At 40.6% G+C, this 57,671-nt stretch carries 38 protein-coding genes (1 of these 38 cut by a window edge); 23 read left to right on the forward strand and 15 right to left on the reverse strand.

What is annotated here, in order from left to right:
* Nucleotides 1-186: 186 nt before the first annotated feature.
* From pflA to ycaO, 4 genes are all read right to left on the reverse strand, one after another.
* On the reverse strand, nucleotides 187-981 hold the full coding sequence (pflA, locus tag HFU86_RS06180) for a pyruvate formate lyase 1-activating protein (protein ID WP_154628552.1): 795 nt from the start codon (nucleotides 979-981) through the stop codon (nucleotides 187-189).
* Nucleotides 982-1,093: 112 nt separating this feature from the next.
* Nucleotides 1,094-3,376: a formate C-acetyltransferase gene (pflB, locus tag HFU86_RS06185; protein WP_187128910.1), complete on the reverse strand. Its 2,283-nt coding sequence runs from the start codon at nucleotides 3,374-3,376 to the stop codon at nucleotides 1,094-1,096.
* A gap of 88 nt (nucleotides 3,377-3,464) precedes the next feature.
* Nucleotides 3,465-4,322, reverse strand: a complete 858-nt coding sequence (focA, locus tag HFU86_RS06190) for a formate transporter FocA (RefSeq protein WP_036951809.1) — start codon at nucleotides 4,320-4,322, stop codon at nucleotides 3,465-3,467.
* A gap of 373 nt (nucleotides 4,323-4,695) precedes the next feature.
* A complete protein-coding gene (ycaO, locus tag HFU86_RS06195) occupies nucleotides 4,696-6,450 on the reverse strand; it encodes a 30S ribosomal protein S12 methylthiotransferase accessory factor YcaO (protein ID WP_187128911.1) in 1,755 nt (584 codons plus the stop codon).
* 215 nt (nucleotides 6,451-6,665) lie between these two features.
* Between ycaO and ansB the strand changes: the two genes are divergently transcribed.
* Nucleotides 6,666-7,709, forward strand: a complete 1,044-nt coding sequence (gene ansB, locus HFU86_RS06200) for an L-asparaginase 2 (RefSeq protein WP_132494465.1) — start codon at nucleotides 6,666-6,668, stop codon at nucleotides 7,707-7,709.
* Nucleotides 7,710-7,885: 176 nt separating this feature from the next.
* On the opposite strand, the gene HFU86_RS06205 is transcribed toward ansB, so the two are convergent.
* The 8 genes from HFU86_RS06205 to HFU86_RS06240 form a co-directional block, all read right to left on the reverse strand.
* Nucleotides 7,886-8,407: a bactofilin family protein gene (locus HFU86_RS06205; RefSeq protein ID WP_243698942.1), complete on the reverse strand. Its 522-nt coding sequence runs from the start codon at nucleotides 8,405-8,407 to the stop codon at nucleotides 7,886-7,888.
* A 431-nt stretch (nucleotides 8,408-8,838) separates the two neighbouring features.
* Entirely contained in the window at nucleotides 8,839-9,285 is a 447-nt protein-coding gene (gene fur, locus HFU86_RS06210) for a ferric iron uptake transcriptional regulator (protein ID WP_036951797.1), read from the reverse strand.
* Nucleotides 9,286-9,514: 229 nt separating this feature from the next.
* Nucleotides 9,515-10,042, reverse strand: coding sequence for a flavodoxin FldA (gene fldA / locus HFU86_RS06215; RefSeq protein ID WP_036951795.1), 528 nt, complete (start codon nucleotides 10,040-10,042; stop codon nucleotides 9,515-9,517).
* A gap of 154 nt (nucleotides 10,043-10,196) precedes the next feature.
* Entirely contained in the window at nucleotides 10,197-10,490 is a 294-nt protein-coding gene (ybfE, locus tag HFU86_RS06220; protein WP_036951793.1) for a LexA regulated protein, read from the reverse strand.
* Between the two features lie 173 nt (nucleotides 10,491-10,663).
* The gene (locus tag HFU86_RS06225) at nucleotides 10,664-12,754 is read right to left on the reverse strand and encodes a type I secretion system permease/ATPase (RefSeq protein ID WP_187128912.1); all 2,091 of its coding nucleotides are present in this window, start codon (nucleotides 12,752-12,754) and stop codon (nucleotides 10,664-10,666) included.
* 3 nt (nucleotides 12,755-12,757) lie between these two features.
* Complete coding sequence (locus HFU86_RS06230; protein ID WP_132494471.1) at nucleotides 12,758-14,086, reverse strand: HlyD family type I secretion periplasmic adaptor subunit; 1,329 nt, start codon at nucleotides 14,084-14,086, stop codon at nucleotides 12,758-12,760.
* Between the two features lie 17 nt (nucleotides 14,087-14,103).
* Nucleotides 14,104-16,191 (reverse strand): peptidase domain-containing ABC transporter, encoded by a 2,088-nt coding sequence (locus HFU86_RS06235; protein WP_187128913.1) that lies wholly within the window; start codon nucleotides 16,189-16,191, stop codon nucleotides 14,104-14,106.
* 221 nt (nucleotides 16,192-16,412) lie between these two features.
* Nucleotides 16,413-17,189: an alpha/beta fold hydrolase gene (locus tag HFU86_RS06240; RefSeq protein ID WP_187128914.1), complete on the reverse strand. Its 777-nt coding sequence runs from the start codon at nucleotides 17,187-17,189 to the stop codon at nucleotides 16,413-16,415.
* 222 nt (nucleotides 17,190-17,411) lie between these two features.
* On the opposite strand from HFU86_RS06240, the gene seqA reads away from it, so the two are divergent.
* From seqA to kdsB, 13 genes are all read left to right on the forward strand, one after another.
* Complete coding sequence (gene seqA / locus HFU86_RS06245; protein ID WP_187128915.1) at nucleotides 17,412-17,960, forward strand: replication initiation negative regulator SeqA; 549 nt, start codon at nucleotides 17,412-17,414, stop codon at nucleotides 17,958-17,960.
* A gap of 93 nt (nucleotides 17,961-18,053) precedes the next feature.
* Nucleotides 18,054-19,688: a phosphoglucomutase (alpha-D-glucose-1,6-bisphosphate-dependent) gene (gene pgm, locus HFU86_RS06250; protein ID WP_187128916.1), complete on the forward strand. Its 1,635-nt coding sequence runs from the start codon at nucleotides 18,054-18,056 to the stop codon at nucleotides 19,686-19,688.
* 293 nt (nucleotides 19,689-19,981) lie between these two features.
* Nucleotides 19,982-21,070 carry a 3-phosphoserine/phosphohydroxythreonine transaminase gene (serC, locus tag HFU86_RS06255; RefSeq protein WP_132494480.1) on the forward strand — a complete coding sequence of 363 codons (1,089 nt, stop codon included), beginning with the start codon at nucleotides 19,982-19,984 and terminating at the stop codon, nucleotides 21,068-21,070.
* A 108-nt stretch (nucleotides 21,071-21,178) separates the two neighbouring features.
* Nucleotides 21,179-22,456 (forward strand): 3-phosphoshikimate 1-carboxyvinyltransferase, encoded by a 1,278-nt coding sequence (gene aroA / locus HFU86_RS06260; RefSeq protein WP_187128917.1) that lies wholly within the window; start codon nucleotides 21,179-21,181, stop codon nucleotides 22,454-22,456.
* 191 nt (nucleotides 22,457-22,647) lie between these two features.
* Nucleotides 22,648-23,331 carry a (d)CMP kinase gene (gene cmk / locus HFU86_RS06265; protein ID WP_036951769.1) on the forward strand — a complete coding sequence of 228 codons (684 nt, stop codon included), beginning with the start codon at nucleotides 22,648-22,650 and terminating at the stop codon, nucleotides 23,329-23,331.
* A gap of 173 nt (nucleotides 23,332-23,504) precedes the next feature.
* Nucleotides 23,505-25,178: a 30S ribosomal protein S1 gene (rpsA, locus tag HFU86_RS06270; protein WP_006662163.1), complete on the forward strand. Its 1,674-nt coding sequence runs from the start codon at nucleotides 23,505-23,507 to the stop codon at nucleotides 25,176-25,178.
* A gap of 54 nt (nucleotides 25,179-25,232) precedes the next feature.
* Nucleotides 25,233-25,520, forward strand: coding sequence for an integration host factor subunit beta (gene ihfB / locus HFU86_RS06275; RefSeq protein WP_006657810.1), 288 nt, complete (start codon nucleotides 25,233-25,235; stop codon nucleotides 25,518-25,520).
* A gap of 294 nt (nucleotides 25,521-25,814) precedes the next feature.
* Nucleotides 25,815-28,127, forward strand: a complete 2,313-nt coding sequence (locus HFU86_RS06280) for a DNA internalization-related competence protein ComEC/Rec2 (RefSeq protein WP_187128918.1) — start codon at nucleotides 25,815-25,817, stop codon at nucleotides 28,125-28,127.
* 35 nt (nucleotides 28,128-28,162) lie between these two features.
* Entirely contained in the window at nucleotides 28,163-29,911 is a 1,749-nt protein-coding gene (msbA, locus tag HFU86_RS06285; protein ID WP_036951762.1) for a lipid A ABC transporter ATP-binding protein/permease MsbA, read from the forward strand.
* On the forward strand, nucleotides 29,904-30,878 hold the full coding sequence (gene lpxK, locus HFU86_RS06290; RefSeq protein WP_187128919.1) for a tetraacyldisaccharide 4'-kinase: 975 nt from the start codon (nucleotides 29,904-29,906) through the stop codon (nucleotides 30,876-30,878). The genes msbA and lpxK overlap by 8 nt, the downstream gene beginning before the upstream one ends.
* A 456-nt stretch (nucleotides 30,879-31,334) precedes the next feature.
* Nucleotides 31,335-31,550, forward strand: a complete 216-nt coding sequence (locus HFU86_RS06295; RefSeq protein WP_036951758.1) for a cold-shock protein — start codon at nucleotides 31,335-31,337, stop codon at nucleotides 31,548-31,550.
* A 142-nt stretch (nucleotides 31,551-31,692) separates the two neighbouring features.
* A complete protein-coding gene (locus HFU86_RS06300) occupies nucleotides 31,693-31,872 on the forward strand; it encodes a Trm112 family protein (RefSeq protein WP_036951756.1) in 180 nt (59 codons plus the stop codon).
* Between the two features lie 4 nt (nucleotides 31,873-31,876).
* The gene (gene kdsB, locus HFU86_RS06305) at nucleotides 31,877-32,623 is read left to right on the forward strand and encodes a 3-deoxy-manno-octulosonate cytidylyltransferase (protein WP_132494486.1); all 747 of its coding nucleotides are present in this window, start codon (nucleotides 31,877-31,879) and stop codon (nucleotides 32,621-32,623) included.
* Between the two features lie 62 nt (nucleotides 32,624-32,685).
* Here the strand turns inward: kdsB and elyC are convergent, their stop codons facing one another.
* On the reverse strand, nucleotides 32,686-33,492 hold the full coding sequence (gene elyC, locus HFU86_RS06310) for an envelope biogenesis factor ElyC (RefSeq protein WP_154609468.1): 807 nt from the start codon (nucleotides 33,490-33,492) through the stop codon (nucleotides 32,686-32,688).
* A 183-nt stretch (nucleotides 33,493-33,675) separates the two neighbouring features.
* On the opposite strand from elyC, the gene cmoM reads away from it, so the two are divergent.
* The 9 genes from cmoM (at nucleotide 33,676) to HFU86_RS06355 (ending at nucleotide 55,970) form a co-directional block, all read left to right on the forward strand.
* The gene (cmoM, locus tag HFU86_RS06315; protein ID WP_132494490.1) at nucleotides 33,676-34,464 is read left to right on the forward strand and encodes a tRNA uridine 5-oxyacetic acid(34) methyltransferase CmoM; all 789 of its coding nucleotides are present in this window, start codon (nucleotides 33,676-33,678) and stop codon (nucleotides 34,462-34,464) included.
* On the forward strand, nucleotides 34,461-35,786 hold the full coding sequence (gene mukF / locus HFU86_RS06320) for a chromosome partition protein MukF (protein ID WP_132494492.1): 1,326 nt from the start codon (nucleotides 34,461-34,463) through the stop codon (nucleotides 35,784-35,786). Before cmoM ends, mukF begins: the two co-directional genes overlap by 4 nt.
* Nucleotides 35,767-36,495 (forward strand): chromosome partition protein MukE, encoded by a 729-nt coding sequence (gene mukE, locus HFU86_RS06325; RefSeq protein WP_036951742.1) that lies wholly within the window; start codon nucleotides 35,767-35,769, stop codon nucleotides 36,493-36,495. Before mukF ends, mukE begins: the two co-directional genes overlap by 20 nt.
* A complete protein-coding gene (gene mukB / locus HFU86_RS06330; RefSeq protein WP_132494494.1) occupies nucleotides 36,492-40,931 on the forward strand; it encodes a chromosome partition protein MukB in 4,440 nt (1,479 codons plus the stop codon). The genes mukE and mukB overlap by 4 nt, the downstream gene beginning before the upstream one ends.
* Nucleotides 40,932-41,151: 220 nt before the next feature.
* Entirely contained in the window at nucleotides 41,152-41,865 is a 714-nt protein-coding gene (gene aphA, locus HFU86_RS06335; RefSeq protein ID WP_132494496.1) for an acid phosphatase AphA, read from the forward strand.
* Between the two features lie 367 nt (nucleotides 41,866-42,232).
* The gene (ldtD, locus tag HFU86_RS06340) at nucleotides 42,233-43,960 is read left to right on the forward strand and encodes a L,D-transpeptidase (protein ID WP_132494498.1); all 1,728 of its coding nucleotides are present in this window, start codon (nucleotides 42,233-42,235) and stop codon (nucleotides 43,958-43,960) included.
* Nucleotides 43,961-44,274: 314 nt separating this feature from the next.
* Complete coding sequence (locus HFU86_RS06345) at nucleotides 44,275-44,823, forward strand: YcbK family protein (protein WP_187128920.1); 549 nt, start codon at nucleotides 44,275-44,277, stop codon at nucleotides 44,821-44,823.
* Nucleotides 44,824-44,862: 39 nt separating this feature from the next.
* A complete protein-coding gene (locus HFU86_RS06350; RefSeq protein WP_132494500.1) occupies nucleotides 44,863-45,510 on the forward strand; it encodes an MBL fold metallo-hydrolase in 648 nt (215 codons plus the stop codon).
* A 326-nt stretch (nucleotides 45,511-45,836) separates the two neighbouring features.
* Nucleotides 45,837-55,970, forward strand: a complete 10,134-nt coding sequence (locus HFU86_RS06355) for an anthrax toxin-like adenylyl cyclase domain-containing protein (RefSeq protein WP_187128921.1) — start codon at nucleotides 45,837-45,839, stop codon at nucleotides 55,968-55,970.
* A gap of 73 nt (nucleotides 55,971-56,043) precedes the next feature.
* On the opposite strand, the gene HFU86_RS06360 is transcribed toward HFU86_RS06355, so the two are convergent.
* Together HFU86_RS06360 and HFU86_RS06365 are read right to left on the reverse strand one after the other, a co-directional pair.
* Complete coding sequence (locus tag HFU86_RS06360; protein ID WP_132494504.1) at nucleotides 56,044-57,234, reverse strand: amino acid aminotransferase; 1,191 nt, start codon at nucleotides 57,232-57,234, stop codon at nucleotides 56,044-56,046.
* A gap of 325 nt (nucleotides 57,235-57,559) precedes the next feature.
* A protein-coding gene (locus HFU86_RS06365) for a porin (RefSeq protein ID WP_187129820.1) crosses the window boundary here: on the reverse strand, nucleotides 57,560-57,671 show its 3' end. It continues 971 nt past the right edge of the window; 112 of the gene's 1,083 nt are visible here — the last part of the coding sequence; the start codon falls outside the window, past its right edge; its stop codon occupies nucleotides 57,560-57,562.

Consider the following 57,671-nt stretch of genomic DNA (forward strand, 5'->3'; position numbering starts at 1 on the left):
GTGATGAATCAGCAATGTTTATTATAGTGTTATGCTGCTATTGATTTATAAATTAAATTTAACTTGGGGATTATGCCTAAAAACTCAACATTATCAAAGCAGAGTAATCTGGTTACGAGGAAATAGGTGGGGTAGCGTAGAAGAAGGGATAATAAAGAGGCTCCCCGAAGGAAGCCCCATTTTAAATTAGTACATAACTTTTTTGCCGTAGCTTTCGAGGATGCTTTTTACTCTTTCCATCACTTCTTTTGACGGTGGTCTCACGCCATCAAGTTTGTATTCTTCACCCATGGTTTCCCATTTGTGTTTACCCAGCTCATGGTAAGGGAGCAGTTCGATTTTCTCGATATTATCCATATCTTTCACAAACTCACCGAGCATATGGACTGAGTGATCATCGTCACTCCATCCTGGGACAACGACATAGCGGATCCAGGTCTTTTGATTGCGTTTAGCGAGGTAGCGAGCAAATTCTAAGGTGCGATGATTGGAAACACCGACGAGTTTTTGGTGGATCTCATCATCAAGCTGTTTTAAGTCAAGCATGACAAGATCAGTGACTTCCATCAGCTCATCAATGACGGGGTCATAACGACGAACAAACCCATTAGTGTCTAAACAGGTATGGATGTTTTCTTTTTTACAAGCGCGGAACCAATCACGGACAAAATCAGCCTGTAAAATAGCTTCACCACCGGATGCGGTTACACCACCACCTGTAGCGTTCATAAAATGGCGATAAGTGACGGCTTCTTTCATTAACTCATCAACAGTGACCATGTTACCGGTATGGGTATCCCATGTATCACGATTATGGCAATACAGGCAGCGCATTAGGCAGCCTTGAAAGAAGACAATAAAGCGGATCCCTGGTCCGTCGACGGTACCACAGGATTCGAAGGAGTGAATTCGTCCAAACGTCGCAGGTGGCGAGGTGGTCGAAATTTCAGTCGTTGGAATAGTCTTTTGCGTTGTTGACATAGCAGGAACTCACAGAATGTAGAATTATAATTTGTTATCTTTGACTAAGATAGAAAGGCCCCAATGGGAGGGGCCTTTTATTTATTTTACGTTATAGAATCTTAGCAAAGTCTTACAGAGTACTGGTGAAAGTACGAGTAATAACGTCTTGCTGCTGTTCTTTAGTCAGAGAGTTAAAGCGCACAGCGTATCCTGATACACGGATAGTCAGTTGCGGATATTTCTCTGGGTTTTCCATTGCGTCTAACAGCATTTCGCGGTTCATAACGTTCACGTTTAAGTGCTGACCACCCTCGATAGAGGATTCATGGTGGAAGTAACCATCCATCAGACCCGCTAAGTTAGTTTTACGCACTTCGTCGTCTTTACCTAATGCATTTGGAACGATAGAGAAGGTATAAGAAATACCATCTTTCGCGTAAGCAAACGGCAGTTTAGCCACTGAAGTCAGTGATGCAACCGCACCTTTTTGGTCACGACCGTGCATTGGGTTAGCACCTGGTCCGAATGGAGCGCCAGCACGACGACCATCTGGGGTATTACCTGTTTTCTTACCATACACAACGTTAGACGTGATGGTCAGAACTGACTGAGTTGGAACCGCGTTACGGTAAGTAGGCAGTTTCTGGATTTTCTTCATGAAACGTTCTACTAAGTCACAAGCGATGTCATCAACACGTGGGTCGTTGTTACCAAATTGTGGGTATTCACCTTCGATTTCGAAGTCGATAGCAATACCATCTTCGTCACGAATTGGTTTAACTTTTGCGTATTTGATTGCAGACAGTGAGTCAGCTGCAACAGATAGACCTGCGATACCACATGCCATTGTACGGTAAACATCACGGTCATGAAGTGCCATCAGTGCTGCTTCATAGCTGTATTTATCGTGCATGAAGTGGATGCAGTTCAGCGCAGTGACGTACTGAGTTGCTAACCAATCCATAAAGTGGTCCATTTTGTCCATCACAGTATCGAAATCAAGAACTTCGTCCATGATTGGAGCATGTTTAGGACCGACTTGCATTTTCAGTTTTTCGTCCACACCACCGTTGATGGTGTACAGCATAGTTTTCGCTAAGTTTGCACGAGCACCGAAGAACTGCATTTGTTTACCAACAATCATTGGGCTCACGCAACATGCGATTGCGTAGTCATCATTGTTGAAGTCAGGACGCATTAAGTCATCGTTTTCATACTGTACAGATGAAGTATCGATAGACACTTTTGCTGCGAACTTTTTGAAGTTCATTGGCAGTTTTTCTGACCACAGGATAGTCATGTTAGGCTCTGGAGATGGGCCCATGGTATACAGTGTGTTCAGGAAACGGAAAGTGTTTTTAGTCACCATAGTACGGCCATCAAGACCCATACCAGCCAGTGATTCTGTTGCCCAGATTGGGTCACCAGAGAACAGCTCATCGTATTCAGGAGTACGTAAGAAACGAACCATACGCAGTTTCATGACTAAGTGGTCAATCAGTTCTTGCGCTTGTTCTTCTGTGATTTTACCTGCTTCTAAGTCACGTTGGATGTACACGTCTAAGAACGTAGATACACGACCAAATGACATCGCTGCACCGTTTTGAGATTTAACAGCGGCTAAGTAACCGAAGTAAGTCCATTGAACAGCTTCTTGTGCGTTAGTTGCAGGACCGGAGATGTCGTAGCCATATTTAGCAGCCATCTCTTTGATTTGACCCAGTGCACGGTGCTGTTCTGCAATTTCTTCGCGCAGTTGGATAGTCATTTGCAGGTCTTCACCTTTCTCTAATCTTTCTTGCAGAGAGGTGAATTGGTTGAACTTGTCTTTCATCAGGAAATCAATACCGTACAGCGCAACGCGACGGTAGTCACCGATGATACGACCACGACCATAAGCATCTGGTAAACCGGTTAAGATACCGGATTTACGGCATTTTAAGATGTCTGGAGTATAAACATCGAAAACACCTTGGTTATGGGTTTTACGGTAGTCTGTGAAGATTTTTTTCAGGCTAGGATCTAAAGTGCGATCGTAAGCTTTACATGAACCTTCAACCATTTTGATACCACCGAACGGGATAAGGCCACGTTTCAGAGGTGCGTCAGTTTGTAAACCAACGATAGTTTCTAAGTCTTTGCTAATGTAACCTGCATCATGGGAAGTGATTGTTGATGCAACGTCTGTATCAAAATCAACTGGCGCGTGAGTGCGGTTTTCGATTTTGATCCCTTCCATGACTTTTTCCCACAGCTTATCAGTCGCTGGAGTAGAGCCTGCTAAGAAAGATTCATCACCTTCATACGGAGTATAGTTTTTCTGAATAAAGTCACGGACGTTGACGTTATTCTGCCAGTCACCTTGGCTAAAACCTTGCCATGCTAAAGCGAATTTTTCATTTAATTCGGACATGATACTTTTACCTTTTAACAATGGATCTTTGAGGGATCTTAATAAATCTTTGTGTACTTGTAATATCGAGCATATTAACCAATTTCGATTAATGTTTTTCGCTATTACGTAGATGCATTAACCAGTAAATCAGGCCGACTAACACTGCGCCGCCAATAATATTTCCGATAGTTACTGGTATTAAGTTTTCGGTAATAAAGTTTCCAACTGTTAAGTTAGAAAATTGTTCTGGTGCCATGTTGATATTTGACCAAAATTCAACAGGGGCGAATTCTTTAATCATGATAGCTAGAGGGATCATAAACATATTTGCAATGCTATGTTCAAAGCCACTAGCGACAAACATTGCGATTGGCAGAACTAATACTACCAGTTTGTCAGTTAGGCTACGACCGGCATAGCTCATCCAAACTGCTAAGCAAACCATTAAGTTAGCTAAAATACCTAAAAAGACAGCTTCAACAAAAGTATGGTGCAATTTGTAGTTAGCCGTTTGAAGAACGTTTAACCCCCATTGCCCATTCGCCGCAGCATATTGGCCTGCAAACCAAATAATAGCGACAAAAAACAGTGCGCCAATTAAGTTGCCAATATAAACGTTGAACCAATTGAGGAACATTTTTCCCCAAGTAATTTTGCCTGTTGCTTTAGATACGATGGTAAGAACAGTGGATGTAAATAAGTCAGCACCGCATACAACAACTAACATTAGTCCAAGGGAGAAGCAGATACCGCCAATCAGTTTAGTAAAACCGTAAGGAGCACTTGCTGCACCTGTCGTTGCAGTGATATAGAAAACGAAAGCGATAGAGATAAAGATACCAGCAGTGAATGCTGACAAGTAGGTAATAGCTGGATGTTTGTTCGTTTTATAAACACCTGCATCATCAGCAACTTGCGCCATGACAGCAGGAGATAATAAATTAAAAGGGTTGTCAGCTTTCATACTAACACTCTCTTACAAAGTTGATTAATTATAGCACGCAATTATAGTAACAAACGGGTGTGACGATAAATTTGATGTGGATCATGAAGTGTTGAGAGAACGGGGTGGAAACAGCACAAAAAACGTCAAAATTTCATCTAATTATTTGATTTCAATATGAAAAATATTTTTTAAATTTTATAAAAAAATTTTATAAAACAGCTCAAAACGCTCTCGATAAGTAAAATGTTACAGATGATTGTTAATGAATTTCGATAATTATTATGTGATTGAAATTAAATATTGCTTAAGTAAAGATAAAAGCCCAGAGGCTTTTATCTCAGATCACCTTAAGCCCCCACCAAGCCTATGGATTTAGTGGAGGGTTTTCTAATTAAGCATTAGCACGCTTAGCTTTTTGTAGCTTTTCGTAAGCTGCTAAAAGCCCTTGATGAGCAGGTAATGCTTTGAGCTCTTCATCAATTGACCATAATCCGTAGAAGCTTGATTCACCCGCAATTGCTGCTGACGCCGCATCTACCGCCTCTTGACCATACATACGGACAAAAGCTTGATAGTATTGAGCAGGTTCTCTTTCTTCTTCTTGGGAAAGCAGCAGCAGAGTATGCAAACAGCGGTAGTAGTTAGCGCGTTCTGGCGTGAAGACGGAACTGTTGAAGTCTTGTGTCCATTCAACCCAAGCTAATGCTTGTTCAAGATCGCCACCCGCTAAGGCTAACATTGATTTCAATTCGCCAATACGTAGATTGCTCCAGCCATTGTCTTTACCAACAGCCAGACCTAACAGCTCGCGCACACGGGTAAAGTCATCTAATCCGTCATCATCTAATTGTTCAATGAGAGCAAGATAATCTTCTTTTTCCCACTGACTATCAGGGAGGGACATAATGGTGTCGCGCAGGTAAGCACCCATTGCATTGTTGGCAATATGCAAATCTTCTACAGGATAGATATCTGACATACCTGGCACCAAGATACGGCAGGCATACACACCTAAATGGCTGTAATCTGCGATATACACTTCTGCGTCAAGTTTGTTGAAGATTGCCATTAACGTTGCAAATTCTTCTGTCGTGGTGCCTTTAAAGCTCCAATCCGCAAATGGATAGTCTGCATCGTCTTTAAACATATCCCAGCTGATTAAACCGCTAGAATCGATAAAGTGAGTTTCTAAGTTTGTGTGCTCACCAACTTCTTCATCATCAAAGGTTGGGGCGTTAAACACGTCCAAATCTTTCAGTCCACGACCTTGCAGTAATTCAGTGACTGTACGCTCTAAGGCAACACCAAAATCAGGGTGCGCGCCGAAAGAGGCAAAACAAGTCCCGTTCTGTGGGTTAAACAGCACCACACAGATGACTGGGAATTGGCCACCCAAAGAGGCGTCGTAACAGAAGATAGGGAAGCCTTCGTTTTCCAGTGTTTCAATCGCAGCGACTACACCAGGGTAACGGGCCATCACATCAGCAGGGATCGTTGGTAAACTAATGCTTTCGGCAATAATTTTATTTTTAACAAAGCGCTCGAACACTTCGGATAACCCTTGTACACGGGCTTCGTTTGCAGTGTTTCCGGCTGACATCCCATTAGACACATACAAGTTGCCGACGATATTCATTGGAATATAGACGGTGCTGTTGTCAGATTGGCGAGTGAATGGCAGGGCGCAAATACCGCGTTCTTCATTACCTGATTGCAGGTCAATCAGCAGGCTTCCTGCGAGTGCATTGTCAGGATCATAAAAAGCAATTAAGCGCTCATCCAGCAAACCGGCTGGCAGGCTATCATCTTCAGTTAACGGGAACCATTTCTCATTAGGATAATGAACGAAATCCCCTTCTGCGATGGATTTACCTAAATAGAAATCCGCGAAGAAATAGTTGGTGGATAAACGCTCAAAATATTCACCGAGAGCAGAGGCTAAAGCCGCTTTTTTACTTGCGCCTTTACCGTTGGTAAAGCACAGCGGGCACTCTTTGTCACGAATATGTACGGACCAAACATTTGGAACCGGATTCAGCCAAGAGGCTTCTTCGATATTGAATCCTAATTTTTTCAGTTTGGTTTGGAATGCATCAATGGAGTCTTCGAGTGCGGCATCTTTGCCGGGAATAAATGTTTGGCTCATTGTCAGTCACTTGTAAATGGCTTGTTTCAGATAGCGGCTATGATACGGGCTTTTTGCTTAGTGCTCACGCTTTTTATTCAAGACAGAAAAATAGCGAAAAATTAAAATTTACTAAAATGACAAAGTCGATCACAAAACTCTCAGATTAAATCCACATAATAACGTGAGTTTATTTTTAATATTATGCTCGTTAATTTTAGTTAAAGGAAAATAGGATGAAAAACCGAAATAAAGCGCTGTTAGCCACACTGGTTTCACTGTTTGCCGCATCAGCATTTGCACAACCGAATATTACGGTGTTGGCAACGGGCGGAACCATTGCGGGTGGTGGAGAATCAGCAACAGGTTCAAGCTACCAAGCTGGAAAAGTAGGAATTGACTCTTTACTTAATGCAGTACCAGAGACTAAAAAAATTGCTAACCTGAGTGGTGAGCAGCTGGTGAATATCGGTTCTCAAGATATGAATGACCAAGTTTGGTTAACTCTCGCCAAAAAAATCAATCAAGATTGCAATAAAACTGATGGTTTTGTGATTACCCATGGTACTGATACCATGGAGGAAACAGCCTTTTTCCTTGATTTAACTACTGCCTGTAAAAAACCGATTGTGATGGTGGGCGCAATGCGTCCTTCCACGGCTTTGGGCGCAGATGGTCCATTGAACTTATACAATGCCGTCGTATTAGCATCTGATAAATCAGCTGGAGAGCGTGGCGTGTTGATGGCGATGAATGACAAAGTGATCCAAGGTCGCAATGTTATGAAAATGAGCACAACAGAAGTTCAAGCCTTTGATGCCGTGAATGCGGGGGCAGAAGGCTATATTCATGATGGTAAGGTTACCTATTATCAAACGCCTCAGCCGCGTGGGGATAAACCTGTTTTTGATGTGAGCAAATTAGATAAATTACCGGAAGTGGGTATTGTCTATAACTATGCGAATGCATCTTCAGCACCAGTAAAAGCACTGCGCGAAGAAGGTGTTAAAGGTATAGTGAGTGCCGGTGTTGGTAACGGGAATATGTATAAAACTATTTTTGATGCATTAGCTAATGCAGCGAAAGAGGATGTTGTCGTGGTGCGTTCTAGTCGAGTACCGACCGGCTATACAACGCGAAATGCAGAAGTGAATGATAACGAATATGGATTTGTGGCATCTGAAAGATTGAATCCACAAAAATCTCGTGTGTTACTGCAATTAGCATTAACACAAACGAAAGATCCGAAAAAAATCCAAGAGATGTTTGAACAATATTAATATTTAATAATAGGCGGCAGAAATGTCGCCTTTATTCTATTTTTATTACGTATAAAATGTGTTCTTTTGGTGATGAGCTAATTTGTATAATCAAAATAACTCGACAATAAATACCTATAAATAAGGTAATTCAGTTATTATCGAGCAATTCTATATCATCTATTTAACAAATTTAATTATAAAGAACCCACGTCAGGTGTTTGAGCTTCTGGTTTTCCTTGTTTGGATTTTTCTTTAAATACGGCAACATTATCTTCTGATTTAACCGCAGATTTGACTTCTGCTAAACCAGAAAAAATTCCGCCTTTTTTGATGGATAAATTTGAATAGCGAATCGTGCCGTAGATTTCACCATTGGTATCAATACTAATGGTTTCTGAAATGCATTCCCCTTCCACTTTACCGTTCACCCACAATTCATTACTGGTGATATTGCCGGTAACTTGACCATTTTGCATGATTTTAACGGTATTATTTTTACCTACAATGTTGCCAATGACTGTGCCATAGATATGAACTTGTTCATTAGAGGTAATATTGCCTTCAAAAACAACATCTTTGGCGATGATGGTATTGGTTTTCTCTTCGCTGATCACTGGTGACGATACTTGCATTTTTTCCTCAGCAATTTGCTGCATGATTTCTTCTTTATTGATAGTGGGAGTGGGTTCTGGTTTGCTTTGTTTTTTATTGAACATGCGACTAACCTTTTTGTAATTGAAGTATAAAGCTAAACAAATGATTGAAGATATAAAGGCAACGGATGCCACGACGGTATATCTAAAAAACCACGCTATCAAAGTAAGAAACCAGAAGAAAAAACTTATGTTCAAAAACAGATATGTTTTCTTCATTCCTTAATCTCTTACACACAAATTTGATAATTAGTATAAATTAAAATAGCACATAACAAATTAAAGAATAGAGGATGATTTTGGTTTTATCTGAGGAAATGAAGCTATGTATTTTTAAAAAATAGTCGCTAATTTTCAGCTAAAGAGTAGAAATAGGGAAATGTTAAGTATGTTCAAATAAAAATACCCACTAATAAACATTAAGTGGGTATTTTTAACATTAAATGATTCATTAAATAAAGCGCGCTTTTAGTTATCCGCGCTTAAATAAGTCATTATTTAGCTTCGTGCGCTGCACTATTTTCACGACAATCACCTTCAGCACAGTGACCGTACAAATATAAACTGTGGTTAGAGAGTTTGATACCGTGACGAGCAGCAATGTCATGCTGACGTTTTTCGATTGATTCATCAGTGAATTCGATAACCTTGCCACAATCTAAACAGATTAAGTGGTCATGGTGATGCTGCTGAGTTAATTCAAATACGGATTTTCCACCTTCGAAATTGTGACGAGTCACAATGCCAGCATCATCAAATTGGTTTAATACGCGGTAAACAGTGGCTAACCCGATTTCTTCACCAATATCAATCAGCTTTTTGTAGAGATCTTCCGCACTGACGTGATGGCACTCAGGCTCCTGAAGTACTTCCAAAATCTTTAATCTTGGAAGAGTGACTTTGAGTCCTGCATTTTTCAATGCTTTATTATTGTCTGTCATGCGGGCTTGTCCTGTATTTTAAATCATAAATTTAACAATAATGAGACGTTTTTAACAAAAATCCAGTTGTCTTCTAAACTGATTTACAATTATAGGCATGGAAAATAAAAATAGAAACCATGCATTGTCTCATTATTTTGATTCGTTCTTAAAAGCGAGTCCATTAGATAGGAGGAATAATCCATCATATCGAATGGTTCACGCTTTTAATTGACAATCTATGTCATTATTAGCCAAGGATTTCAGCCAGAGACATCTCTTCAGAGATTTGTTTAACCCAAGCGTCAACACGCTCTTCGGTCAGTTCTGGTTGACGATCTTCATCGATAGCAAGACCGATAAAGTGGTTATCGTCCGCCATACCTTTAGAAACTTCAAAGTGGTAGCCTTCAGTTGGCCAATGACCGACGATCACTGCACCACGCGGCTCAATGATGTCACGGATAGTTCCCATCGCATCACAGAAATACTCTGCGTAGTCTTCTTGGTCTCCACAGCCAAACAGTGCGACAAGCTTACCGTCAAAATCAATTTCTTCTAATGTTGGGAAGAAATCATCCCAATCACACTGAGCTTCACCGTAGTACCACGTAGGGATGCCAAGAAGTAGGATATCAAACGCTTCGATATCTTCTTTGCTGCATTTAGCAATATCGTGAACTTCTGCAACATCTTTGCCTAATCTTTCTTGGATCATTTTGGCAATATTTTCTGTGTTACCTGTGTCACTTCCGAAGAAAATGCCTATAACTGCCATAAAGTGATTAACCTCTTGTTTTTCTAGTAGAGAGTATAAATTACCGATTCTGCTAGAACTAAAAATAGAACGAAAATAGGTAAAATTTTGCGCCTTATTTTGGCGAAAAAAACAGTGTTAGTCTGTCAAATTTGTGTGATTTACCCAGATACGGCTAGCGATCAATTGTCTCACTAACCTGCTCAAGTTGAGCCATCAAAATTTCTTCAATTAGCTCACTTCGGCTTATGTTTTTCTCTTCAGCTAATTGGTTTAAGACCGCGACAGCGTCTTCATTTAATTTCAGCTCAACTCGACGTAGCCCTTTGACTTTGTCTCGTTTTAGCTGATTTCGCTTATTGATTCGTAATTGTTCATCCCGCGACAACGGGCTAGTTTTTGGTCGCCCAGGCCTGCGTTCTTCTGCGAACAAATCCAGTGTGGTGCGGTCAGTTTGTTCTTTTGCCATATCTACTATTGCTAACGGAAGGGGTGTGCCAGTAATTCAGCGGGCAATGATACCCTAGCTGAACCCCTAGTACCATAGGTGCATACCCCGCTAATTCATCTAATAGATTAAAAAAAAAGCACTTTTAAGAAAAAAGCATCACCCAAAGAGTAAGTGATGCTTTTTTCTTCAGGTTAACGCGTCTGTTGTTGCCATAAATTGGCATAAAGGCCATTCAGTTTTAGAAGGTTCTGATGAGTTTCCGCTTCGGCGACTTCACCATTTCGTATCACGTAAATTTTATCGGCGTTCATAATAGTATTGAAGCGATGCGCAATGCTAATCACAGTTCTGCCTTGCGTGATTAACGGCATATTTTTCATGATGGCAGATTCTGATTCGTAATCCAGCGCAGAGGTGGCCTCATCGAGAATTAAAATATCAGGTTCAGTAATTAAGGCTCGAGCAAGGGCAATACGCTGACGTTGACCGCCAGAGAGATTTAACCCTTTTTCAGATAAATGATAATTAAAGTTTTCAGGCAGAGACATAATAAACTCATAGGCTCCAGCCAATTTTGCAGCATGGACTAATTGCTCTTCGCTCGCTTGTGGGTAACTTAATCGGATATTTTCTGCAATTGTTCCTACAAAAAGGGTACTTTCTTGAAGGACGACACTCATTCGGCGGCGTAACGCGACAGTATCTGTCACCGCTAAATCCATTCCATCAACAATAACTTGCCCATGTTGAGGAATATATAGCCGCTGTAACAATTTGGTGAGGGTGCTTTTTCCTGAACCAGATGGCCCTGTGATACCAATAAATTCTCCGGCTTTGATGGATAAAGTCAGGTTACTTAGCACTTCAGGGGTTTCAGGTTGATAGCGAAAGCGGATATTTTGAAACTCAATTTCCCCTTGAATGGTGCTTGAGCTGGCAATGCCTTGTCGTTCATTTTCAATAGGTTTATCAAGAATATCACCAACGCGACGCAGAGAAATAATGGTATGTTGGAAGTCTTGCCAAATTTGGGCAAATCGTAGAACAGGCTGAGTAACGTGAGCACTTAACATATTGAAAGCGACAAGTTCTCCTGGCGTGATATTTCCAGCCAAAACCTCATTAACGCCAAGCCAGAGTAGAATAGCGGTAGTCACTTTACTAACTAACGTCATTAATTGTGTTGCCACCACACTACGCATGGAAACTTTGAAACCTTGACTCAATTGCTGACTGAGTAATTTTTGCCAACGTTGGAAAAAGTATTTTTCAGTTGCTGTTGTTTTTACGGTTTCGATACCAGTTATTGATTCAGTTAAAAATGTGAGTCCGTTTTCATCGGCTTGGTAGGATTTTTCCGTTTGCTGACGAATGATTGGACCTAATATCATCCACAAAACAAAAAAGACCCCCATAGAGCCTACTAGTGTCCATGTCATCAGGCTGCTATACGAAAATAAGACGGCGATAAAAAGGATCACAAAGATAAAATCAATAAACAGCATCAGTGTTGAGCCAGCCAAAAATTGGCGTATATGGGCTAATTCACGGACACGTGCAATGATTTTCCCTGTGGGTCTTAATTTAAAATAACTAAGCGGCAGTGCCATTAAATGACGGTAAATTTTACCTGATAGCTCCGAGCCAATTTGTGTGCTCGTATGACTGAAAATTTTATCACGAATAAAGCTGTAAACAGGTTCTGCAATAGCAATAGCTAATATTCCCAAGGCAATAACATGTAAATTATGTAAGCTGCGCCCGACAAGTACTTTATCGATTAAATTTTGAAATAGTAGGGGGCTTACGAGTGCAAAAAATTGCACAATTGCAGCAAGAATAAAGACATTTTTGAGTTTAAAACGTTGGCGAATAATAGATGGAATAAACCAATTGAGGCCAAACGCTCTTTTTTGTTCTTTCTCCAACTGCTCTTTAATTAAAATGACGGAGTAATTGTATTTGGGGGATTCATTCCATGGTTCCTCATCGTCCTCTTTTGGTGAAATCACTGTGAGCGGTGAGTTTTGGGTGATAATATGCCAGCGTTGATTAATCAACACCAAAGCAGGTAATGGAATATCCTGCATCTGTTGTCGAGTGAGAGAAATGAGCTCTGTTTCATAACCAATAATCTGTGCACATTGTCTGATTTCAAAATCTGTGGGGGAGTCATTCTGCATACCAATGGCATGCATTAATTGTTCTTGAGTGACATTTTTTTGAAAATGATTAGCAACCCATATTAAGGCTTCCAAGCCATTATTATTTTGCTGTTCCATCGATTACTTCTCTCTCATGGCTGTGGCGGTATATTCGTTAATTGGGCTTAATAGGTAATCAATTAATCGTCGTTTATCTGTTTTTATTTCAGCAACAATGGACAAACCAGGAGTCATTTCAACTTGTTCGCCTTCCACTAATAGCTGTTTGCTGCTTAAACCAATTTGCGCTAAATAAACGAGACCTAGATTGTCATCTTGCGTGCTGTCGCGGGAAATGGACAATACCTCGCCTTCGATAGTTCCATAGCGGGTATAAGGGAAAGCGTCAATTTTGACATCTGCTTTTAAACCTTCTTGGATAAAGCCGATATCTTTATTGAGTATTTTGACTTCAGCTAATTGCACATGGTTATTGGGTACAATAACCATCAATTGCTGTGCTGGTTGTAATACAGCTCCTAGGGTATAAACCGCAATTTGTTGCACGGTTCCATCTACTGGTGCGCGAATAACTTCAAGCTGATTTCTTTCTTGGTTTTTAATCAATTCCTGTTCAAGAGAAACAAATTTGAATTTAGCTTGCTGATATTTCTCATGCCATTCTTGGTGTTTTTGCGCATTAATCCTATCTTGCTTTTCGAGCAAAGCATGATGTTGGCTATTTAATATAGAGAGTTCGGATTGTTTGGTAGTTTTTTCTTTTCTTGCGAGCAGTAATTCACGCTCCTGTTCTAAAAATTCCTTTTGACTGATTAACTGTTTTTGACTCAGGGCGGTATGCGCATCGAGCCGTTTTTTAATGTTATTCATTAAGATATTGATGTCTTTTAACTCTCGTTCTCTCGCTTGAAAGTTAACGCGATTAAGCTGAATTTCATTGGTTATTTCGTTGAGTAAGGTTTCATACTCTTTTTTAATGGTTTGATAGCTGAGCTGTGCATGAGCTTGCTCGATAGCTGATAGTTGGCTGTAATAAGCAGAAATTTCAATGGATTGCTGGTTGAGTAGGGCATGGTGGATCATTTCTTCACTAGCGTGAAAGTTTTTTTGGTAGTGTTGGCTAAGGATATCTTGGTCTACGCCTAATACTTTAACACTGAGTAATGGATCCCCTTGCTTTACCTGTTGCCCATCTGCAACGTGAATTTGCTGTAAGCGGCTTAATTCAAAGGCTTGAATGGTTTGGGTGCGCCCTGAAACGATGAGTTTTCCTTGAGTAGTCGCTTGAACATCTAATTTGCCAAAGTAAGACCAAGCAATAGCGATAAAAATACCAATACTAATACTGATAGCTATGGTAAATGCCAAATAAGAAGGCGGTGTTTTTAGAATCGCTAAATGTGCAGGTAGAAAACTGTTATAGCGAGAGAGCGCTGGTTTTTTTTTCATGGTTAACATCCGTGTGATTATTTTAGAGACTGCTGAAGCGTCCATAAATGTGTATAAAATTTATTGTTCTCGATTAATTGTTGATGGCTGCCTTGCTCAACAATTTGCCCTTGCTGCATCACGATAATTTTCTGGTGGTTACGGATCGTCGAAAGGCGGTGGGCAATAGTAATTACGGTACGTCCTTTGGCTATTTCTTGCATATTTTCTTGAATGATAGCTTGGGATTCATCATCTAAGGCGCTGGTGGCTTCATCGAAAATAATGATCTTCGGATCCGACAACAGTGTTCTGGCAATGGCGATGCGTTGGCGTTGTCCTCCAGAAAGAGAGGAACCGCCTTCGGCTAAGATTGTGTCATAGCCCATCGGCAATTTAAGTATGAAATCGTGGGCACCCGCCATTTTTGCAGCATTCACAACTTCATCCATTGAGGCATTAGGGCGAGTTTGAGCAATGTTGTCGAAAACAGACTGATGAAATAGAAAATTCTCCTGCAAAACAATACCAATCTGCTGCCTTAGGGAAGCAAGGCTAAGTGCTGTAATTGGCGTTCCATCAAGATAGATTCCCCCTTTTTCTGGGGTGTATAAACGCAAAATTAGCCGAGCGAGAGTACTTTTCCCAGAGCCTGATGTACCTACAATACCAATGGTTTCCCCGGCTTTTATTGAAAGGTTAAAGTTATTGAGGACGGTCGGCATATTAGGTTGATAACGGAAGCTAATGTTATGCAATTGAATATTGCCACTGAGTCGAGATTCATTTCCTTTTTTGCTCTGTTCTTGCGGAAGATTAATGATCTGTGACAGTTTTTCTACTGCCACTTTGGTTCGAATATAATCCCCCCATAATTTGACCAGTTTTACGAGAGGCTGATTTGCATGATTGACCATCATATGAAAGGCAATGAATTGTCCAATAGTCAATTGCAGTGCAAGAACTTCAGATGCGCCAACCCATAGAATGATAGCGCTTGTCACCTTTTCAATGACCATGACAATGTGTTCAGAGCGTGAACTAATTTGCCCAGACACAAAATTGGTTTGGCTCATATCTGCCGTTTGTTTATCCCACCGACGGGTAAAGCTTGGTTCAATGGATAAGCTCTTGGCGGTTTCAACTCCATTAACGCTTTCTGTCAAGAATGAGGTATTCACCGCAATATTGGCAAACTGTTGCTGAGCTGCGGCTTCAATTTTCGGCGTGAGCCACCAAGCGACCAATAAATAACAGGGAATAGAACAGAGGAAAAGTAAAGTGAGGGTGGTGGAAAGTAAGTTCATCACATAGATGAAAACGAACAAGAACAGAACATCGACACACAGAGTGAAAAAGCTATTGGTTAAGAATTCTCGGATAGTTTCCAATTCTTTAACTCGAGTAACAATGGCTCCAATTTGTCGATTTTTAAAAAATGAAATAGGCAGGTGCAATAAGTGATTAACTAACTTTAATCCTAATGTCATATCAATTCGATTGACGGTATGATTATAAATATATTCTCGTAGCCCTTTTAAGATGACTTCAATAATCGCGGCGACGATTAAACCGAAAATTAAAACATCCAAGGTCGATATACTATTATGAATAAGTACCTTATCCATAATAACCTGCATCACAATGGGGGAAGCTAGCGCTAATATTTGTAAAATAAAAGAGAAAACCAATACCCAAGTGATGATTTTACGGTACTTCATAAATTCCGTTTGGAACCATGAAATATCGAATTTTCCTTGTTTAACTTTGACGTGAAGCCAATTCCCATTCCAATTTTTTTGTAGCTCTTCATGGCTCCATATTTCAGGTGCAGGATGACCAAAACGCTGAATGAGCACTTGCTCTTGATTATGATTAGCCAACAAAAAAGCATAACCATCGTTATCATAAAGAATGGTGGGGGATGGTAGTTTAGCGATACTTTTATCGCGCTGATGCTTGTTCTTGCATTTAATCTGATAATTATTTTTTATTGTTTTAATATAATCTTGAATTTGATTTATATTCTCTGTTTTCTGTGTGAAATCATCATAATCAATTTCACCAGAAAGTTTTGCAATAATGCCAATAAAATATAATGTTGATTGTGTTTTGACACTTTCCATTGTGTATATTCATCATCCTGTATATTTAATAATGTCTGTGTATATATCGATTTGAAAAATATTATTATTTAATCAAGGTAGATAATACAGTCATCATAATTACAAGTGTATTGAAGTTCGTCTTATTATTTGAATATGAATATATTTAATGGATGTATTTTATCCTGATATTGAAGATTTGAATATTCAATATCAGGATTGTGGGAGTCAAGGCGGTTAGATTAGTCGGGAATAGCTAAAAATCGGTGAATCGCTCGTAGCACATGCTCCGGCTTTTCGGCATGAACCCAATGCCCAGCATCGGCAACTACCCAAGCTTTGGCTTGAGGAAACTGAGCTGCAATGCTGTCGCGGTATTCGGCTTGCACATAGGGTGAGTTTCCGCCGGGGATCAGTAACACCGGTTTATTCCATGCAGGCACCGTTTTCCATCCGATGATCTTTTCATAATTAGCTTTGATTGCCAAAAGATTGAATTTCCACTCACCTTGTTTAAAGGATTTAAGTAAGAATTGAATGACACCTTCTTCGGGAATGAATTCGCGCATAATGCCGCTAGCCTCTTGACGGGTTTTAGAGTGCGCTTGAGTTGTTGCTTCTAGTGCCGCAATAATTTCGTCATGGCGGCGAACGTTGTAAGCGACAGGTGCGATATCGATGGCCACAATTTTTTCGATGAAATCAGGTGCTATTTCACTGGCAGCCATGGCAATTTTTCCACCCATAGAATGTCCAATAAGAATGGCATTGTGGTAACCAAGGGATTTTACGAGTGAAATCACATCTTTGGCCATTTGTTGGTATTCCATTTCGTCAGAACGAAATGAGTCACCATGATTGCGTACATCGATTTGAATAGTATCGAAATAGTTTTGTAAGTCACGACCTAAAACACCTAAATTATTCAGGTCACCAAAGAGTCCATGGATCAAAACGACGGGGGTGACGGTGATCGGATTTTCAGGTTTATGGATTGTATAATTGAGTAATTCGGTCATATTTGGACTACGATTGATATTGTTTGTCAGATTGAAGACTTATCATGGCATGGTGATGCCAAAAAACCAAATCTGTATAATCAGAACAAGATAACTTACTGAAATCCCATGAAACTTAACTCGTTGTTTGTTTTAAGTTATTGAAATTTTAATTGTTTTGTTTTTTTTAAATCTGGCTTATAATCTGGCGCGAATTTTAGATTAAGAAAGTACTGGGAAAAAATGAAAACGATAGAAGTTGATGAAGAGCTTTACCGCTATATTGCAAGTCACACACAGCATATCGGTGAAAGTGCATCGGATATTTTACGCCGCATGCTAAATTTCAAATCCGCGCAGCAGCCAGTACCCGCAAAAGAAGTGAGTGTAGCACCGTTAGCGTCACAAGATGTGCCGGTGATGAATACCAAGGTGGTTGCTCAAAACCCTGTGAGAGTGATCAGAGAATTATTATTATCTGATGCTTATGCAGAAAAAAATAAGGCGATTGATCGCTTTATGCTAATTCTTTCAACGCTATATAGCTTAGATGCGAAAAGCTTTGAGAACGCAACAGAGTCCATGCATGGTCGTACCCGTGTTTATTTTGCTGGTGATGAGCAAACACTACTGGCTGCGGGTAAGCAATCAAAACCTCGCCATATACCAGGCACGCCGTATTGGGTGATCACTAACACCAACACCAATCGCAAGCGCAGTATGATTGATGCGATTATGCAAGAGATGAACTTCCCAGCGAATGTCATCGAAAAAGTCGGCAATACAATTTAACTTTGGTAAATACTATCTAACCTTGATAGTCATCTAAACATTGTGAAGTCACTGGTGTTTCACGCTAATCATCAGTGCTTTGGGAGATAACAAGTGGCAATTCATGAACGAGCAGGGCAGCTTCCATTTCAAAGTGATTTGATTAACGTTGCTCAGTTAACGGCTCAATATTATACCCAACAGCCAGATCCCGATGTGTCTTCTCAGGCCGTCAAGTTTGGGACTTCTGGGCACCGTGGTAGTTCGCTGCGTAACAACTTTAATGAAAATCACATTCTGGCAATCGCTCAAGCGATAGCGGATCTGCGTAAGCAGCAAGGGGTAACAGGACCTTGTTATGTGGGTAAAGATACCCATGCGCTGTCAGAAGCAGCCTTTATATCGGTGATTGAAGTATTAGCAGCTAACCAAGTTCATGTTATTGTTCAAGAAGATAACGGTTTTACCCCAACTCCGGCAATCTCCCACGCGATTTTAAGTTATAACAATGCACATCAAGATGTTGCCGACGGCATTGTAATTACTCCATCCCATAATCCACCAGAAGATGGTGGGATTAAATATAATCCTGCAAACGGTGGTCCTGCAGATACAGATTTAACATCGGTTATTGAACAGAATGCAAATCAGTTACTTGCAGCCGATCTTGATGGCGTGAAGTGTTTAGATTTTGCTGATGCAATGGCGAGTGGTTTTGTAACAGAACAAGATCTGGTGATGCCATATGTTCGTGCGCTCGGCGAAGTTGTGGATATGCAAGCTATCCAAAAATCAGGATTAAAAATCGGTGTCGATCCTCTGGGTGGTTCCGGTATTGAATACTGGAAAAAAATTGCAGAGTATTATCAATTAGATATTGAAATTGTTAATGACCAGCTAGACCAAACATTCCGCTTTATGCCATTAGACCACGATGGTGTGATCCGCATGGACTGTTCATCCCGCTGGGCGATGGCAGGCTTGCTGGGCATGAAGGAAAATTTTGATTTAGCGTTTGCGAACGATCCGGATTATGATCGCCACGGTATTGTTACCCCAAGCGGGTTAATGAATCCTAACCACTATCTTGCTGTTGCTATTGATTATCTATTCCAACATCGCCCTCAATGGGGCAAAGAAGTTGCTGTAGGTAAAACGTTAGTTTCCAGCGCCATGATTGACCGTGTTGTTAATGATATTGGCCGTGAACTCATTGAAGTGCCTGTCGGTTTTAAATGGTTTGTGGATGGTTTATTTAACGGCAGCCTTGGTTTTGGTGGCGAAGAGAGTGCTGGTGCTTCATTTTTAAAATTTGATGGCACGCCGTGGTCGACGGATAAAGACGGAATTATTCTATGTCTGCTTGCTGCAGAAATTACAGCGGTAACAGGGGAAAACCCTCAGCAGCGTTATAATAAACTCGCTGAAAAATTTGGGGCTCCAATCTACAGTCGTATCCAAGCGAAAGCGACCCACGAGCAGAAAGCTAAGTTAAGCAAATTGTCGCCAGAAATGGTATCAGCAGACACACTAGCGGGTGATAAAATTACTCAGCGTTTAACAGCGGCTCCAGGCAATGGTGCATCAATTGGTGGGTTAAAAATCATGACTGACTATGGTTGGTTTGCCGCTCGCCCATCAGGTACTGAAGAAGCCTACAAAATTTACTGTGAAAGCTTCCGTGGTGAAGAACATCTTCACTTGATTGAGAAAGAAGCGATTGAAATCGTCAGTAAAGTCATTAGCTAATTATTGTCTTTAAAGCGGGTGGTAATCGCCCGCTTTTCATCATTAAATCCCCGACTACAAAATAAAGCAGATTCGAGATTTTATCCCCTTTTTAGCACACATTACTTCATAAAATTGCGGTAGCTGATTCTGTGACGCTATTAACAAAATTGTTTTCTTTTTTTTACCCTTCAAATTTGACCTTTTGTTTTTGTCATCGATACGTAATAACCGTTGCAGCTAGTGGCACGGAATGATACAACTTTAGGTATCTGAGTGATGTTAACTAACAATATTGAAGGTAGGTAAGGTCAATGAGTCAGGTTTATAATTTTAGCGCAGGACCGGCAATGTTACCCATTGAAGTCATGCGCCGTGCAGAGCAAGAATTTTGTAACTGGAAAGGTTTAGGGGTTTCTGTGATGGAAGTGAGCCATCGCGGGAAGGATTTTATTGAAGTTGCGAAAGAAGCAGAACAAGATTTACGCGACTTATTAAATATCCCTGATAACTATAAAGTTTTATTCTGTCATGGTGGTGCTCGTGCTCACTTTGCCACGCTGCCAATGAACCTGTTAGGCGATAAAACGACAGCTGACTACATTGTCAGTGGCTATTGGTCTGAATCGGCAGCCAAAGAAGCTCAAAAATATTGCACACCGAACGTGATTGATGTCGTTCAAGAAAACAACGGTGTTATCAGCATTAAACCAATGAGTGAATGGCCATTAAGCAAAGATGCTGCCTATGTTCATTACTGCCCGAATGAAACCATTGGTGGCTTAGCTATCCATGAAGAGCCTGATTTCCCTGCGGACAAAATTATTGTTGCTGACTATTCATCTGCGATTTTATCTAAACCTATCGATGTAAGTCGCTATGGTGTGATTTATGCCGGTGCACAGAAAAATATTGGTCCAGCAGGTTTAACGCTGGTTATCATTCGTGAAGACCTACTAGGCAAAGCTTCGCCTCAAACGCCATCTGTTTTCGATTACACTGTACTTGCGCAATATGAATCCATGTTCAATACTCCGCCAACTTTTGCTTGGTATTTAGCGGGTATGGTTTTCAAATGGTTAAAAGAGCAAGGCGGATTGCAGGAAATTGCAAAACGTAACTATGAAAAATCACAGTTACTGTATAGCGCAATTGATGACAGTGAATTCTATATTAACCGTGTCGCAGTGGAAAACCGTTCTTGGATGAACGTACCATTCCAAATGCAAAACCCTGCACTGGATGCAACATTTATCGAAGATGCTAAAAACCAAGGGTTATTATCACTAAAAGGCCACAAGGTTTCAGGCGGAATGCGTGCATCTATTTATAATGCGATGCCGCTGGCGGGTGTTCAGGCGTTAGTCGACTTTATGGCTGATTTTGAACGCCATCATGCCTAATTTATGATGTACTAGTAGTCAAGCCGATTTGCTCAGGAAGAACGAGTCGGCTTATTAATTTAAATAACGATAAAAAAGTAGCAAATCACATCGGAGAAATCACTTTTCATGCAATCCCTGACATTACAACCAATTTCTTCAATTAATGGCACCATTAATCTGCCGGGGTCAAAAAGTGTCTCCAACCGCGCACTTCTATTAGCCGCCATGGCAAAAGGCACCACGGTACTGACTAACTTATTAGACAGTGATGATATTCGCCATATGCTGAATGCATTAAGCCTGCTAGGTGTTAAATATCAATTATCTGAAGATAAAACTCGTTGCCAAGTTGAAGGGATAAATGGCTGTTTATCTCATCAAAGTGAGCTTGAGATCTTTTTAGGTAATGCGGGCACCGCGATGCGTCCATTAACAGCAGCACTGTCATTATGCGCAAATAATATTGTGCTGACAGGCGAGCCTCGAATGAAAGAGCGCCCAATTGGTCACTTAGTTGATGCCTTAAGAGAAGGCGGTGCTGATATTGATTATCTTGAACAAGAAAATTACCCTCCGATGCGCTTAAATGGTGGCTTTGTTGGTGGGAATATTTCCGTAGATGGCTCGGTTTCTAGCCAATTTTTAACCGCATTATTAATGGCAGCGCCTTTAGCTTCTCAGGACACGGTAATTACTATTGCGGGTGATTTGGTTTCCAAGCCTTATATCGACATTACGCTGGCATTAATGAAAACCTTTGGTGTGGATGTTGAAAATCATCAATACCAAAAATTTGTGATTAAAGGCCAGCAGCAGTATGTATCCCCAGGTGAGTACCTTGTCGAGGGGGATGCGTCTTCTGCTTCTTATTTCCTCGCCGCAGCAGCGATTAAAGGCGGCGTAGTCCGAGTCACTGGGATCGGCCGTAATAGCTTACAGGGTGATACTAAGTTCGCTAACGTTTTGGAAAAAATGGGCGCAATTATCCGCTGGGGGGATGATTACGTTGAATGTGAGCGTGGCACTCTGAACGGCATTGATATGGATATGAACGCTATTCCCGATGCAGCGATGACTATCGGAACGGTCGCTCTATTTGCAAAGGGCGAGACAGTCATTCGTAATATCTATAACTGGCGAGTGAAAGAAACAGATCGATTATATGCAATGGCGACCGAACTGCGTAAAGTGGGCGCGGAAGTAGAAGAAGGGCATGATTTTATCCGTGTCGTACCACCAGCCCAGATAAAACACGCTGAAATCGAAACCTATAATGACCATCGTATCGCGATGTGCTTTTCATTGGTAGCGCTTTCCGATACCCCTGTGACGATTCTAGATCCGGGTTGTACAGCAAAAACTTTCCCTGATTATTTCCAGCAACTCGCACGATTAAGTCACTAACTGAATTGGATTGGTTGATTAACATCAATGTGTTATCAACCAATTTTTTCCTTTCATTTTCCTTACCTTCAATCTATTTTTATTTGCAACAAACTCACCTGCGTATTTCACAATATCGATGAGTAGGTATAATACTCCCACAGATTTTAATTGCGGGTAGCTGAAGCTATTTGCAGGAAAGGAGATTTTTTATGGTGGCTATCGCCCCTGTAATCACGGTTGATGGACCAAGCGGAGCGGGTAAGGGTACTCTTTGCCAAGCATTAGCAAATGAATTTGGATGGCAATTATTAGACTCTGGTGCGATTTACCGCGTATTAGCGTTAGCGGCTCTGCATCACCACGTCGATATTCAATCTGAAGATGCTTTAGTGCCTTTAGCTGCAAATTTAGATGTGCGTTTTGTACCTGAAGAAAATCGTTTAAAAGTTATTCTCGAAGGTGAAGATGTGTCTAATGAAATTAGGCAAGAAACTGTCGGGAACACCGCATCTCAAACAGCCACATTCCCACGCGTGCGAGAAGCACTGTTAAGACGCCAGCGAGCATTTAGAATGATGCCCGGTTTAATCGCTGATGGTCGTGATATGGGTACGGTGGTTTTTCCTGATGCGCCAGTGAAAATTTTTCTGGATGCCTCCGCCGAGGAGCGAGCTCATCGCCGGATGAAGCAGTTGCAGGAGAAAGGGTTTGATGTTAACTTTGAGCGACTTTTGACCGAAATTCAAGAGCGCGATTATCGGGATCGTAACCGTCCGGTTGCTCCTCTTATTGCCGCTAAAGATGCGTTAGTGCTGGACTCCACAAGTATGTCTATTGAGGAAGTTATTGAAAAAGCACGCACCTACGCGAAAAAAATTCTACAATTATCGTGATAATAGGCTTTATTTTAGCTTATAATTAGATAATATACGCAATTACCTCCATGCTGGTTATTTTCTAGCATGGTTAAAACCTTACGACAAGGAGTGTTGTGGGGTATGTGAAACAACCCCATTTGGCGGGATGCTAAATGGACGTTAATATAAGACACTTGAAGATCATTAATATGACTGAATCTTTTGCTCAACTCTTTGAAGAATCCCTGCAGAATATTGAAACTCGTCCTGGTTCTATTGTACGCGGTACAGTAGTTGCTATCGATAAAGACGTAGTCCTGGTAGACGCAGGTCTTAAATCAGAATCTGCTATCCCAGTAGAACAGTTCAAAAATGCTCAGGGTGAGCTGGAAATCCAAGTTGGCGACGAAATCGATGTAGCTCTGGATGCAGTAGAAGATGGTTTCGGTGAAACTATTCTGTCTCGTGAGAAAGCTAAACGTCATGAAGCATGGCTGATGCTGGAAAAAGCTTACGAAGAAGCTGAAACTGTAACTGGTGTTATCAACGGTAAAGTTAAAGGTGGTTTCACTGTAGAACTGAACGGCATTCGTGCTTTCTTACCAGGTTCACTGGTAGATGTACGCCCAGTTCGTGATACTACGCACTTGGAAGGCAAAGAGCTTGAGTTCAAAGTAATCAAGCTGGATCAGAAACGCAACAACGTTGTTGTTTCTCGTCGTGCTGTAATTGAATCTGAAAGCAGCGCTGAGCGCGATCAACTGCTGGAAAACCTGCAAGAAGGCATGGAAGTTAAAGGTATCGTTAAGAACCTTACTGACTACGGTGCATTCGTTGATCTGGGCGGTGTTGACGGCCTGCTGCACATCACTGACATGGCTTGGAAACGTGTTAAACACCCAAGCGAAATCGTCAACGTTGGTGATGAAATCAATGTTAAAGTTCTGAAATTCGACCGTGAGCGCACTCGTGTTTCTCTGGGTCTGAAACAACTGGGCGAAGATCCTTGGGTCGCAATCGCTAAACGTTACCCAGAAGGTACTAAACTGACTGGTCGCGTTACTAACCTGACTGACTACGGTTGCTTCGTAGAAATCGAAGAAGGCGTTGAAGGTCTGGTTCACGTTTCAGAAATGGATTGGACTAACAAAAACATCCACCCATCTAAAGTTGTTAACGTTGGTGATGTTGTTGAAGTTATGGTTCTGGATATCGATGAAGAACGTCGTCGTATCTCTTTAGGCCTGAAACAATGCAAATCTAACCCATGGCAGCAATTCGCTGAGACTCACAACAAAGGCGACCGTGTTGAAGGTAAGATCAAGTCAATCACTGACTTCGGTATCTTCATTGGTCTAGACGGCGGCATCGATGGCCTGGTTCACCTGTCTGACATCTCCTGGAACGTTGCAGGCGAAGAAGCAGTTCGTGACTACAAAAAAGGCGACGAAATCGCAGCTGTTGTTCTGCAAGTCGACGCAGAGCGTGAGCGTATCTCTCTGGGCGTTAAACAGTTAGCTGAAGATCCATTCAACAACTACCTGGCAGCAACCAAGAAAGGCGCAATCGTTACTGGTAAAGTAATCGCAGTTGATGCTAAAGGTGCAACTGTAGAGCTGACTCTGGGCGTTGAAGGTTACCTGCGTGCATCAGAAGCTTCACGTGACCGTGTTGAAGATGCAACTCTGGTTCTGAACGTTGGTGATGATGTTGAAGCTAAATACACTGGTGTTGACCGTAAAAACCGTGTAATCAACCTGTCTGTTCGCGCTAAAGACGAAGCTGATGAGAAAGACGCTGTCGCAGCTGTGAACAAGCAAGAAGATACTGCATTCGGCAACAATGCAATGGCTGAAGCTTTCAAAGCAGCTAAAGGCGAATAATTAAGTGGGGGTAACTTCGGTTACCCCTTTGTATCGGTAGTTTAGGGAGGTACTATGACCAAGTCTGAATTAATTGAAAGACTGGCTAGCCAGCAGTCTCATCTTTCAGCAAAAACCGTTGAGGAAGCTGTAAAGGAAATACTTGAGCATATGGCTGATACGTTAGCTGAAGGCGAGCGTATTGAAGTCCGTGGATTCGGCAGTTTTTCTCTTCACTACCGTGCTCCACGCGTTGGCCGTAACCCAAAAACAGGTGATAAAGTGGAACTGGAAGGTAAATACGTTCCCCACTTTAAACCAGGTAAAGAGTTACGCGACCGTGTAAATATTTACGGCCAATAATCGACTGTAAATCTTAATTATTACTATAAAACAGCGCTTATATTGATATAGCGCTGTTTTTTTTATGTCTGCAATCTACCCTTTCAATTTTCCCTATATTTCTTTCGAACATCTTATTGAATCCATCATTTGAAGTTATTTTTGCGAAGTGCTTCGCAACTCAATTTTTAATTCTTTTGCATTACACATCATTTTGGAATCACGATTTAAACTTTCTAATTATAAGGTTATTGAATCACGGTGGATGCATTTAACTTATCTGTATAGGAATAATTGTAGGTAGGTTTAAATTCGATGGGAAACTATAGCCAGTATTATCAAAATACGGTCTCTTATACAGAAGCTTCTATTGCACTAATTATTGGTACGCTACCACTACTTTTATTGCCAAATCTTCCTCGTTCTAGTCACTATTTAGTGACCGGTATTATTCTGCTAGTTACTCTGGTTATTATTTGGCGCAATAAGAGAGTTCGATTTTTGGCATTAATGGGAATGGGATTTCTTTGGGCTTGCTGGCATGGTGTTGAAGTACGAAAGAAAATCGACATTTTAAGCAGTTCTCATCGTCAATGGGATATTACGATTATTAGTATTCCACTAAATCAGGATGAGGTTAAAAAGAGAGTAAGGATAGATAGAGTCGATGGAGCACGAATTTTTCCTCCGCTCTATGCTTCATGGAATTTAAAACAAAATAATCATGAAAATGTGTGTGCAGGGCAGCAATGGCGAGTTGTTGGTAAGCTAAATCCAGCTCATGCTTCTCTGAATGAGGGTGGATTTGATCTGCAAAGGCATTTCATTGCTCAACGAGTCATCGGTACACTAAAAATCAAACAAGCAGTACAAATAGACCAGCAATGTTCTCTACGGCAAAAAATTATTGACCAGTTCGGCGAAATACTTTCGACACGACAAAATCATGGAATTATTTATGCGTTAATGTTTGGGGAAAGAGGACGGCTTTCTGTCGAACATATACAATTATTGCAATCAACAGGATTGACACACTTGATCGCAATCTCTGGATTGCATATTGGAATCGCCTATTTAATTGGTTACTTATGCGCTCGCTTATTGCAATTTTTCCTACCCGTTAAATGGATAGGTGAGAATTTACCATTATTTTCAGGCGTTATATTTGCCTTACTCTATGCTTGGTTGTCGAATTTTGCGATTCCAGCAACTCGCGCTGTATTTGCATTGCTATTTTGGATTTATGTTCGTAAGCAGCCATTTTTTTGTTTTCCGTGGCAATGGGCGTTATGGAGTATTGCTGGGATTTTATTGTTTGATCCGCTTGCCATCCTTTCCGATAGCTTTTGGTTATCAAGCTTTGCTGTATTAGCTATTCTGTATTGGTTTCGTATTTTTCCTATTTCGTCTACGTTGAGTTGTCATCCAATCATGGGAAAAATAGTGCCACTAATTCATCTGCAAATTGGTTTATTGATTTTACTAATACCTATTCAAGTATTGCTGTTTAACGGTATTAATGTCATGAGCTTATTTGCAAACTTATGGTTTGTGCCTCTTATTACTTGGGGAGTAGTACCCGTTATTTTTAGCACGCTATTGCTGCCTCTGAGATCTTGGCATAATGTTGCTTTCGGACTAATTGATAATATTCTCGAGTTTGGGCTAAGACCTCTGACATATTTAAGCGGGTTTTGGACTGAAATTAACACAATGTCTATTTACACCGTGTTTTTTTGTTGGGTATTTGCTTTCATTATCTTATTCGGTTGGTATAAAAATTATCTTGGTTTATTAAGTTGTATTGGTTTTTTATTATTTTTTACTAAGAGTCAAAACCAGCATGAAGAGCATGACTGGTGCTTAACTTTGTTGGATATTGGACATGGGCTTGCTGTGGTTATGGTGCAAAATCAACAAGCGGTTTTATATGATACGGGAAACCGCTGGAGTGATGGAAGCAATGCGAAGCGGCAAATTATTCCTTTCTTAAAGCATCATCAAATCACGCCTATTAACGTAATCTTAAGTCATAATCACCTTGACCATACTGGTGGTACTTCTGATTTAATCGAAGCATACCCATGGTTAAGTTTACGTAGCAGCTTTGGTCAACCCAATCATCTTGCTTGTTATCAAGGACAACGTTGGCAATGGGGAATGTTAAGGTTCGAAGTATTGTGGCCCGATAAATTATCTGAGATATCGCATAATAATGATTCTTGCGTGATTCAGGTCAGTGATGGGTATCGGCGACTATTACTTACGGGGGATTTGGAAAAACAAGGTGAAAAAAAGTTAGTATTACAAAATGATGGGCAGCTCAAAGCGGATATTTTATTTGTTCCTCATCATGGGAGTAATACATCTTCAACATCTTTATTTATACGAAAAGTACGGCCAACGTTGGCACTCGTTTCCTCTGCGAGATATAGCCCATGGAAAATTCCATCAGATAAAGTCTATTTGCGCTATGCTAAAAAGAATATTCAGTGGCTAAATACGGCGGATGAGGGGCAGGTAACAATATGTTTTAAAAAAGAAAAAATGGAGATTTTGCGTTACAGAAAAGAAATTAATCCACGTTGGTATCATCTGTGGTTTGGTGATCGCCAATTTCCCTTGTAGAATAGTGCGCTTACATTAAGTCTGGTAATAAAAGCATGAATGATCAAGACCTATCGACAAAGCAAACATTTAAGCGCCTATGGCCAACCATTGCGCCTTTTAAAATTGGATTAGTTGTTGCAGCAATTGCTCTTATCATCAACGCCGCAGGTGATGCGTTTATGATTTCTTTATTGAAACCATTATTAGATGACGGTTTTGGTAAAGCGGATAACAACACATTGAAGTGGTTACCGTTGGCAATTTTAGGCTTGATGATCGTGCGTGGATCTTCAAGTTTCGTCTCTACATACTGCGTTTCTTGGGTGTCAGGAAAAGTAGTGATGAGTATGCGCCGCAAATTATTTGGTCATATGATGGGAATGCCGGTGAGCTATTTTGACCAGCAATCCACAGGGACTTTATTATCGCGTATTACCTATGATTCAGAGCAGGTTGCATCTTCGGCTTCCGGTGCTCTCATTACCATTATTCGCGAAGGAACTTATATCATCGCGTTATTTGGTATTATGTTTTATAACAGCTGGCAATTGTCGTTGATTTTGATTGCTATTGCTCCTGTCGTCTCTATCACCATCCGCGTAGTTTCTAAGCGTTTTCGTAAAATTAGCAAAAACATGCAAACGGGTATGGGACATGTGACGACTAGCGCTGAGCAGATGCTTAAAGGCCATAAAGAAGTCCTCATTTTTGGTGGGCAGAAAGTCGAAACTGAACGTTTTGATAAAGTCAGCAATAATATGCGCCGTCAAAATATGAAGATGGTTAGCGCCTCAGCTATTTCTGACCCTATTGTTCAGATGATTGCCTCTTTTGCATTAGCGTTTGTTTTGTACGCAGCAAGTTTCCCTGAAATTAAAGAGCAATTATCGCCAGGTACGATAGGTGTTGTTTTCTCGTCCATGTTTGCGTTAATGCGCCCACTTAAGTCTCTAACTAATGTTAATGCGCAATTCCAGCGTGGAATGGCAGCTTGCCAAACGTTATTTGCGATTTTAGATACTGAAAAAGAGAAAGATGAAGGAACGAAAGTTCTGACTCAAGTGAAAGGTGATATTGAGTTCGACTCAGTCACGTTTACTTATCAAACCAAAGAGCACCCTGCACTAGAGGATGTTTCTTTTACGCTACCTGCAGGCAAATCCGTTGCTTTAGTGGGACGCTCGGGTTCAGGTAAATCGACCATCGCTAACTTAATTACCCGCTTCTATGATATCGATAAGGGCAGTATCCGTATTGATGGGCATGATATTCGTGATTACACCTTAGAGTCATTGCGTAGCCAAGTGGCTCTGGTTTCCCAGCATGTATATTTATTCAACGATACTGTTGCGAATAATATTGCCTATGCGACAGATGGGCGATATAGCCGAGCAGAAATTGAAAAAGCCGCTGAAATGGCTTATGCCATGGACTTTATACAAAAGCTGGATAATGGCTTAGATACGATGATTGGTGAAAATGGTGTAATGCTTTCCGGTGGTCAACGCCAGCGTATTGCAATTGCTCGTGCATTATTACGTGATGCACCAATTTTGATTCTAGATGAAGCAACATCCGCTCTGGATACTGAATCAGAGCGTGCAATTCAAGCTGCATTAGATGAATTACAGAAGAATAGAACTTCATTAGTCATTGCTCACCGTTTATCCACTATTGAAAATGCGGATCAAATCTTGGTTGTACAAGATGGTCATATCATTGAACGTGGTGACCACTCAACGCTATTAGCGAAAAATGGGGCATACGCGCAATTACATAGGATCCAATTTAAGAATGATTGAGCGAATTTGGTCCGGTAAATCATGGCTTTATATTTTGTTGCTTCCATTATCATTTCTGTATGGAGTGATAACGTTAGTACGTCATATTGGCTATAAAACCGGATTATTTCGCTCATGGAAAGCCCCTGTACCTGTTGTGGTCGTGGGAAATTTAACGGCAGGGGGAAATGGAAAAACCCCTGTGGTTATTTGGCTAGTTGAATCGCTCATGAAACAAGGTGTTCGTGTTGGGGTTGTTTCTCGTGGATATGGAGGTCAATCTGAGCATTATCCACTAGTGTTAGACCAAACGACAACGACGGCAGCCGCAGGTGATGAGCCAGTTTTGATTTATCATCGTACTCATGCGCCTGTTGCGGTGGCTCCAAAACGTAGTGATGCCATTAAAGCATTACTCGATAATTTTCAATTAGATATTATTGTTACAGACGACGGTTTACAGCATTATGCATTGCAACGTGACTATGAAATCGTTGTCATTGATGGGCAGCGTCGTTTTGGTAATGGCTGGTGGTTACCCGCGGGACCAATGCGTGAACGCGCAGGGCGATTAAAGACAGTGAACGCCATGATTGTAAATGGTGGTGTTCCTAACTCGAATGAAACACTGATGTCCCTAGAAGGGGATATGGCAGTGAACCTCGTTACAGGCGAAAAAATCTCGGTCACTGAGCTTAACAATGTGGTTGCGATGGCTGGAATAGGTCATCCACCTCGTTTTTTCTCTTCTTTAGAAAGTAAGGGATTAACACTCATTAATACTCATGCGTTTTCTGATCATCAAGCTTATAGCCAGCTGCAACTTGCTCCTTTAGCTGAAACAAATCAAAATTTACTGATGACTGAAAAGGATGCTGTTAAATGCCATTCCTTCGCACAGACCAATTGGTGGTATCTTCCTGTGGAAGCGCATTTTGATAAAATAGGCGAACAACGACTCTTAAGTGAAATAAAATCACTTATCTGAAATAAAACAGCTTGCTTTTAGGATTAATTTCAGATAATAATACCTGCAATGTGATGCAGATCTACTTATTATGTACCAAGTTGCAATACATTAATAAGTGGATTATTTGCTAGCTTTAATTTTACGACCCGTTCTTGAGTTAGTCACTTATCCTCGCAAGACACTACTTACTCTACTATTTCGTGTTGTCATCATAATGTCAAAATAGACTGTTAAGTTCACGGTAAATGTGTGGTGCCTGAAACCTACACTTGGGTCGTTATAAGATATGCATAAACATTTGATGCATAAATTGGTTAAGTTAATTACTCTTAATTATGTTAATAGATTAGCTTGAATAGATAGGTCAGAATGAACTGATCGAAATAAATAGTTCAGCAAAATAAATGGAATAACGTGTAGAGAGTAATGATACAAATATAAAAAATTGTTCTCGGAACAAGAAGGAGTTTTAATATGAATTTTCAATTACATATGGGCCAAGTTAAATGGTTTGACGCAAAAGAAGGTTACGGCTTTATTTCACCTCGTAATGGTGGCGATGATATCTTCGTAACAACCAAGTCAATTGCGAATAAAAAAATCAAATCTTTATCTGAAGGTCAAAACGTCGAGTTCTCTGTTACTCGTAATTCAGATGGCATAACGGCAAGAGACGTTATCGCTTACTAATTGAATTCTTAACAGAAATATTTCTCCTGCACTATCCTCTCATTCTTCGCAGGAGATCTTAATAAGCAAGAATAGAGTTAACGGTGATACCTGCATGTGATATCCTGACGCCAAGTGAGTTTAAATCCATTTGGGAGAAAACATGGATCACCGTTTACTTGAAATTGTTGCTTGCCCATCCTGTCACGGCAAACTAAGTTACAACAAAGAAAACCTCGAATTAATCTGCAAGTTTGATCATCTCGCTTTTCCTGTTCGCGATGGTATCCCCGTTTTACTTGAGAACGAAGCACGTAAAGTTGCTTTAGACGAAGGACTGTAATCCTATGTTTACCGTCATTATTCCTGCGCGTTACGCTTCAACACGATTACCGGGTAAGCCTTTAGCAGATATTCACGGTAAACCGATGGTTGTTCGTGTCATGGAGCAAGCGATTAAGTCAGGCGCCAGCCGAGTTATTATTGCAACTGACCACTCGGATGTCGCTGCAGCGGTCATCGCAGCAGGTGGGGAAGCTTGTATGACTAATCCCGATCATCAATCTGGCACGGAACGTTTGGCTGAAGTGATTGACACTTACGGCTTTTCCGATGACGAAATTATTGTCAATGTGCAGGGTGATGAACCGCTGATCCCACCTGAAATCATCCGCCAAGTCGCTCATAATTTGCAAGGTAGTCAGGCAAATATGGGAACACTCGCTGTCCCTATTCATTGTGCGCAAGAAGCCTTTAATCCGAATGCGGTGAAGGTTGTGATGGATAAAGACGGTTACGCGCTTTATTTTTCTCGAGCGACAATTCCGTGGGATAGAGACCAATTTGCAAAGAGTAAAGAGACCATCGGTGATACTTTCTTGCGCCACATTGGTATCTACGCTTATCGCGCTGGCTTTATTCGTCGTTATATCGCATGGGATGCTAGCCCATTAGAGAAAATCGAGATGCTAGAGCAGCTTCGTGTGCTTTGGTATGGTGAGAAAATTCATGTGGCGGTTGCTGAAAAGGCACCAGGCGCAGGGGTGGATACGCCAGAAGATCTCGAATTGGTAAGACAAGAATTTCAGCCATAATTTCTAGTGTGAATAATGGTCTGATAAAACAAGGGGAAACTGAATAAGTTTCCCCTTTGTATTTACTCCGCCTGATTATCTTCGAGTGGCTGGGTATTATCGGGTTTTAAGTGCCACCAAATTGAACCAATGAGCTCATACCATGCTCGTTCACTGTGGCTAAAATAAAATGCGGAAGGAATGTAGCGCTCCCAAGGATTCAAATCGCTGGTGATCACCAATTGATTGGCTGGGGCTGGATAAGGCTGCATTCCACGACTCGTAAACATCTTCAACGCACGGGGTAAATGGTTCGCTGAAGTCACTAACAAGAATGGCTGCTTACCAATAATTTTTTCCACTTCATAGGCTTCTTCTTGCGTATCTTTCGGTTCGGTTAGCGGGATTGTATCTGTCGCTGGAACCCCTAAAGATTGAGCGACCATGGATGCGACTTCGGCGCTACTGATTGGGCTACTGGCTTTACCGCCAGTAAAAATTAATTTGCTACCCGGATGTTGCAGATAAAGACGTACCCCTTCAGTGACTCGAGGCAAGCTGTTACTGAGTAAATTCGAGCTAGGACTCCAGTCTGGGTTATAGGTAAATCCACCGCCCAAAACCACAATATACTTTATCTCTTTAGGTGGATTCGTGGTGATAAGCTCATAACGTTTATCATATGGGCCTTCAACGGGCGCCAGTAACCTATCAGAAATAGGTTGTAGCCCTAATAGCGCGATGATAACAAGGCTTAATGTCACTAAGGATTTTCCACTTTTTTGCCAGCGGGTAAACCATAATAAAATCAGTCCAATTCCCCCAATAATCAATAATAAGGGCAGAGGCATTAATAGTGAACCAAGGTATTTTTTAAGCAGAAATAACATAGAAAGCCTGTTATGAAGATAATGTAAGCGAATAGGGTCAAATGTAGCTGCATCAGCAATAAAATGCCATGTAAAATAAATCGGATACAAAATAAAGTACTATGCAAAAACAGCTAGATTATCTGTTATAATTCTTGGTTTTGATATGCTGTAAATAACTCATGATAGGTAACTGGAACGCAGATGGCAGACCGCAACTTTGATGATATTGTCGATAAATTTGCAAAAAATATTTATGGAACGACAAAAGGAAAAATTCGCGAAGCGGTAGTTTGGCAAGATCTGACCCAGTTACTGGAAACGCATTTTCAAGGTCAAACATTACGTATATTAGATGCGGGCGGCGGAGAAGGTCATTTTTCTCGTCAATTAGCGGCAATGGGTCATCAGGTTATTCTTTGCGATTTATCCGAAGAAATGTTAGAACGGGCATCGGTGCTTGCTGATGAACAAGGAATTAGCGAGAATATCAGCTTCATTCATTGTGCCGTACAGGATGTCGCTCAACATCTTGATGAACCTGTTGATTTTGTCTTATTTCATGCGGTACTTGAATGGATTAGCGACCAGAAATATGCATTAGAGCAACTGGCAGAGATTATCAGGCCGGAAGGCATATTTTCTGTCATGTTCTATAATGCAAATGGCTTGGTGATGCGTAATGCAATTTTAGGTAATTTTCATCTCGCAACTCCTCATATCCAGCGTCGTCGCAAACGTTCATTATCGCCACAGAACCCGCTTTTTCCTCAACAGGTTGATGAGTGGCTTATTGGTTGTGGTATGGATATTTTAGGCAAAAGTGGCGTCAGAGTGTTCCATGATTATTTGCAAAGTAGACAATTACAACAAAAAGACTTTCCAGCGTTATTGGCGCTTGAGCAACAATATTGTCGTGAAGAACCCTATATTAGCATGGGGCGATATATTCATGTCATGGCACGCAAACAAACCCAAAAGGACGATTTATGAGTGATTTTTCCCAGACCGTCCCTGAACTCGTGTCTTGGGCACGAAAAAATGATTTTGCGATTTCCCTACCCGCAGAGCGCCTAGCATTTTTGCTGGCCGTCGCAGTACTTAACAGTGAGCGGGTGAACGGTGAAATGAGTGAAGGGGAGCTGGTGGATGCGTTTCGAGAAGTGTGCAAAGGCTTCGAACAAACCACCGAATCACTGGCAGTCAGAGCGAACAACGCCATCAACGACATGGTTCGCCAAAAAATATTTAACCGCTTTGCCAGCGACATTGTCGAAGGAAATGCGATTTATCGCCTAACGCCACTCGGCATTGGCATTAGTGATTACTATATTCGTCAACGCGAATTTTCGACATTAAGATTGTCGATGCAGTTATCGATTGTGGCGGGAGAGCTACAGCGTGCAGCGGAATCAGCCGAAGAAGGTGGTGATGAATTTTATTGGCACCGTCATGTTTTTGCGCCATTAAAATATTCAGTCGCTGAAATTTTTGACAGTATTGACCTGTCACAGCGAATTATGGACGAGCAACAAAACAGCGTTAAAGATGATATTGCTGCACTTTTAAACCAAGACTGGCAGGCAGCAATTGCCAACTGTGAGCAGCTACTTTCTGAAACGTCCGGCACATTAAGAGAATTGCAAGACACGTTAGAAGCCGCTGGCGATAAGCTACAGGCAAACCTACTGCGTATTCAAGAAGCGAACATGAATGCGCCGCAGTTCTCGGAAATGGTCGACCGATTAATCTTTGATTTGCAAAACAAGCTAGACCGTATTGTGAGCTGGGGGCAGCAGTCCATTGATTTATGGATTGGTTACGACCGACATGTTCACAAATTTATCCGTACAGCGATTGATATGGATAAAAATCGTATATTTTCTCAACGTTTACGTCAATCTGTACAGCAGTACCTCGATAGCCCTTGGGCACTCACCTATGCCAATGCGGATAGGCTTTTTGATATGCGTGATGAGGAGCTGGCACTTCATGATCAAGAGGTGATGGGGGAACTCCCACCTGATCTGGAATTTGAAGAGTTCAGTGAACTTAATGACCAATTAGCGGCGTTAATCGAAGCGCAACTTGCATTCTATAAAACGGATAACAAACCGCTGGATGTCGGTCACGTATTACAGAGTTATCTGACGCAATACCCGCAGAAACGCCATTTTGATGTTGCGCGTATTATTATCGATCAGGCTGTAAAACTAGGTATCGCAGAGGCTGATCTGGCGGGATTACCGGCAGAATGGCGCGCTATTAATGATCACGGAGCCAAGGTACAGGCACATGTCATCGACAAATATTGAACAATTTATGCCAGTTAAACTGGCTCAAGCACTAGCTAACCCTATTTTTCCTGAGCTGGACAGCCAACTGCGTGCTGGTCGCCATATTAGTATTGATGACCTTGATAATCATGCATTTTTAATGGATTTTCAGGAATCGTTAGAGCAATTTTATGCTCGTTATAATGTTGAACTGATCCGGGCGCCAGAAGGCTTTTTCTATTTGCGTCCCCGCTCAAGCACCTTAATTCCCCGTTCTGTTTTGTCTGAACTGGACATGATGGTGGGTAAAATTCTGTGCTACCTCTATTTGAGTCCTGAGCGTCTAACCAACCAAGGGGTCTTTACCTCTCAAGAGCTGTTTGAAGAATTATTGTCGCTGGCCGACGAAAGCAAATTACTGAAATTTGTTAACCAACGCTCCACAGGTTCAGACCTTGATAAACAAAAATTACAGGAAAAACTGAGAACCTCCTTAAACCGTTTACGCCGTTTAGGTATGGTCTATTTCCTGCAAAATGACTCCAGCAAATTTATTATTAATGAGTCTGTATTCCGCTTTGGTGCGGATGTACGTAGTGGCGATAACCCTCAAGAAGCACAATTACGCATGATCCGCGATGGTGAAGCGGTCTCTCTTGAAGGGGAATTGTCGCTAAGAGACAGCGATGAAGACGAAACGGATGAGAGTCAAGATCTGGCTGACAGTGAAGAGGATGAACAAGAATGATTGAACGCGGAAAATTTCGCTCACTGACGCTGGTGAATTGGAACGGCTTTTTTGCTCGTACTTTTGACCTTGATGAATTAGTCACCACCCTGTCTGGCGGAAATGGTGCGGGTAAATCCACCACCATGGCGGCCTTTATTACCGCCATGATCCCTGACTTAACATTACTGCATTTCCGTAATACCACAGAAGCAGGAGCCACCTCGGGTTCCCGTGATAAAGGTCTACACGGAAAGCTGCGTCCTGGTGTCTGTTATGCCGTACTGGATGTGTTAAACTCTAAACATCAACGAGTTATGGTCGGTGTTCGCTTACAGCAAGTAGCAGGACGCGATAAAAAAGTCGATATCAAACCGTTTATGATCCAAGGCGTGCCATTAGCAACAGTGCCAACGGAAGTATTAACGGAAGTGTTTGAAGGGCGCCAAGCTAAGGTTATTCCGTTGAATGACCTGAAAGAGCGCGTAGAAAAACAAGAAGGCATCCAATTTAAGCAATTTAACTCGATCACGGACTACCACTCAGTATTATTTGAATTGGGTGTACTGCCAAAACGCCTGCGTTCAGCAGGCGACCGTAGTAAATATTATCGTTTGATTGAAGCCTCCTTATATGGCGGTATTTCCAGCGCGATTACTCGCTCACTACGTGATTATTTATTACCGGAAAACAGTGGCGTACGTAAAGCATTCCAAGATATGGAGGCGGCATTACGTGAAAACCGTTTAACACTGGAAGCCATCCGCGTAACACAATCTGACCGTGATTTATTCAAACATTTGATCAGCGAAGCCACAGACTATGTATCTGCGGACTATATGCGCCACTCAAATGAACGTCGAATTCACTTAGATGCGGCATTAGCCGCCCGTAACGAACTGTATAGCAACCGCAAACAGCTGCGCGTTGAACAAGTTCGTAGTGTGGAAATGGCGCGTGAATTAAATGAACAAAACGAAGCGTCGACGGAAATCGAAGCGGATTACCAAGCGGCAAGTGACCACTTAAATCTAGTGCAAGCGGCATTACGTCATCAAGAAAAAATTGACCGCTACCAAGCCGATATTGAAGAGCTGACTTATCGTCTTGAAGAACAAAGCGAAGTCGTCGCGGAAGCCACAGAGAAACACGAAGAGCTTGATGCCCGTGCGCAAGCCGCTGAAATTGAAGTGGATGAGCTGAAAAACCAGCTTGCAGATTACCAGCAAGCGCTTGATGTACAGCAAACTCGTGCGATTCAATATCAACAAGCTCTTCATGCCTTAAACCGTGCTCGCGAACTCTGCCAGCTACCTGATCTTACCATTGAAAACGTCGATGAATGGCTGGAAACCTTTGAAGCCAAAGAGCAGCAAGCCACAGAAGCCTTACTCGCATTAGAACAAAAAATGAGCGTTGCGGATGCGGCTCATAGCCAGTTTGAGCAAGCGTATCAGCTAGTTAAAACTATGTTAGGCGACGTAAGCCGTGGGGATGCGTATACACAAGCGCGTTCATTACTGCGCGACTGGTCATCGCAACAACATTTAGCAGAGCGTGTTCAGCCTCTGCGTATGCAATTATCTGAATTGCAACAGCGTTTAGATAGCCAGCGTAATGCCGAAAAATTACTGAGTGAATTCTGTAAACGTTATGGCCAAAGTGTTGAGCCGGATGAGCTTGATGCCTTGATGGCAGAGTTAGAAATTCTGCAAGAAGAGTTAAGTACTGGCGTTAATGAAAGCGGCGAGAAACGCATGCAAATGCGCCAAGAGTTGGAGCAAATTCGTCAGCGTATCAGCCAGCTTTCTGCTAAAGCGCCTGCGTGGATTATGGCGCAAGAAGCACTGACTCAACTCAATGAACAATCGGGTGAAACTTTCGAAAATAGCACTGAAGTGACTGAATTTATGCAGCAACTTCTTGAGCAAGAAAGGGAAATTACGGTTGAACGTGATGAAGTTGCAGCGCAGCGCCGTGACCTTGATAAGCAAATCGAACGTTTAAGCCAGCCTAGTGGTGCCGAAGATGGGCGCATGCTGGCACTGGCAGAGCGCTTTAATGGTGTGCTGTTATCTGAAATCTACGACGATATTACCATTGAAGATGCGGCGTATTTCTCTGCATTGTACGGCCCCGCGCGTCACGGTATTGTGGTACAAGATTTGGCTGTGGTTCGTGAGCAGCTAGAAAACCTACAAGATTGCCCTGATGATGTGTACTTTATCGAGGGGGATCCATCTTCATTTGATGACAGCGTTTTTGATGCCCAAGAGTTTGAAAATGCTGTATTAGTACGTTCATCGGAGCGTCAATGGCGCTATTCCCGCTACCCAGAGTTACCGCTATTTGGTCGTGCTGCCCGTGAAAGTCATTTAGAGTCACTGAGTGCTGAGCGTGATGAATTGGCTGAGCGCTATGCAACCTTGTCGTTTGATGTGCAAAAAATTCAGCGTGCTCACCAAGCATTTAGCCGCTTTATCGGTCAGCATATTTCAGTGGCATTTGAAGCGGATCCTGAAGCTGAAATTCGTACATTAAATCAAAAACGTACTGAATTAGAGCGTGGGCTGAACCAATTTGAAGAGCAGACCCAGCAGCAACGTCAACAGTTTGCTCAAGGTAAAGAAAACTTACTGGCATTAAACCGTTTATTGCCGCAAGTGAATTTGTTGATGGATGAAACATTGGTGGATCGCGTTGAAGAGATCCGCGAAGAGCTTTCAGAAGCTGAAGAAGCGGCACATTTCATCAATAAACATGGTAATAATCTGGCGAAGTTAGAGCCGATTGTGACGGTATTACTCAGTGATCCTGAGCAACATGATCAACTACGTAAAGATTATGAATTGGCTAAACATACCCAGCAAAATGCGAAGCAACAAGCCTTTGCCTTGGTGGAAGTGGCTCAACGTCGCGCCCACTTTAGCTACAGTGATTCGACGGGGATGGTCAATGAAAATGCGGACTTGAATGAAAAACTGCGCCAGCGTTTAGAGCATGCGGAAGCCGATAGAACTCGTGCCCGTGAGCTATTACGCCAGCAACAAGCGCAAAGCACGCAATATCATCAAGTTTTGGCATCGCTGCGCAGTTCATTCGACACCAAGCAAGAAATGTTGAAAGAACTTGAAGCAGAAATGCAAGAAATGGGCGTGAAAGCGGATCCTGATGCACAAGAGCGTGCCAGCATTCGCCGTGATGAATTACATCAATCTGTTATGGCAAACCGTAGTCGCATCAACCAGTTAGAAAAACAACTGACGTTATGTGAAGCGGAAATGGATAACCTGCAAAAACGTCTGCGTAAGCTGGAAAAAGATTATTACCAAATCCGTGAGCAAGTCGTGATGGCGAAAGCGGGCTGGTGTGCCGTGATGCGCTTGGTGAAAGATAATGGCGTTGAGCGTCGTCTGCATCGTCGCGAATTGGCTTATACCGATGGTGATAGTTTACGTTCGATGTCGGATAAGGCGTTAGGAGCGCTGCGTTTAGCGGTGGCGGATAACGAACATCTGCGTGATGTGCTGCGCATGTCTGAAGATCCTAAACATCCAGAGCGTAAAATTCAGTTCTTTATTGCGGTTTACCAACATCTACGTGAGCGTATTCGCCAAGATATTATTCGTACCGATGACCCAATCGATGCGATTGAGCAGATGGAAATTGAGTTAGCGCGTCTGACCGAAGAGTTAACTGCCCGTGAGCAAAAACTGGCAATTAGCTCGAAGAGCGTGGCGAATATCATTCGTAAAACTATCCAGCGTGAGCAAAACCGTATTCGTATGCTGAACCAAGGCTTACAAGCGGTGGCATTTGGTCAGGTTAAAGGGGTTAGACTGAATGTGAATATTCGCGAAAGCCACGCCTTATTGCTGAGCGTGCTATCCGAAGAGAGCGAATTACACCAAGACCTGTTTACTAGCCAACGTTTAACCTTCTCTGAAGCGATGGCGAAACTGTATCAACGCCTGAACCCACAGATGGATATGGGGCAACGCCTGCCGCAAACTATTGGTGAAGAACTGTTAGATTACCGTAACTACTTAGAGTTAGAAGTTGAAGTTAACCGCGGCTCTGATGGTTGGTTAAAAGCAGAAAGTGGGGCGTTATCAACGGGTGAAGCGATCGGTACGGGGATGTCTATCTTAGTAATGGTCGTCCAGAGCTGGGAAGAAGAAGCCCGCCGACTGCGTGCGAAAGATATCATTCCATGCCGTTTACTGTTCTTGGATGAAGCGGCGCGTTTGGATGCGAAGTCTATCGCCACGTTATTTGAGTTATGTGACCGACTGGAAATGCAGCTTATTATCGCTGCGCCGGAAAACATCAGCCCAGAGAAAGGAACTACATATAAACTGGTGCGTAAAGTGACTGGCAATACGGAACACGTTCATGTTGTTGGATTGAAAGGTTTTGGTCAGGATAATCCAGCTCCACAAGCATTACCTCAATAATTGATTTTTGTTTTTAGCTAAAAAAACCGACATGGGAAACTGTGTCGGTTTTATTATCTTTGTATTTTTAATTTCTTTATTTTTATTATCTTCATTTCCCTTTAAATCATTAATAGATGACCGCAATGAGATTTGAATCTCATTTTTATGTAATGAAAACTTTTATCATTGCAGTCCGTGAGTAGTTAATCACGAAATAAAACTATTATAAGGATCGAACATGAAGAAAATCACACTAACGCTAAGTGCAATTGTATTAGCGCTGAGTTTTACGGCAACATCTCAAGCCAAAATTCCAATGCCAGAAACAGTCAGTACTGGAGTAACAGTTGCGGAACTAGCGGCACAACAACCGGTTCATTGGGTCTCTGTTGAGCAAATTAAACAGAGTTTAGAAGGTAAAGCACCAATGGCGGTGGGTTTTGATATTGATGACACCGTTTTATTCTCAAGCCCAGGTTTCTACCGTGGAAAACTTGAATTCTCCCCAAATGATTTTAGCTATCTGAAAAACCCTCAATTCTGGGAAAAAATGAATAATGAGTGGGATAAATTCAGTATGCCAAAACAAGTGGGCATCGATTTAGTTAAAATGCACTTAGAACGTGGTGATAAAGTTTACTTTATTACAGGTCGTACACAGACTAAAACTGAAACTGTGACTCAATATGTGCAAGAAGGTTTAAGAATTCCTGCAGATAAAATGAATCCAGTCATTTTTGCTGGTGATGAACCTGGTAAAAATAATAAAGTAAGCTGGATGCGTGACCATAAATTAACTATCTATTATGGTGATGCTGATGCGGATATTGCTGCGGCTCATGAGTTAGATATTCGTGGGATTCGTATTCTCCGTGCTTCAAACTCCTCTTACCAACCATTGCCAAAAGCGGGTCGCTTTGGTGAGGAAGTTGTTATCAATTCCGAATATTAATATTCGATAAAAAGTTAGTTAAAGGTGATTATTCGCCTTTAACTAACAAAATAGTGTTTATTTATTGATGACGTATTCCGGCAATTTAATATAACTTATATTAAATTAACTCTATTGAGAGAATAAAATACGTCAATATTTGATATGTTATATCGTTTAGTTTTGGTAGTAAACGCAAACAATTCTATTTCTCATGCTGTTTTTATAAATAGCGCTCATTTCAGATAGCCTACCACAATAACTTTTTCATCAATAAAGACAAAATTAGTCAATTCCTATAACATTCTTCTCAGAGTTAAATATAATCAAATAGTGTCACTATAATAAAAAAATAATGTTATCCGTGTAGTAACTTTAAGGTGGATGTATGGCAAAGAGAAGAGTGAAAGCTCTGCAAATCTCAGTATTATGTGGGCTGATGGCGATGCAGTTCCCTGCATTTTCCGCAGCAGAAAATACACAGCAAAACAGTATGGAAATTCAACAGCCTCAATCAGTCATCGCTGAAGAGGTGAGTAAAGTCACGGCAAAAGAGAGCTTGGAAAAGCTTAACGCATCTTTGCCTGTAGAAACAAAATTGGTGTTTGCGGACCAGTTGGCAAAAATTTATGCTGATAGGCAAATGCAATTGTTATGGCAAGATGAAACGGCAATTAGTCAGTTTCAACAACAATTAGCCGAGCTTGCCTTAGCGGGTTTCCAACCTCAATTTAGCGAATGGTTAGTTTCATTGGAAAATAGCCAGCTGAGCGAAATGGGGCGAGATGCTATTTTATCCGACGCTATGTTGGGTTATTTACAATATCTGTCTTCCGTTGAGTCAACAGGGCAATATTGGTTATACACCAGCCGTCCTTATAAAATTATTGCACCGACTGCGGCACAAATGAAACCGTGGTTAGAGGCTGAATCTGAACACCGTTTGGGTGAATGGGTGAAGGCTCAGGCACCGAAACATGCGATGTATCAACCGATGCGTAAAGAGATGCTAAAACAGCTCGCATTGCCGGAAGATACGTTAGAAATTACAAGTACAAAGGCATTAAAACCGGGGCAAGCCAGTGATGATGTCATTACGCTCCGTGAGATTTTAGTACGAGATGGATTGTTGGAAGCCTCTGCGGTTGGTGAAGCCGTTGATGCATCCGCACCGCCAGAAGAGATCAATAAAGTCACCGCCAATGCCCGTGTGTATAGTGATGACTTAGTGGATGCAGTGAAAAAATTTCAGCTTCAATATGGTTTAGAAGCTGACGGTGTGATTGGTAAAGGCACGCGTGTTTGGCTCAATATGCAGCCAAAACAAAAAGCGGGGCTGATGGCACTGAATATTCAGCGTTTACGGATTGTGCCGGAAAGTAGTGGTACAGGAATCTTGGTGAATATTCCTGCGTACACATTAGATTTTTATCTGAATAACGACATCATTTTGGATTCGAAAGTGATTGTTGGGCGTGCAGATCGTAAAACGCCAATTATGAGCAGCGCACTGAATAATGTGGTGATTAACCCACCTTGGAGTGTGCCAACCAGTTTGGCGCGCAAGGATATTGCGCCGAAAGGTAAAATGGATCCAAGCTACTTTAGCCGCAAAGGCTATACGGTTTATTCAGGTTGGGGGCAAGATGCTTATGAAATCGACCCTTATACAATCGACTGGGAAAATATTACGCCAGCGAATTTCCCTTATCGCATTCGTCAAGCACCAGGCTCAAGTAACTCTTTAGGGCGTTACAAGTTTAATATGCCAAGCTCAGATGCGATTTATTTGCATGATACACCGAACCATAGTTTGTTTAATAAAAATGCCAGAGCAATTAGTTCAGGCTGTGTTCGTGTAAATAAGGCTAGTGAGCTAGCGACGATATTATTAGGTGACGCAGGTTGGGCTCAGACTCGCATTGATGGGGCATTAAAAGAAGGTTCAACGCGTTATGTGAATATTCCTGACCGTATTCCTGTGTACCTTTACTATCAAACTGCATGGGTTGATAAAGAACAGCAGCCGCAATACCGGGCGGATATCTATCAATATGATGGCAGTGTTGATAACGCAGAAAAATATCTGCCTGCAATCAAAGCGATTTTAAAATAATGACTATTACTCGAGGGGCTTAGGCTCCTCGATACTATTTCCTGCATTAATTCCTAAATCTTCCTAACAATTCCGTTTTAATATATTTATATATTGAATGCATTGTGTTTACATATCATACGCAGTAAGGAATTAAAGTCGTCTTAATCGGCATGTTATAAGTGATTTCACTCACCTTTTTGCATAAAAGTGATGGATTTTCCTTAATTTACGCAATTCTTTACATAATTATACATTAAAGCTAAATATCCTTTGCTAGACTGATGAAGTTGAAATGTATATTTACTGAATAATTAACACCTGAGTTATCACCTATGGATATGATTGATCAAAACCGCAGAAAGTGGTTGGGAATTGGTGCTGCCGCAATCGGTCTGGGACTATTACCTAATCATGTACTTGCTGCAATGAGTACACCTCGCCCAAGAATTTTACGTTTTCAAAACTTAAATACAGGTGAGTTTTTAAAGACCGAATTTTTCGATGGTCGCCGTTATAATAAATCTGAATTAGCTCGCTTAAATCACCTTTTCCGTGATTATCGCTGCGATAAAGTGAAAACCATTGATCCTAAATTATTTGACCAAATTTATTTACTGCAAATGATGATGGGAAGCAATAAGCCAGTTCAGCTGATTTCAGGTTACCGTTCATTAGAAACGAATAATGCATTGCGTCGTAAGAGCTCTGGTGTGGCTAAACAAAGCTACCATACCCGTGGGCAAGCGATGGATTTCCATATTGAAGGCTTGCAGCTAAGTAACATCCGTAAAGCGGCATTAAAAATGAGTGCTGGCGGTGTGGGCTATTATCCGAAAAGCAATTTCATTCATATCGATACAGGTCCGGTGAGAACATGGTAATCTGTGCATAGGTGACACAGATTATGGAGTGATTGTTCGATGAAATATACTATTATCCCAGTAACCCCGTTTATGCAAAACTGTCAGGTTATCTGGGATGAAACCTCAATGAATGCAGTGATTGTTGATCCCGGTGGTGAGGCTGAAAAGCTGATTGCCGCCATTGAAAGCCGCGGATTAACATTAACAAAAATCTTACTTACCCACGGCCATTCTGACCATATTGGCGCCTCAGCTCCCCTTGCAAAACATTTCGGTGTACCGATTTATGGTCCACAGAAAGAAGATGCGTTCTGGATTGAAAATCTCGCTGAGCAAAATGCGATGTTTTATATCGGTGATTGCCCTGATTTCACACCAGATCATTGGTTAGAAGAGGGGGATAGCATCACGTGTGGAAATATTCAATTTGATGTGCTGCATTGCCCTGGCCATACACCCGGTCACATTGTTTTTGTGAACCATGCTGACAAACTCATCTCCATGGGCGATGTGTTATTTAAAGGTGGTGTCGGGCGCAGCGATTTCCCGCGTGGTAACCATCAAGATCTTATCGCATCGATTAAAAATAAGTTGTTGCCCCTTGGTGATGATTATCACTTTATTCCAGGGCACGGTCCTATGTCCACATTAGGGCATGAGCGTATTTCTAATCCTTTCTTACAAGATGAATTACCAGTTTGGTAAAAAGATAAATAAAAACGCCCCATTTATGGGGTGTTTTTATTCCTACCTCTGATAAATAATTCACATTTCTGCTATTAATCTTAATGATAGATTTAATAATCTAATATTAATAAATTTTTATTTATTGAAATAAATCTTATTTTTTATATTAAGTTGGCTATATTAAAGATATCTTGATATTTTTAGGTTTAAAATTAATTGTAATTAGTTAATTCTTATTGTTATTGATTTTTTATATTTAAAATATATTTGTGAAATTAATTCTGCATGAATATTTTTTGAATAAACATTAATTGGGTGATTATAAATTAAATGAGGATTTCCAAATGAATTTTGGTCAGGTTAATCTACATCTATATGCAAACTCTACTGGAAATGAGGCTTTAAGAAATAAATTATTAAGCGAATATGGCATCAGTCATGCTAAGACACTTGGCTATTGTTATGGCCTATCTAATGAGTATTTAATGTATGCGGCTAATAATCAACATATTGATTATATTAAACAGTTAAGTTATTTATTAGATGTAGTGAATGATCATCAGACAACTCAGGATTCTTTAAGTCAATCACGTTCAGATGCATTAAAAATACATGCGAAAGCGCTCTTAAATGAGTTTATTTTTGATGCGGTTAAGCATCAGGAAATTTATGAAAGCTCAGTGAGGAATTATAATTATTTTGAACAAACAACATATGAGGATATTAATGGTCGAAATTTTAAGGATTATATTGATTACGTTATAAACACGACATATGAAGATAGTCAATTTAAAGGTGAGTATTATGAATCTATTGTTGAATTACAAAAAATAAAAACACAAAAATATTATTTTGCACTTATTGCTGATGATGATTTCTTTAAATCAAAAGAAGGTCTCGAAATTTCAAAAGACCCTTTTTTTATGAAGCTAAAGTCGCATTTTAGTGACATAAATAGCCCCATAGATAAACATTTTACTAAACATGATGCAAAAATTTTTTTGAAGGTCATTTTTAATGATATTCAGAGAGATAATTACAATAAAGTTGAATCATTCAATATGTTGAGAGGAATGAAAAGGGAAAAATCACATAAAGGGAGTAAATATGATGACCATTTAAAAAAAGAGATTTCATTAAATGAATTCATAATGAAGTTAAATAATGAAACTAGTCATGGACACGATCCCTTAAGATATAAATTCTGTTCAAGTATTCATGTAATGGCAATAACGGCAGATTTTAATACAGAAACAAAATCTTGGAATTTCACATTTTTCGATCCAAATACAGGAATAAAAAAATATGAAAATAAAGAGGAGTTTTTTGGTTTTCTAAAGAATTTTGTACTAAATAAATCAGATGACTATAGCTTCATTGCATTGAAAAATAATGACTTTAAAATAGGTTATTATAAGTATAACTATGATGTAAATATCAGTTTGAATTTAAATAAACTAAATGAGTCTGAAATTAATGTTACAGAAAACACATTGCTAGCGGAAAGAGAAGTATCTGTACCTATTAATGATAGAGATAAAATAGTTTATAATAAGTTTAACCCTGAAAAAAAATTAACTACAGTTAAAGCTGAAATTAATAGTAAATCATTTTATATACACACAGATATTATTGATAGTTTTGAATTAAAGAATTTAATAGAGATAAACTCTCGAGCTTTATCAGAATTAGGGAGCGATATTTTTATTTCTCATAATGAAGGATTGGTCTACAAAGTAGATAAAAATTTTGATATTAATGATTTTAACATTGAATCTAAAGTGATATTCGATCTTAATAATACTAACGTTAATTATAATGATATTAATTTAGAGTTAAGACCCATTAATTCTGATGATAGAAAGATTATTACTGGGATACCTGAATCCCATCAAAAAGTGATTACGAAAATTGCAAATGAAGAAAATATTATCATAGGTATTCGCCCTGTTGATAAAAAATCAACGAGTTTAATCTTATCTGGAGAGTACAGTAGCAAAGGATTGAATATTAAGAGTAAAAGCTCAGATTGGGGACCACATTGTGGTTTTATTCCTGTACTACAGGAATATGCTAAACGATCAGGGCGCGAAAACAAAAATAAATATAATTTATATACACAACAGGCGATTGATAATGGATATGCCAAATCGACTATTCTTGAGCTAACACCAGAGAGAGTTAATGAATTAACTGTATATAATGAAATTACACCATTAGAGAAAGTTAATGGTAGTGAATATAGTAAAACAATATCTATTCTTGATGGGCAGGAAAAGGTTTTTTTGTTAAAAAAAATAAATCGGGATGGAAAATATTTTTGGCATGTATATCATGAAGATGAAGGAAATATTAAGCCATTCCATGTTATTGCTGATCCAATAACAGAAAAAGCACTCACTGCCGATTATGATTTATTCAGTATTATTTTCCCAATTTCAGAGCTGGAACACTATGTCAAAGTGGGTGAAATGCCAACTTGGGCAGAATGGAAAGCCAGTGTGAATTTTGATGAGCTAACACTTCGCCAGAAAGTATTATATGCTAATGAAGCAGAATATAATAAGCATGAAGGTAGGGACAATGGCATCACTAATAACAGAATTAAAGAGATCAAAAATAAGCTAAACAAGGGACTTGACCGCATAAATGGTATGGAGTTAATTCACCATGGTGCGGATGATGCAAATCCGGCAAGCGTCATGAAAGAAAACTTTCCGATTACGTTTTTCCTGCCTGAAAAGTTAAAGGCGCGTAATGCCTTAACAGGTTCCTCCGAAGCGATATCCACCTATTTTCAGATGAACGCTCAAGGCGCCATTATTATTAATGATGTAGAGCAGCTTTCTAATTTCCAGCAATTACTCATTAACCAAGGTTATCGTGCGCCATTAAATAAAAAATGGAGCGAAGGAGATATTGGGCAATATTTTGATCCTAAACGCAAAATATCAGACAGCTTTATTGAAGGGCGGATTGAATTGGCGCGGAAAAAAAGCTTAGCCAATCCATTCGAGCTTAATGTGGATGTTGCGGCAATTCAACAACAGAGTCAGCACTACGATAGTGAAATGGAGCGACAACTCGGTAAACCCGTCGCTCAATTAGATACTGGGTTTGATGATGTTTATTTACAGCATATGATGCAGAGTCATTCTGAGTTCCTTGCCGGGGAGCGATCTCAGACGACCGACTCAATTGATCAGTGGCAGGATCCAATGTCGCGATATCAAGAACTCATGAAGCGGAACACAAAAATCAACAGAACTGTAAAGCCAACACAATATGACCACAATCTGTTAATTCTACTTTCTGGGGATGATCTGTCTGCATGGTCTGCTGCGTACTTATTTGCTAAACATTCAAATAACTCAGTGATCTCTCTATTCGACAGTCATACGAAAGAATTTAAAGTGCCATATGGGGATATCAATCGTCTAAAAACAGGAAAAATACGTATTATCACAATCGGTCACGGTTATTATTTAGGTGATAATGAGCCGTCTACGCATGGAGGAATATCTGCTAAGCAGTATGTTGACGATCTACTTTATTTAAAACACAACTTATTAGGTAATCGTAATCCTGATAAATTGGTGATGTTAGCGTGCAATTTAAGTCGTGGAGGAGTCAATGAAAACTTTGCGATGAAAGCCGTCAGTATATTTGCTGAACATAAAATGTATATGCCCGTGACTGCCTATAATCGTCCGGTCAAAAATACTGAGTTAGGGGCCAAAATTGTTCAGCCAACGAGTGATTCCACTGAGAATGTGAGTACAAAAGGTTATAAGTTTGTCTATCAATATCACCCAGAGACACAGCAAATACGTGTCAATGGTCAATTGAGCACACTGTTTTTTATCAATGAAGTGCGCCGAGGTGAATTATCCATAGACCAATTAACGTATTATACCAAGCCCGACCATTTTTCTACATTTAGGGATCCGGGTACGCAAATTTTAGATCTCAATCTCTTGAAAAAAGTCATTTATAACCCTGAAGCTTATCGATTATTTGTTGGCGAATTAAAAAAAGCAGGAGAGAAATTACCTGATAATTTCTATCGTGATTTTACGAAAAAATTAAATCAAGAAGGGATGACGTCAACCCCATTATGGAAAATGGTTGATAAAACACGTATACAAAAACTGTCTAGCCCAACATCAACTGCCACTGACTCAGATTTAACGATGATTATCCGTCTGACTGGTGATGAAAAAGGCCGCCAACTTGCAGAAAGCTGGGCAGCGAAAAATCCATACAATACGCTGATTTTTCAAATGGACGCAGACGCGGAAAAGTGGACTATTGAATACGGTGAGGCTTTTATGACCCGATTGGTAGAGAGCCCAAAAACGGTGGATTGTCTGCTAATAGGTGATGGTGAAACCTTAAGTAAATCAAATATAAACTTGGTTTCAGGATTAATTGCAGTTAAACAGAAATACCCATTCTTGGCACCCGAACATATTCTATATTACTCCATAAGTAAGGGAATTATCACCGAGGGAGCGGAACATCGTAGTTTTACTTCTGAGCTTGAAGCGACGTTAAAACAGCATGGGTTCAACACTAAGGTGCTGTCAAAATATACTCCTGAGCGAGTAGCGTTTTCCACAACAAAAGGGCAACAAATTCAAGCGTTGTTTGAAAAAGTGGCATTAGGAGAGCAGGATCTCAACGCGATCCGTTTGACGGATCATCCTTATTTAGCTGAAGGTTTTACGGATGAGCACGGGAATTTTGACCAACGAAAATTCAAAATTGCACTTCACGATCCGCTCGTCAATGCAGAATATAATCAATCGCTGAATAAAGGCGAAACTCTGCTGTCTTCATGGTTATCAGAGAGTATTGAGTCCGATCTGCAACTGTCTCACCCACAACAAGCAATAAAAATTAAAAGGCTGCTGGTAGCAATTGAAAATGATTTATCGGTATTAAATAATCTGAGTGATCACTCAATTGAGTTACTTAAATCTCTATTTCCTGCAGGTGATGGGATTGATAAAGGAAAAATATTAAATTTGGTTACTGACCATAATAAATTTATGCTTTTTAGTGATATGTTAGATGGGTTTAGCCAAATTAGTGATCGTCATTTTGATGGGGAAAATGCGACTCTGAAAGGACTTTCATTTTCGGAGGCATTAGAGGTTTATGAAAATAACCAAACTCAACGCTCAGAAAAATATAATCATTTGCTGGGTTATCAAAATAAGATGGGGATGGGATATCATGTAGGTTTGATTAATCATGGAGTTATAGGTCCAAATGGATTGACACAATCTAGTGATCAAACATTAGGTTCTGTATATGCCATTGAATATTATCTTACAGATAGCCACAAAGCGAGAGACTTTCTAGAGCAAGAATTTCAACTTGAAAAAGCAAAACAAAAAGGATTTTTATCGACTACTGATAATGAACAGTTAATTAAAATACAAAGTTATAATAAAAATCTGAATACGCTATTATCAAATAGTGGTATTACTCTTGCGGGTCAATCTATATCAAGTATATCCGCAGGAGACAGCGGAGTTGCTAATGGTATAATATATCTAAAAGGAACCTCACTAACCTATACCATTGTGCATACTCAGCGTAATGGTTTCTATGAGTATAGTTTATTTGATCCTCAAGGAGTTCAATTTAGTATAAAAAATGCATCCCTTCAGGCTGTTCAACACCAATTTCACAAAAATTTAATGGATTATTTCAATCAACCTCTTGTGTCAGCAGATGGGGAGTCTGTGACTAGAGGAAAAGTCGCTGGATTCCAATTGATGGATAATGGTGATCTTAGAGCAGATATCCAACATATTAATCTTGATGAGCCTCAATTAAAAAATAAATTATCGACTCTATTAAATGAGCGAACATCTATTGTGGAAAAATTTGAAATTAATTTATCCTCAAATTATTGGGTTGAATTAGATGGAGAAAAAATTCCATTTGCTAAATTACAGAATCTTGGTGCGACGATAGATGGAAAACCTATTTCGCCTAAAGATATGGCATTACCTAATCAATATAAAAAGATACGATTTTCAGCTGAAAAATTGTCGATACATTTTATGTTAATGGAAGGCGGAAAAGATGACGTCACATTTATAAAGGTATTTAAGGAACAATTAAATTCTGGAAATATTTATCAATTGGTAGAATATGATGCAAATTTTACTGAGTCTGGAGTGCTTAAAAAACAATTTAAATATTTAGCAAATGATGTAGATATTCAACAAGAGGCTATTTCATCATCTACATTAAAAAAACTTCGGCAGGTGGGTACACAATTACCGTTATTTCATCGAGTAGCCAATCGTTTTGGACAAGGCATGGGCGCTGCAGGTGCAGTCCAGAGTATTATTGGAGTTTATTCAATTTTAAATAGATTAAATAACCCAGATATTACTGTTGAAGAAGCTAAAGAGTTAGAAAAGCAACTGTATTTACTTTGTGGTTCCGCTTTTTTTAATTATGGCGACATGATTATACAACCAATACTGTTAAATATTGCTTCAAGTAAAGGTACAACCTCTTTAGTTAGGGCAAGGATTGCAACAGGTGTTGTCGTTGTTTTCAATTTAGTTGGGATGGGAATCGATATTTATCAAGCTTACGATAACCTCTCTAAATTAGATAGTGTGACGGATCTGAAACAGCGCCAAGATTTAATTGTTAATGCGTCATTTTCTATTGTTAGCGCGGCAGTGAATGGTGTCACGGTTATTGCTGTACTCGTAGGCTCTTCCACAATCCCTGTGGCAGGATTAGTGGTCGGGGGGATGTTACTTGTTGGTGGCTGGATCTATAACGGTGTCCGTGCTGTCAAAAATATTAAAACAGTGATTGATATTAGTTGGGGGCGTGAATTAGAGGAAGGGATCCGTGGGGCGTTAGGGCTAGAACCCACATTACGTAGTCAACAAGAAATGAGTACTCAATTATATATTAACGCGTTTAAAGAACTGGAGTGGCAAATGGATCTTGCACAGTTTAGAAATGGTATTTTACAGGCTGGATATGATCATCATTTGACGATTATAGAAAAGCCTACTTATGAAAATGAGCCTCGATATTATTTAGTTGATAACTACGGTAATCATTTCTACGGAACCCTAGGACATGTATACCATGGTATGCATACTTGGGTTGCAACCTATACGGCAAAAGGTGCTCCATCGTTCACTGAGGAAGAGGTCGAATTTATTTTTGCGAATAAGGTGATAAGAAAGACGGCTTGGTATCGAAATTTAGCAAATCTTTATGGTGACAGAGATCGGAATCTACGGGAACATTTTCGCCCACATAAAAAAGCCAAAGAAGTGATTGATCTTAAACGCACAGGGAGTGAGCCAACCCATGAACGCTATTATTTAAATTCAGCCTACAAAAACGCATTACTTGATGAGTATCAAGCACGTCATCATATATCACACGATGGTGCCACATTATCGCTTCAAGACCAATTAGCCCAATCGAATCCTGAACAGCTGAGCTTCTATTCAAAAAAAAGGGAGTTTGGGGTATTAGGGCAACAGATATTACAAGAAAATGAACGCCTCTCCAGCGAGCATTTAGTTAATGATAAAAAAGGTATTAGCCTTTATCTTAAGAACCCATATAGCCGAGGAACGAGTTGGAATACAGGGAACGGCAATGACTTACTTATTGGTCATCAAGAACAAAAAAATGCCTTTCAAGTTTTCTCTGGAGAGAAATACTTCGCGGGTGGAAATAAAGACGATCTGTTCTATATTCGGGACGGTAGTCTAACATCACTTCGTTCCCGAGGTAGTAATAATCCGACTAAGTACCTAGATGGTCAACAAGGGCAAGACATGGTAGTGGTTGATAATATACCTAATGGTTATGAGGTGTATGCCAATTTATCGTCAAATAGCCTGGACTATAAAGACTCGTCCACACATGAATTCATCTCAGTTGCTCACTTGCAAAGCATCGAACATGTCATTGTTAAAGGGAATAGTAGTGACAGGTTACATGGTAATGATATGGCTAATATTCTTGATGGTGGGCAGGGTAATGATTTGCTCATTGGGGATGGTGGGGATGATAAACTCATTTTAACTCAAGGAAAGGCGGTGGGCGGTCATGGTGAAGATAGTTATCTGATCCGACGTTTTGATTGGACGGAGAGTGTTGATGACCTTTATCTGAATGAGCGCTATTGGGATGGGAAACTAAAAGCGGTGAAAACGAAAACGACTCTTAATCCGATTTATCAACATAGCAAGCAACAATATCAAGTCAAAGTGACTATCGATGAGTCAAGCGAATCTCAAAGTATCGTTAATCTAGAGTACTCGCTGAATGAAATAAAACGGGTATATCTGCAAGGTGATAATCTGTATCTAATAATATCACCGTCTAGTTCCAAGGTTGGCGATTATACTTACAGCAATATTGATAGTTCAGTGACCATTGTGTTGAATAATGTGACTAGGTTAAATAGTGGTGTGCGCGAAACGAATCACACTTATCGATTGCATACGAAAGATGGCTTTATGATGACAACTCAGATTAAAGAGTTAGAAAAAGGAAAGCCGACTCAATTCTTCAATATTAGCTATATTCAAGAAAATGACCAAATTGCCACTTCAGGCGTTAAATCAGTCAAAATCGATGAAACGATAAATTCAATTATAATCAATAAAAACCGTCATCATATAGCCCCAAGTTGGGGATGGTTTACACCGATTGGGCGAGCAGATAATTTGGTGTATCAGGGAGATGATAAAAGTAATTCATTATTATTCATCAGTTCAGGAAGCTACATTCATGTCAGCCGCGGAATAGATACATATCAAGTCATACATGGGGAAGATGAACGCTCGACTGTTACTTTTGATTTTGCATCGATTAATGGGCCGTTTACGAAGGATGATAAAATACTGTTACTTCTGCCGACTGATAATGGCTATGCATTGTCGATGGAAGGATTAACACTATATAGCAAGGATAAATTTGGTCAACGACAATTAACCATCAACTTTGTGAATGTTAATGACACATTAGCTGATGCTATTTTAATTCAGGATAAAAACAGCAATGTATTTTCGTTAGACTTACAGACCCAGTCTCTTTCGCCACTTCAATCCGTACCTAAGAGTAGTGAAAATGACGATATAATAGTATTACCCACAGGGTATTTGTCTGATAAACATGTTATTGATGGGAAAGGTGGTGATGACATTATTATCAACAAAAGTGGAGAAAGCTACATATTGAAAGGTGGAGAGGGTGATGATTGTATCGCAGCTACTTATAAAAATAATGTGCTATATGGTGGTACAGGAACCAACTTTTTGAGTGGCGGCGAAGGTGATGATGTATTGTTGTCAGATAAGGGAAATGACACCTTAAAAGGGGGTGCCGGGAATGACCATAGTATCATTGATGGAAACTATCCGGGTGCTGTTTATTTGGAAGACGATCTTGGTGATAACCATGTCCATTTAATTAATTTTAAGCAACAAGCGATTAAAGAATTTCGCGAGGGAATACTGTATCACACTTATGTTTCTCCAGCGGGAAAAATCGTCCAAATCAAACAGCTAACCGATGACAGCAAAGCCAGTAATACAGTGCATCACTATGACAAATTAAATGCGAAATATGATTCGTTGATGAGAAATGGAATGGCTCCCCTAGTGGACTACTTATCTGCTCAACATAATTTAGCTAAACAATCTGGTCGATTGGCAACCTGGAAGCCAGCCAATGAATTAGCTGGAGCATTAAAGGGGATAGCTAAACCATTGAATCTAACCGCAGGAGATGATGGCATCCTAATCAATACAAAGACATCTAGTGAATACTTAGTGATAGATATGTCAGATGGCAACGATGAAATTGTTGATGAATCCTCCCAAGGCCGAGTGATTAAGGGCGGGAATGGGAATGATAAACTGATTTGCTTTAATGGTGAGAACGTTCTGTATGGTGGAGAAGGTGATGATACCTTACTGGCACAAGGCATAGGGCAGGATGTTCTGATTTCCTTAACAGGTAATGACAAGCTTTCCGGTGGAAAAGGCGATGATCTCTACATTGTCAGTGGTCATGGGCAAGGAAATGTGGTTATTAATGATTTTGAAGGGCGTAATCAGGTTGCTTTGCTTGGCTTTAAGGTAGATGCTATCCGTTATCAGGAAGTATCTCCTGATACTGTAGAAACAATCTATCAATCATACAGCGGAAGAACGGTCACGATACGCCATAATAATCACCAAGGTTCGATGGCTAATGTGATGCAGGTGAGCCACCTGAATAATCATCCAAAACTTTCACAACCGAATGTGGATTTAACAATTGACCGTTTGATTCAATTGCTTGCCGAACAGCGTATTGAACATGAGAGTAATTTAGAACACCAATCTAGAAAGACTTCGTCAATGCCTTATTGGGGCGCGGTGTCTACAACAGAGCATTTTCTTAACGTTCTGTAATTCCTATTGATGTAAAAACAAAAAAACACCCCATGACGGGGTGTTTTGCAATTCATCAGATTCAAATTGAATCTTAAAGCACTTTCACAATGGCATCACACAGTGGAACCATGTTTTCCAGTGTTAATCCAGCCACGTTGATACGCCCAGAGCTCACGGCATAGATACCAAATTCGCTACGTAGACGCTCTACCTGCTCTTTAGTCAGCCCACTGAAGGAGAACATCCCATTTTGGTTGATGATGAAGCTAAAGTCTTGTTTAGCGCCTTTCTCTTCCAATGTTTTAACCAGCAGTTGACGCATGCGTTTAATACGCTCACGCATTGAGGTGAGTTCTTGGATCCACTCCGCTTTTAATGTTTCATCAGACAGAATAGTGGTAACCACCGCCGCACCGTGTGCTGGTGGGTTAGAGTAGTTTGCACGAATAACCGCTTTCGCTTGGCTAAATGCGCGCTCTGCGTTATCGCTATCTTTGGCAATGATGGTGCAAGCACCCACACGCTCATTGTACAGACCGAAGTTTTTCGAGAATGAGCTTGCAACAATCATTTCTGGGTTGTTTTTGGTGAAAATGCGTAAGCCTTCCGCATCTTCATCTAAACCTTTCGCAAAACCTTGGTAAGCGAAGTCGAATACAGGTAATAACCCTTTTTCAGCACACAGAGCAGCTAGTTGAGTCCATTGCTCTGGCGTTGGGTCAATACCGGTTGGGTTATGGCAGCAGCCATGAAGAACAATCACATCACCAGCAACTGCAGATGACAGGCTGCTGAGCATACCAGCAAAGTCCATACCGTGGTTGGCTGCATCGTAGTAATTGTAAGTCAGCACTTCTAAACCGGCTGCTTCGAAAATATTCTTATGGTTAGGCCACGTTGGGTTGCTGATCCAAACACGCTTTGCGTTAGTTTGTTTAGCAATGAAATCGGCTGCGATACGCAGGGCACCTGTACCACCTGGCGCTTGCGCCGTACGAGCACGTTGTGAGCTGATGATTTCATGGTTAGCACCAAACAGCAGCGTTTGAGTGACACGACCAAACTCCGGCATTCCGCTAATCGCGAGGTAGTTTTTGGTATTCTCGTTGTCTAGCAGGAATTTCTCTGCTTTTTTGACGGTGTCTAGAACAGGGGTTTTACCTGATTCGTCTTTGTAGACACCGATACCGAGGTTGATTTTGTTATCGCGAGGATCAGCACGGAAACTATCAGCAAGACCGAGGATAGGGTCAGCTGGGGCAGAAATGATTTTCTCAAACATATTGTCGATTCCAAAACTCTGTGGTTTAGCTGAAAAGAGGTATAACGGAAAATGTCGAGCCATCAGAGTAACTTGGAAGAGGGTTTTTGCCAATTGTTTTACTAAAAATTGGTGTGATCTTGTGAGCTAGATAGCCATTACATCAAATTTAACCAAAAATTGAGTATAGACCAGTGAGTTAATCTAATTAGTGGGATTATTAACAAATAAGACGGTTAGCCGGTTCGATGATGGAGGAATAAAATGCGAGCAATAAAAAAGCAGCGCCGAAGCGCTGCTTTCAAAAACATGATTTACTGTTTTCAAATTATCCGTTAACTGATAATTAGAATTGGTAAACTAAACCTAAACCAACTACGTTGTCAGTCATCAGACCTTTAGCGTCAGTAAATTCGTTGTCTTTCAGCAGGTTGATTTTGTAATCAACAACTGCAGAC

This window comes from Providencia sp. JUb39 (assembly GCF_012272845.1).
GTDB classification, from domain to species: Bacteria; Pseudomonadota; Gammaproteobacteria; order Enterobacterales; family Enterobacteriaceae; genus Providencia; species Providencia lanzhouensis.

Excerpts from the sequence above, each read along its gene's own strand:
- serC (WP_132494480.1), top strand. The coding sequence starts at position 19,982 with ATGAGTCAGGTTTATAATTTTAGCGCAGGACCGGCAATGTTACCCATT.
- HFU86_RS06300 (WP_036951756.1), top strand. The coding sequence starts at position 31,693 with ATGGATCACCGTTTACTTGAAATTGTTGCTTGCCCATCCTGTCACGGC.
- kdsB (WP_132494486.1), top strand. The coding sequence starts at position 31,877 with ATGTTTACCGTCATTATTCCTGCGCGTTACGCTTCAACACGATTACCG.
- fldA (WP_036951795.1), bottom strand. The coding sequence starts at position 10,042 with ATGGCAGTTATAGGCATTTTCTTCGGAAGTGACACAGGTAACACAGAA.
- focA (WP_036951809.1), bottom strand. The coding sequence starts at position 4,322 with ATGAAAGCTGACAACCCTTTTAATTTATTATCTCCTGCTGTCATGGCG.
- HFU86_RS06235 (WP_187128913.1), bottom strand. The coding sequence starts at position 16,191 with ATGGAAAGTGTCAAAACACAATCAACATTATATTTTATTGGCATTATT.
- HFU86_RS06240 (WP_187128914.1), bottom strand. The coding sequence starts at position 17,189 with ATGACCGAATTACTCAATTATACAATCCATAAACCTGAAAATCCGATC.
- pflB (WP_187128910.1), bottom strand. The coding sequence starts at position 3,376 with ATGTCCGAATTAAATGAAAAATTCGCTTTAGCATGGCAAGGTTTTAGC.
- mukF (WP_132494492.1), top strand. The coding sequence starts at position 34,461 with ATGAGTGATTTTTCCCAGACCGTCCCTGAACTCGTGTCTTGGGCACGA.
- ihfB (WP_006657810.1), top strand. The coding sequence starts at position 25,233 with ATGACCAAGTCTGAATTAATTGAAAGACTGGCTAGCCAGCAGTCTCAT.
- aroA (WP_187128917.1), top strand. The coding sequence starts at position 21,179 with ATGCAATCCCTGACATTACAACCAATTTCTTCAATTAATGGCACCATT.
- ybfE (WP_036951793.1), bottom strand. The coding sequence starts at position 10,490 with ATGGCAAAAGAACAAACTGACCGCACCACACTGGATTTGTTCGCAGAA.
- HFU86_RS06360 (WP_132494504.1), bottom strand. The coding sequence starts at position 57,234 with ATGTTTGAGAAAATCATTTCTGCCCCAGCTGACCCTATCCTCGGTCTT.
- HFU86_RS06205 (WP_243698942.1), bottom strand. The coding sequence starts at position 8,407 with ATGTTCAATAAAAAACAAAGCAAACCAGAACCCACTCCCACTATCAAT.
- HFU86_RS06355 (WP_187128921.1), top strand. The coding sequence starts at position 45,837 with ATGAATTTTGGTCAGGTTAATCTACATCTATATGCAAACTCTACTGGA.
- HFU86_RS06295 (WP_036951758.1), top strand. The coding sequence starts at position 31,335 with ATGAATTTTCAATTACATATGGGCCAAGTTAAATGGTTTGACGCAAAA.
- mukB (WP_132494494.1), top strand. The coding sequence starts at position 36,492 with ATGATTGAACGCGGAAAATTTCGCTCACTGACGCTGGTGAATTGGAAC.
- aphA (WP_132494496.1), top strand. The coding sequence starts at position 41,152 with ATGAAGAAAATCACACTAACGCTAAGTGCAATTGTATTAGCGCTGAGT.
- elyC (WP_154609468.1), bottom strand. The coding sequence starts at position 33,492 with ATGTTATTTCTGCTTAAAAAATACCTTGGTTCACTATTAATGCCTCTG.
- HFU86_RS06280 (WP_187128918.1), top strand. The coding sequence starts at position 25,815 with ATGGGAAACTATAGCCAGTATTATCAAAATACGGTCTCTTATACAGAA.
- ldtD (WP_132494498.1), top strand. The coding sequence starts at position 42,233 with ATGGCAAAGAGAAGAGTGAAAGCTCTGCAAATCTCAGTATTATGTGGG.
- mukE (WP_036951742.1), top strand. The coding sequence starts at position 35,767 with ATGTCATCGACAAATATTGAACAATTTATGCCAGTTAAACTGGCTCAA.
- ansB (WP_132494465.1), top strand. The coding sequence starts at position 6,666 with ATGAAAAACCGAAATAAAGCGCTGTTAGCCACACTGGTTTCACTGTTT.
- fur (WP_036951797.1), bottom strand. The coding sequence starts at position 9,285 with ATGACAGACAATAATAAAGCATTGAAAAATGCAGGACTCAAAGTCACT.
- lpxK (WP_187128919.1), top strand. The coding sequence starts at position 29,904 with ATGATTGAGCGAATTTGGTCCGGTAAATCATGGCTTTATATTTTGTTG.
- rpsA (WP_006662163.1), top strand. The coding sequence starts at position 23,505 with ATGACTGAATCTTTTGCTCAACTCTTTGAAGAATCCCTGCAGAATATT.
- seqA (WP_187128915.1), top strand. The coding sequence starts at position 17,412 with ATGAAAACGATAGAAGTTGATGAAGAGCTTTACCGCTATATTGCAAGT.
- HFU86_RS06345 (WP_187128920.1), top strand. The coding sequence starts at position 44,275 with ATGGATATGATTGATCAAAACCGCAGAAAGTGGTTGGGAATTGGTGCT.
- ycaO (WP_187128911.1), bottom strand. The coding sequence starts at position 6,450 with ATGAGCCAAACATTTATTCCCGGCAAAGATGCCGCACTCGAAGACTCC.
- cmoM (WP_132494490.1), top strand. The coding sequence starts at position 33,676 with ATGGCAGACCGCAACTTTGATGATATTGTCGATAAATTTGCAAAAAAT.
- HFU86_RS06350 (WP_132494500.1), top strand. The coding sequence starts at position 44,863 with ATGAAATATACTATTATCCCAGTAACCCCGTTTATGCAAAACTGTCAG.
- HFU86_RS06225 (WP_187128912.1), bottom strand. The coding sequence starts at position 12,754 with ATGGAACAGCAAAATAATAATGGCTTGGAAGCCTTAATATGGGTTGCT.
- cmk (WP_036951769.1), top strand. The coding sequence starts at position 22,648 with ATGGTGGCTATCGCCCCTGTAATCACGGTTGATGGACCAAGCGGAGCG.
- pflA (WP_154628552.1), bottom strand. The coding sequence starts at position 981 with ATGTCAACAACGCAAAAGACTATTCCAACGACTGAAATTTCGACCACC.
- msbA (WP_036951762.1), top strand. The coding sequence starts at position 28,163 with ATGAATGATCAAGACCTATCGACAAAGCAAACATTTAAGCGCCTATGG.
- HFU86_RS06230 (WP_132494471.1), bottom strand. The coding sequence starts at position 14,086 with ATGAAAAAAAAACCAGCGCTCTCTCGCTATAACAGTTTTCTACCTGCA.